Here is a 55,747-nt window from a genome sequence, read left to right as displayed (position 1 = left end):
CCCGGCGCGTAATGATGGCTGTGCACCGCCGACAGCGGCAGGATCGACACGCCCAGGCCCGATGCGACCATGTGGCGGATGGTTTCCAGCGAGCTGGACTCGACCGTGGTGTGCTTGGAGCCCTCGCCGCCCTTGTTCAGCGTCGGGCAGGCCTCGAGCACCTGGTCGCGGAAGCAGTGGCCCTCGCCGAGCAGCAGCAGGCTCTTGTCGTTGAGCATGGCGGTGTCGATGGTGTCCTTGGCGGTCCACGGGTGGTCGGCCGGCATCAAGGCGCAGAACGGCTCGTCGTACAGCGGCAAGGTCAGCACGTCGGCCTCGTTGAACGGCAGGGCGATGATCACCGCGTCCAGTTCGCCGTTGCGCAGCTTTTCACGCAGCACGTGGGTGAAGTTCTCTTCGATGTACAACGGCATCTGCGGCGCCACGCGGTGCAACTGCGGGATCAGGTGCGGGAACAGATAGGGGCCGACGGTGTAGATGGCGCCGACCTTGAGCGGCGCGGTCAGCTGGTTCTTGCCGGCCTGGGCCAGCTCGCGGATGCCCTGGGCCTGCTCCAGCACCTTCTGCGCCTGGGCGACGATGCTCTCGCCGACCGGCGTGAGGCGCACCGCGCTCTTGCTGCGCTCGAAGATCAGCACGCCGAGTTCGTCCTCGAGCTTCTTCACGCCCACCGACAGGGTCGGTTGGCTGACGTGGCAACGCTCGGCCGCGTGGCCGAAGTGCTGCTCTTGCGCGAGGGTGACAATGTAGCGAAGTTCGGTGAGGGTCATAACGTGCGTCCATGAAGTTGCGGCCCCAGCATAGCGGCTGCAATCGATAGACGCACGTTATCAGACTTGCCGTTTTGTGACAGAAACAAAAACGTCAGCGTCGGTCCAGCGAATAGACGAACGGCGCAACGACTTCGATCGTGCCATTGTTCAGCAACTCCGCCGGAGGCTTTGGCACCGTGCCGGCACGGCGGATCATCTCCAGCGTGGCCCGGTCAAGCGCCGCACTGCCGGAACCGCCGGCCAGCGCGTACGAGACCACCTTGCCTTCGGCGTCGACGACGAAGCGCAGGCGGTTTATGCCCTGCAGTCCGCGACGGCGAGCGTCCTCGGGGTACTTCTTGTACTTGGCCAGGTGGCGCAGCAGATCGCTCTGCCAGCTCGGCAGGGCATTGCTGTTGGACGCGATGCTCGGCTGCGGCGCCGCCGACTTCTGCGGTGGCGTGTTGCTCGGCGGCGTGTCCGCGACGTCGTCCTTGGCTGGCGGCTCGTCCTTCGGCGGCTCAAGCTTCTTCTCGGGCTTGGGCGGCTGTGGCTTGGCCTTGGGCTTGGGCGGCTTGGGGATGGCGATCTTCGGCTTCGGCGCCTCTGCCAGCTTCGGCAGCGGCGGTTCCTCGACCGGCGTCGGCGGCTTCGGGGCGGCCTTGGGTGGCGGCGGCGGCGCGGGCTCGGGCAGCGGTGCCAGCTCGACCATCATCGCTGCCGGCGGCAACTCGAGGGCCTGGGGCACCGACCAGTTGAGCGTCAGCAGCACGGCGACCGCGTGCACGCCCAGCACGATCGCCAGGCTGCCACCGTAGCGCGCCATGTTTGAGCGCGTTTTCGTCATTTCTTGGCTGCCGTCTCGAGTCCGACCAGGCCGACCTTGAGGTAGCCGGCGGCACGCATGGTGTTCATCACTTCCATCAGGTCGCCGTAATCGACGCCCTTGTCAGCCTGGAAGAAGATGGTGGTTTCCTTGTCGCCCTTGGTCTTGGCGTCGAGCATGGCGCCAAGCTGGTCGCGCTGGGCCACCTCGTCGTCGCCGAGGTAGAGCTTCTTGTCGGCCTTGACGCTGACGAACACCGGCTTCTCGGGCCTCGGCGCGGGCTTCGCGGTCGAGGCGGGCAGGTCGACCTTGATGTCGACCGTGGCCAGGGGGGCCGCGACCATGAAGATGATCAGCAGCACCAGCATTACGTCGATGAACGGCGTGACGTTGATTTCGTGGTTCTCGGCGAGGTCGTCGCCACCTTCGTTGAGATGCAGGCCCATGGCTTACCCCACTTTCACCATGTGCGGGGCGGCGCGCTCGCTGCCCTGGTGGTCCAGGTCGCGGCTGACCAGCAGCAGGACCTGGGCGGAGGCGTCGGACACCTGTGCCTTGTAGCCGGCGATGGAGCGGGCGAAGACGTTGTAGATGACCACGGCCGGAATCGCGGCGACCAGGCCCAGGGCGGTGGCCAGCAGGGCTTCGGCGATACCTGGGGCGACCACGGCGAGGTTGGTGGTCTGGGTCTTGGCGATGCCGATGAAGCTGTTCATGATGCCCCAAACGGTGCCGAACAGACCGACGAACGGTGCGGTGGAACCGATGGTAGCCAGTACGCCGGTGCCGCTGCTCATGGTCCGGCCACTGGCGGCTACCAGGCGCTCCAGGCGGAAGCTGACGCGTTCCTTGATGCCTTCCTTCTCGCGGGCATTGGCCGACAGGCGCATTTCTTCGAGGGCGTCATGCACCAGGATGTGGGCCAGGGTGCCTTCCTTGTTCGACACCTCGCTGGCCTCTTTCAGGCTCACCGAGCGCTTCAGGGCGGCGATCTCGCCACGCAGGCGGCGCTTGGCGCCCATCAGCTCGAAGCCCTTGGCGATCCAGATGGTCCAGGTGATGATCGAGGCGATGGCCAGGCCGATCATCACGGCCTTCACCACCACGTCGGCGTTCTTGTACATGCCCCATGGGGACAGGTCGTGGGCCATGCCCAGCGAGGTGTCTTCGACCATCGCCTGCACGTTCTCGTTGGCCGGGGCCTGGCCTTCCACCGGCGCAGTCGCGTCGGCTGGTGCGGCAGCCGGGGCCTGGCCTTCTGCGGCAGGCGTGGCCGGGGCGGCGGCAGCGGCGGGTGGCGGGGTGGCGGCGACAGGCTCTTCGGCCATGGCTGCCGGGGCCAGTACCAGGCTGAACATCAGCGCGGCAATGGCGCGCGAGGCGCGCGACGGGGTTGGCGAAGCGGAAGGTTGAGTACGTGTCATGCTGGCCGGACCTGATGAAGAGAAATGGGTTGAGTTCTTCAAGGCCTCGAAGCAGGCCGAGAACAGACAGGGTCGCCATTATTGCAAGTAATTCTTGTTAACAAAAGTAATACTGTTGCTTTTTTTGACCTTGGTATAGCCGTTTATCGCGCTAACCCGATAGCCTGTGCCTTTCGCATTCGGAGGTTTGGTATGTCAGACGTTTCAGCTTTGATCGTGGGTTGCGGTGATGTGGGCAGCCGCCTGGCCCGCCAACTGCTTGCTCAAGGCTGGCAGGTCAGCGGCTTGCGCCGTTCGGTCGATCAGTTGCCCGAAGGGGTTCGGCCGATCGCCGCCGATCTGGCCGAGCCGCAGATACCGAGCGCCTGGCCCGAGCAGGGACCTGATTACCTGGTGTATTGCGTGGCGGCCAGCCAGCACGATGAAGCCGGCTACCAGGCGGCCTATGTCGAAGGTTTGCGCCATGTGCTGGGATGGCTGGCGGCGAAAGGGCAGCGGCCACGACGCCTGGTGTTCGTGTCCAGCAGCAGCGTGTATGCGCAGCAGGACGGTGAATGGATTGCCGAAGCGGCAGCCACGCAGCCCGAGGGCTATTCCGGCAAGGTGATGCTCGAGGCTGAGCGGCTGGCGCTGGACAGCGGCATTCCCGCGACGATCGTGCGCCTGACCGGCATCTATGGTCCGGGGCGCGAGTGGTTGCTGAGTCAGGTGCGCCAGGGGTATCGCGTGGCCGAGGAGCCACCGTTGTACGGCAATCGCATTCATGCCGAGGATGCCGCCGGCCTGATGGCGCACCTGCTGCGGGCCGATGCCCGGGGTGTTGCGCTGGATGACTGCTATATCGGCGTGGATGACGATCCGGCGCCGCTGGCCGAGGTGGTGGCCTGGCTGCGTGAATACCTGGGCGTTACCCAGTGGTCGGATGAGCAGCGGGTGCGGCGCACCGGCAGCAAGCGCTGCAGCAATGCGCGGGCGCGGGCGTTGGGGTGGGTGCCGATGTATCCGAGTTACAAAGAGGGGTATGCCGCCATTCTGCAAGGGCGTGGTTGAGACTACCGGCCCTATCGCGGGGCAAGCCCGCTCCCACGCATATCGTGGGAGCGGGCTTGCCCCGCGATGTTGGCTAATCCTTTTCCAGCACCCACTGCCGCGCACCGGCGGCCAGTTGCGGCATTTCATCCGGTTGGGCGCGGTTTACCGCCTGGAAGATTTCCAGGGTGTCGCCGTCGCGCTTGAAGATCCATGGCGCGCCACGCTGGTCGCGCTCCAGCCATAGGCTGTCGTTGCCATCGCCCATGGTCGCGCAGTCGCCCGCCAGGCAAAGGGCGAAGCGGTCAGGGCCAGGCAGGCCGGTAACGTTGCCGGTGTCGCTGAAGCGCACCACTGCGCCCTTGCCCTGTCCTTCGACGATCTTCCAGTCGCCGCCCAGGTATTGCTGGTACAGCGCCTTCTCGAAGCTGCCACCCAGCGGCGTGTTCTGTGGGCCTTCGCTGCGCACGAAGGTTTGCTGGTGACCGGACGGGTCGATCGCCAGCAACTCGTCGCCGTCGAGCTTGAGCTGTTCGACCAGGCCACCTTCGAAGCTGACCTGCCAGTCTTTCTCGTTGGCGCTCAGGCGCCCGTCGGCAGCCTCGAAGCCATTGCTGAAGCTGGCCTGCTGGTTCTTGACGTCGATCTTCCACTCGAACACCGGGCCCTGGGCGTCGAGAGCCTGGCGCAGGCTGGTGCCTTTGCGGGCGGCGTCGATGGCGGCCTGGTTGATCCAGGTGCCGTTGAAGTCTTCGGGTTTATGGCTGGCGCAGCCGCCCAGGAGCAGGGCTGCCAGCGCGATAGGCAATGCGTGGCGCATGGGGGAAACCTTGGGGCAGGAGAGGGTGGTGACGGGCTTGATGCCCGTCACCGGGAGCATCACTCGAGGACCAGGATGGCGTCCATCTCGACCTGGGCACCCTTCGGCAGCGCGGCGACGCCGATGGCAGCGCGGGCCGGGTAAGGCTGTTCGAAGTAACGGCCCATGATTTCGTTGACCTTGGCGAAGTGGCTCAGGTCGGTGAGGAAGATGTTCAGCTTGACGATGTCCTTGAACGAACCGCCAGCGGCTTCGGCCACCGACTTCAGGTTCTCGAACACCTGGACGGTCTGGGCTTCGAAGCCTTCGACCAGTTCCATGGTCTTCGGATCGAGCGGGATCTGGCCCGACATGTACACAGTGTTGCCAGCCTTGATCGCTTGAGAGTAGGTGCCGATGGCGGCAGGGGCCTTGTCGCTGGTGATGACGGTCTTGCTCATGATGACTCCTTGCGGTTGGCGGACTACGCACGCATCCGGGTGATGCGGACCACGCCGGTCAAGGTGCGCAGCTTCTTGATCACGCGGGCCAGGTGCACACGGTCGTGCACGCTGACCACCAGTTGGACCACGCTGATACGGCCGTCGCGTTCGTCCATGCTGATTTTCTCGATGTTGCCGTCGGCGGCGTTGACGCTGCTGGCCAGCAGCGCGATCAGGCCGCGCTGGTGTTCCAGCTCGACGCGCAGCTCGACGTTGAACTCGCCGGTGATGTCCTTGGCCCAAGAGAGCTGCAGGCACTTCTCCGGGTTGTGGCGGACTTCACTGATGTTGCGGCAGTCTTCCAGGTGCACGACCATGCCTTTGCCGGCCGACAGGTGGCCGACGATAGGGTCGCCCGGGATCGGGGTGCAGCACTTGGCGTAGCTGAGCACCAGGCCCTCGGTACCGCGGATCGCCAGCGGGCCTTCCGGCGCCGGCAGTTGCTCGCCTTCGGCGGACAGCAGGCGGCGGGCGACCACGTAGGCCATGCGGTTGCCCAGGCCGATGTCCTCGAGCAGGTCCTCGAGCAGTTCCAGGCGGTACTCGGCGAGGATCGACAGGATGCGCTCCTGGGGGATCTTCTCCAGGCTGCTCTCGAAGCCGGTCAGCACCTTGTTCAGCAGGCGCTCGCCGAGGCTGATGGACTCGGAGCGGCGCTGTTGCTTGAGGGCATGACGAATGTGCGTGCGCGCCTTGCCGGTGACCACGAAGTTGAGCCAGGCCGGGTTCGGCCGGGCGCCCGGCGCGCTGACGATCTCGACGGTGGAGCCGCTCTGCAGCGGCTCGGACAGCGGCGCCAGGCGGCGGTTGATGCGGCAGGCGATGCAGCTGTTGCCGACGTCGGTGTGCACCGCGTAGGCGAAGTCGACGGCGGTGGAGCCCTTGGGCAGCTCCATGATCCGGCCTTTGGGGGTGAAGACGTAGACCTCGTCCGGGAACAGGTCGATCTTCACGCTCTCGATGAACTCCAGCGAGTTGCCGGCGCGCTGCTGCAGCTCGAGGATGCCCTTGACCCACTGGCGGGCGCGGGCGTGGCTGCCCTTGGGCTGCTCTTCCTCGTTGGACTTGTACAGCCAGTGCGCGGCAATGCCGTTGTTGGCCATCTCTTCCATTTCGCGAGTGCGGATCTGGATCTCGATGGGCACGCCGTGCATGCCGAACAGCGTGGTGTGCAACGACTGGTAGCCGTTGGCCTTGGGGATCGCGATGTAGTCCTTGAACCGGCCCGGCAGTGGCTTGTACAGGTTGTGCACGGCGCCGAGCACGCGGTAGCAGGTGTCGACCTTGTCGACGATGATGCGGAAGGCGTACACGTCCATGATCTCGGTGAAGGCGCGACGCTTGCCGCGCATCTTCTTGTAGATGCCATAGAGGTGTTTCTGCCGGCCGCTGACTTCGCCTTGAATGCCATCGGCGGCCAGGCAGTTGGCCAGCGAGGTCTCGATCTTGGCGACGATTTCCTTGCGGTTGCCCCGCGCGCTCTTGACCGCCCGGTGGATCAGCGACGAACGCATCGGGTGCATGGCCTTGAAACCGAGGTCCTCGAACTCGACGCGCACAGTGTGCATCCCCAGGCGGTTGGCGATGGGGGCGTAGATCTCGAGGGTTTCCTTGGCGATGCGTCGGCGTTTTTCGCCGGACAGCACTTCCAGGGTGCGCATGTTGTGCAGGCGGTCGGCCAGCTTGACCAGGATCACGCGGATGTCGCGGGCCATGGCCATGGCCATCTTCTGGAAGTTCTCGGCCTGGGCCTCGGCCTTGGTCTCGAAGTTCATCTGGGTCAGCTTGCTGACCCCGTCGACCAGCTCGGCGACGGTCTCGCCGAATTGCTGGCTCAAGGCTTCCTTGGCGATGCCGGTGTCTTCGATCACGTCGTGCAGCATGGCCGCCATCAGGCTCTGATGGTCCATGTGCATGTCGGCGAGGATGCTGGCAACCGCCAGCGGATGGGTCACGTAGGGCTCGCCGCTGCGGCGACGCTGGCCATCGTGGGCCTGCTCGGCGTAGAAGTAGGCCCGGCGAACCAGGTTGACCTGTTCGGGGCCCAGGTAAGTCGACAGCCGTTCGGCGAGGGCTTCTATACCCGGCATGGTTTCACCTCTTGCTGAAGAAGAGGGCCTTGCGCCGCACGGTGTCGACTGGGCATCAATCAGACGGCCTCGTTGTTCTCGTCCTCGAACGCGGCGAATACCGGATCCTCGGTGACGATCTCTTCGGCGGCGATGAACTCTGGCGTGACGATGCCTTCGGCGATTTCACGCAGGGCGACGACGGTCGGCTTGTCGTTTTCCCACGCAACGCGTGGCTCTTTGCCGCCGGTAGCCAGCTGGCGGGCGCGCTTGGTCGAGAGCATGACCAGCTCAAAGCGGTTATCCACGTGTTCCAGGCAGTCTTCAACAGTTACGCGGGCCATGGTCTTCCTCAGTAGCAAATGCGGTAGGCGTGCGCCCAGAATGGGCAGGCGGACTCGATAGTTTAAAAAATCACCAGCCAATAGGGAAGGGCTGTTTTGTCGGGTGCCCTTCCTCCGGTGCTGTTTGAGTCGTTTTCGCGGGCCCTGTGGGAGCGGGCTTGTCCGCGAAGCAGTTCACACCAAGCTGGGACGGACGATAACGGTTCCTGTTACCCGAAAACAACCGCCCCTGACGCGTTAACGCAACATTGCGTCGCGCAGGCGCGGGGTCAGCTCCTCGAACAGCGTCTGTACCGAGCGCAGGGCACGGCAATCGGGGCGGGTCAGCAGCCACAGCTGGGTGTCGCAGCCGGGCAGCGGGCCGCTCAGCGCCTCGACGCCGGGCAAGTCGTGGACCATGTAGTCGGGCAGTGCCGCCACGCCCAGGCCGGTGGTCACCAGTTGGGCGATGGTCGACATGCCGCTGCACTGGTAGCGCGGAATCAGCCCCGGGTGATGTTGGTTGCGCCAGACCACCGTGGCGTGGTCCTGCATGGAGTCGTCGGGGGCGATCCATGGCACGCTGGCGGCCGATTCCTGCAGGCGCTCGCGTAGCACCGGCAGGCCGCAGACCACGTAGGAGGTCGAGCCCAGGCAGCGGCCCACGAGGTGTTCCGGCGGCGTGTTGGTCAGGCGCAGGGCGATGTCGGCATCGCGGCGGCTGAGGTTGGCAAAGGTGTTGGAGGTGCCCATTTCCAGCGACAGCGCCGGGTAGTTGGGCATGAACTCGGCCAGCGCCGGCAGCAGCAGGCTGTGCAGCACCGCCTCGGTGCAGGTCAGGCGCACGGTGCCGCTGACCACCTGCTCGCCGCTGGTCAGCGCGATGCGCGCCGCGTCCAGCGCCTGTTCGGCGCGCTCGGCCTGCTCGGCCAGGGCCTGGGCGGTGTCGGTGGGCAGGTAGCCCTTGCGGCTCTTGACGAACAGCGCAGTGCCCAGTGCCGATTCCAGCCGGCGGATCGAACGGAAGACCGTGGAAACGTCGACCTTGAGCAGTTCGGCGGCCTTGGCCAGGGACCGGCCGCGCTCCAGCGCCAGGACCAGGGCGAGGTCCGCATGGTTGATCTGATATTGCATCGATGCACGCTCTGCTTGCCGAAATGCCAATGTCTGTTGCGTTGGGGCCATTTTATAGTGAAACGGCCCCCGGGAATCAATGCAGCCGGTCGGCAACCAGCCCCCCACGATGGGCCAGTGAAAAGAACAACAGCAGCACCATCGTCGCCTTTCGAGGCGTCATCCGCAGTTCCCCACATCGCCGCTCCGAATCAAAGGATGTACAGCCATGACGTCGGTCTCCCCGTGCGCCAGTTCTTCCCGCGAGATGAATGAGTTCCTGGATGCCCATCCGGATACCCAGTACGTCGACCTGCTGATCTCCGACATGAACGGGGTGGTGCGCGGCAAGCGCATCGAACGCGCCAGCCTGCACAAGGTGTACGAGAAAGGCATCAACCTGCCGGCCTCGCTCTTCGCCCTGGATATCAACGGTTCAACCGTCGAAAGCACCGGTCTTGGCCTGGACATCGGCGACGCCGACCGTATCTGTTTCCCGATTCCGGGCACGCTCTGCGACGAGCCATGGCAGAAGCGTCCGACCGCGCAGTTGCTGATGACCATGCATGAGCTGGATGGCGCGCCGTTCTTCGCCGATCCGCGCGAGGTGCTGCGCCAGGTGGTGAGCCGGTTCGACGACCTGGGCCTGGATATCTGCGCCGCGTTCGAGCTGGAGTTCTACCTGATCGACCAGGACAACCTCAACGGCCGTCCGCAGCCGCCGCGCTCGCCGATTTCGGGCAAGCGCCCGCAGTCGACCCAGGTGTACCTGATCGACGACCTCGACGAATATGCCGACTGCCTGCAGGACATGCTCGAAGCCGCCAAGGAGCAGGGCCTGCCCGCCGACGCCATTGTCAAGGAAAGCGCCCCGGCGCAGTTCGAGGTCAACCTGCACCACGTCGCCGACCCGCTGAAGGCCTGCGACTATGCGATCCTGCTCAAGCGCCTGATCAAGAACGTCGCCTACGACCATGAGATGGACTCCACCTTCATGGCCAAGCCCTATCCGGGCCAGGCAGGCAACGGTCTGCACGTGCACATCTCGCTGCTGGACAAGAAGACCGGCAAGAACATCTTTACCAATGACGACCCGCTGCAGAGCGAGACCCTGCGCCACGCCATCGGCGGCGTGCTGGAGACCATGCCGGCATCGATGGCGTTCCTGTGCCCGAACATCAACTCCTACCGCCGCTTCGGCGCCCAGTTCTACGTGCCCAATGCGCCGAGCTGGGGCCTGGACAACCGCACCGTCGCGGTCCGCGTGCCGACCGACAGCAGTGAGAACGTGCGCATCGAGCACCGCGTGGCCGGTGCCGACGCCAACCCGTACCTGATGCTCGCGGCGATCCTCGCCGGCATCCACCATGGCCTGACCAACAAGGTCGAGCCGGACGCGCCGATCGAAGGCAACTCGTACGAACAGCTGGAACAGAGCCTGCCGAATAACCTGCGCGACGCCCTGCGCGCGCTGGATGACAGCGAAGTCCTCAACCAATACATCAGCCCGGACTACATCGACATCTTCGTGGCCTGCAAGGAGAGCGAGCTGGCCGAGTTCGAAGTGTCGATCTCCGACCTCGAGTACAACTGGTACCTGCACACGGTGTAAGCCCATGAGCGCATTTGCGGTCCCCTTGATCGGTGTCAGCGCCTGCCGCCAGCAGGTGGGAAAGAACTCGTCGCACACGGTGGGCGACAAGTATGTCGAGGCCGCGGGCTTTGCCGGGCTGCCGCTGATCCTGCCGGCGCGTGATGGCGGCAGCGACACCCGGGCGCTGCTGGCCCGGCTCGATGGCATTCTTTTTACCGGTTCGCCTTCAAATGTCGAGCCGCATCATTACAATGGCGCCCCCAGCGCGGAAGGTACCCGGCACGATCTTGCACGTGATCGCCTGACCTTGCCGCTGCTGCAGGCGGCCATTGCCGCCGGTGTGCCGGTGTTGTGCATCTGCCGTGGCTTCCAGGAACTGAACGTGGCCCTTGGCGGCACCCTGCACCAGCGCGTGCAGGAACTGCCCGGCTACCTGGACCACCGCGAACCTGAGGACGCACCCCTGGAGGTGCAATACGGCCCTCGTCATCCCGTCGCGGTCACCGCGGGCGGGTTGTTCGAGCGCCTGGGCCTGGCGGCGCAGTTCGAGGTCAACTCGCTGCACAGCCAGGGTATCGACCGCCTGGCCCCGGGCCTGCGCGTCGAGGCACGGGCTCCGGATGGCCTGGTCGAAGCGGTGTCGATGCCTGATGCGCCGGGCTTTGTAGTCGGCGTGCAGTGGCACCCTGAATGGCGTTTCGCCGAAAACCCGGTTTCGCTGCGCCTGTTCGAGGCGTTCCGCGAGGCTTGCATTGCCCATGCTGCTCGGGAGGGTGTACGTCAGGAAACACGCTGACGTTAGCCGAAGGTCCAGGATGACCGTGCCCCACCACGAGCTTTCAATGAGTGAAAGCGGGCCCACTACGGCGGGCCTGTGAGAACAATTCCAATAGTTACGGCACAGACTCATGAATGAATACACAGAAGCCGGACGCCCACCCGACGTGGCGTCCGACTCGGGCAACACCCAGCGCAGCAAGGGCTTGGCCAAGGGCCGTCTCGGTCTGCTGGCCAGCGTCGTGCTGGGCATTTCCACCATCGCGCCGGTCTACACCCTGACCGGCGCGCTCGGCCCGACCGTGCGCGAAGTCGGCGCCCACCTGCCGGCGGTGTTCATCGTCGGCTTCCTGCCGATGCTGCTGGTGGCCCTGGGCTACCGCGAGCTGAACTCGGCCGAGCCCGACAGCGGCACCTCCTTCACCTGGTCGGCTCGGGCCTTCGGTCCGATGATCGGCTGGATCGGCGGCTGGGGGCTGGTGGTCGCCACCACTATCGTGCTGTCCAACCTGGCGGGCGTGGCGGTGGACTTCTTCTACCTGTTCCTGGCCCAGATCACCGGCAACCAGGAGCTGGCGGCGCTGGCGGACAACCTGCTGGTCAACGTCACCACCTGTTGCGTGTTCATCGCCCTGGCGGTGTGGATCTGCTGTCGGGGCATGGCCACCACCATGACTGTGCAGTACGGCCTGGTGGCCTTGCAGTTGCTGGTGTTGATCGGCTTTGCGTTCGCCGCCTTCGGCGAAACCACGGCGCCACCACCGCTGGCATTCGATCTTGCCTGGTTCAACCCGTTCGGCGTCGAGTCGTTCTCGGCATTCGCGGCCGGCCTGTCGTTGTCGATCTTCATCTTCTGGGGTTGGGACGTGTGTCTGACCGTCAGCGAGGAGTCGATCGGTAGCGAAGAGGTGCCGGGCAAGGCCGCCACCTGGACGGTGTTGCTGATCCTTGGCCTGTATCTGCTCACCGCCATCGCCACCCTGCAGTTCGCCGGGATCAGCGAGGATGGATTGGGCCTGGGCAACCCACGCATCCAGGAGAACGTGTTCGCCCACCTGGCCGGCCCGGTCATGGGACCGCTGGCAATCCTGATGTCGATCGCGGTGCTGGCCAGCACCGCCGCCTCGCTGCAGTCGACCTTCGTCTCGCCGGCGCGCACCCTGCTCGCCATGGGTTACTACGGCGCCGTGCCGCAGCGCTTCGCCACGGTCTGCCCGCGCTCGCAGACGCCGCGCTACGCGACCATCTGTGCCGGCATTGCCGCGGCGCTGTTCTACGTGACCATGCGTACCTTGAGCGAGAACGTGCTGGCAGACACCATCACCGCCCTGGGCATGATGATCTGCTTCTATTACTCGCTGACTGCTTTCGCTTGCGTGTGGTACTTCCGCCGCAGCCTGTTCGACAGCGTGCGTCACTTCTTCATGCGCGGCGTCTGCCCGCTGGTGGGTGGGGTGATCCTGTCGGTGATCTTCGTGCGCACGGCGATCGACAGCGCTTCGCCGGACTTCGGCAGCGGCTCGCATGTGGGCGGGCTGGGGCTGGTGTTCGTGATCGCAGCGATCATCTCGGCACTGGGGATCGTGCTGATGATGCTGTCGCGGCTGCGGGCGCCGGCGTATTTCCTGGGGGCGACCCTGCGCCAGCAGGCGACCATTCAGTTGCAGGACTGACGCATGGGGGCGCTTTGCGCCCCTTTCGCGACACAAGGCCGCTCCCACAGGTACAGCACAGTTTCAGACTCTGCACCGTACCTGTAGCGGCCTTGCCGGGGCGCCGTACCGGTCGGATAGGGCCTCGCAGAGGCCCCGGCGGTCTTTAGCCGATCAGCTGCTTGAGCAACTCACCATGCCGCGCCTGCTGTTTCTTCAGCAACAGGCGATTCGATGCGAACACCGCCTTCAATTCCTCCAGCGCCACGCCGAAGTCGTCATTGATGATGACGTACTCATACTCGTCATAGTGCACCATCTCGCTGACCGCTTCCTTCATGCGTCCGGCAATGATCTCCTCACTGTCCTGGCCACGACCATCCAGCCGTTGGCGCAAGGCCTCCTGGCTAGGCGGCAGGATGAAGATCGAACGCGCCTCGGGCATCAGCTTGCGTACCTGCTGGGCGCCTTGCCAGTCGATCTCCAGGATCAGGTCGTAGCCCTGGTCGAGGGTTTCCTGCAGCGCGCTGCGCGACGTGCCGTAGAAGTTGCCGAACACTTCGGCGTGCTCGAGGAAGTCGCCCTGGGCGATCAATGCCTTGAACTCCTCATGAACGACGAAGTGGTAGTTCACCCCGTGCTCCTCGCCCGGACGCATGGCGCGGGTGGTGTGGGAGACCGAGACGCGCACGTTGGCGTCGTCCTTGATCAGGGCCGTGACCAGGCTGGTCTTGCCGGCGCCGGACGGGGCCGAAACGATGTAGAGGGTGCCGCTGCTGTGATTCATGGTAGGGGTGGCCTTACTCGATATTCTGTACTTGTTCACGCATCTGTTCGATCAGCACCTTCAGGTTGACCGCCGCTTGCGTGCTGCGTGGGTCGAAGGCCTTGGAGCCAAGGGTGTTGGCTTCGCGGTTGAGCTCCTGCATCAGGAAGTCCAGGCGCCGGCCGGCGGCGCCGCCGGACTTGAGCACCCGGCGCACCTCGGTGACGTGGGTGCTGAGGCGGTCCAGCTCCTCGGCGACATCGCTCTTCTGCGCCAGCAGGACCATTTCCTGCTCCAGGCGCTGCGGGTCTAGCTCGGCCTTCATGTCGCCGAAACGATCGAGGACCTTCTGCCGTTGCGCGGCCAGCATCTGCGGCACGAGGGTGCGCAAGGTGGCGACTTCGCCGGCCATGCTGTCCAGGCGCTCGTTGATCAGCCTGGCGAGCTCGGCGCCTTCACGCTGACGACCCGCCTTGAGTTCGGCCAGCGCCTCGTCGAACAGGGCAACGGCTTCGGCATTGAGCGCCTGTGGATCGCTGGCGTCGGCCACCAGCACGCCTGGCCAGGCCAGCACTTCCAGCGGGTTGAGCGGTGCCGGCTGCTTGATCAGGCCGGCGACGGTCTCGGCGGCGGCGACCAACTGCGCGGCGCGCTCGCGGTCGACCTGCAACGGCTTGCCGGCGTTGTCCTCGCTCAGGCGCAGGGTGCACTCGACCTTGCCGCGGGACAGGCCCTGGCGCAGGCCCTCGCGTACCGCGCCTTCAAGGTCGCGCAGCGCTTCGGGCAGGCGCAGGTGGGGTTCGAGATAGCGGTGGTTGACCGAACGCAGCTCCCAGACCAGGGTGCCTTGGCTGCCAGCGCGCTCGACACGAGCAAAAGCGGTCATGCTATGCACCATGGGGAGTACCTCGCGTATTCAGATGAACGGGGAGCCTGTCGGCTGCAAGGCGCAGGATTGTAGCGCAGTGCGGCCCGGGCGCCCAATCCGCCCATGCTACCGACCCTCCTCGGGCTTGTCGGAAAAGGTGACAGGCTGCGCGGGTACGACGACAGGCGTGCCTTCGGCGGGCGGCGGGCTCTATAATGCTCGGCAGATTCAAAGTCCCGGTACAGGTATCCCAGATGAAACGTCCAAGTGGTCGCGCCGCCGATCAGCTCCGCTCGATCCGCATTACCCGCAACTACACCAAGCACGCCGAGGGATCGGTACTGGTCGAGTTCGGTGACACCAAGGTCATCTGCACGGTCAGCGTCGAGAATGGTGTTCCCCGCTTCCTCAAAGGTCAGGGCCAAGGCTGGCTCACCGCCGAATACGGCATGCTGCCGCGTTCGACCGGCGAGCGTAACCAGCGTGAGGCCAGCCGCGGCAAGCAAGGCGGCCGTACCCTCGAAATCCAGCGCCTGATCGGCCGCTCCCTGCGCGCCGCGCTGGACATGAGCAAGCTCGGCGACATCACCCTGTACGTCGACTGCGATGTGATCCAGGCTGACGGCGGTACCCGCACCGCCTCGATCACCGGCGCCATGGTCGCGCTGTGCGACGCCCTGGCGGTGATCAAGAAGCGTGGCGGCCTCAAGGGCGGCAACCCGCTCAAGCACATGATCGCCGCGGTGTCGGTGGGCATGTACCAGGGCGAGGCCGTGCTCGACCTCGATTACCTCGAGGACTCCGCCGCCGAGACCGACCTGAACGTGGTCATGACCAGTGCCGGTGGCTTCATCGAAGTGCAGGGCACCGCCGAAGGCGCGCCGTTCCAGCCAGAAGACTTCAACGCCATGCTGGCGCTGGCGCAGAAGGGCATGACCGAGATCTTCGAACTGCAGCAGGCCGCGCTGGCCGACTGACGACACGCCAGGAAGGTGCGCAACATGAGCGATGTGGACTTGCCGATCACCCCGCCCAGCGCCGATGTCCGGCAGTGGGCGATGTTCTGCCACCTGTCCGCGCTGCTGGGTCTGGTGATGCCCCTTGGGCATCTGCTTGGCCCGCTGGTGCTGTGGCACCTCAAGCGCGAGCAGGATCCGTTCATCGATGCCCAGGGCAAGGAGGCGCTGAACTTTCAGATCAGCGTGACCCTCGCCGGGTTCGTCTGCTTGCTGTTGATGTTCGTGTTCATCGGTATCGTGCTGTTCGCCGCGCTGATGGTGGCGGTGCTGATCCTGATCATCCTGGCGGCAGTCAGGGCCAACGAAGGGAAGCCGTATCGCTATCCTTGGATCTGGCGGCCGATCAGATAGGCACAAAAAAGCCGACCCCATGGGTCGGCTTTTTTGTGTGCGCCATCCTCAGATGGTCAGCGTCCAGTCGTAGTCCACGATCAGCGGCGCATGCTGGGAGAAGCGCGGCTGGCGTGGCAGACGGGCGTTACGCACGAAGCGGCGCAGGCCTGGGGTGAGGATCTGGTAGTCGAACCGGTAACCCAGGTTGAGCATCTCGGCCTGCTCGTTGTCCGGCCACCAGCTGTACTGGTCGCCTTCACGGCTGACTTCGCGCAGGGCGTCGACATAGCCCATGTCGCCGACGATGGCGTCCATCCAGGCGCGTTCCGGCGGCAGGAAACCGACCGACTGCTGGCTGTCGCGCCAGTTCTTGATGTCGAGCTTCTGCTGCGCCACGTAGAACGAGCCGCAGTAGATGTATTCGCGACGCTTGCGACGCTGCTTGTCCAGGTACTTGGCGAAGTCGTCCATCAACTTGAACTTCTGGTTCAGGTCTTCGTCGCCGTGCATGCCCGAAGGCAGCAGCAGGCTGGCAATACTGACTTTGTCGAAATCTGCTTGCAGATAACGCCCGTAGCGATCGGCTGTCTCGAAGCCCAGGCCGGTGATGACTGCCTTGGGCTGCATGCGCGAGTACAGTGCCACGCCACCTTGGGTGGGCACCTCCGCGTCGCAGGCGTAAAGGAAATAGCCATCGAGCTGGAAAGCTGGGTCGTCGAGTTCAAAGGCCGAGGCGCGGGTATCCTGAAGGCAGATGACGTCGGCATTCTGGGCTTGCAACCAGCTGAGCAATCCACGCTCGGCCGCAGCCTGAATGCCATTTACGTTCACACTGATGATCCGCATAAATGGCCCCAAAAATCTCGTGCGTGTATGATACCCGAGCTCAACACATTTAGCTAAATCCGTGGTGTCCGGGACCTTTCATGCAGCCGTATCAGCGCGACTTCATCCGTTTTGCCATCGATCGCGGCGTTCTGCGCTTCGGTGAGTTCACCCTGAAATCGGGGCGTACCAGCCCGTACTTCTTCAATGCCGGCCTGTTCAACACAGGTTCCGCGCTGGCCCAGCTGGGGCGTTGCTACGCGGCGGCCATCGTCGACAGCAAGATCCCCTTCGATGTGCTGTTTGGCCCGGCCTACAAGGGCATTCCCCTGGCGGCAGCCACTGCCGTGGCCCTGGCCGAACAACATCAGCTCGACGTACCGTGGTGCTTCAACCGCAAAGAGGCCAAGGATCACGGCGAGGGCGGCAGCCTGGTCGGTGCCCCGCTGGCCGGTGACGTGCTGATCATCGACGATGTAATTACCGCCGGCACCGCGATCCGCGAGGTCATGCAGATCATCAACGCCCAGCAGGCCAAGGCCGCCGGCGTGCTGATCGCGCTGAACCGTGAAGAGCGCGGCAATGGCGAGCTGTCGGCGATCCAGGAAGTCGAACGCGACTTCGGCATTCCGGTCGTGAGCATCGTCTCGCTGACTCAGGTGCTGGAGTTCCTGGCTGACGACCCGCAGCTCAAGCAGCACCTGCCGGCGGTCGAGGCCTACCGCGCCCAGTACGGCATCTGACCGGCTCGCGGCTCATGAAAATGGCGACCTTAGGGTCGCCTTTTTCATGCCTGTCATTCAGCGGCGGTTCGGGTAACTGGCCTGCACGGCATCAAGGAGATTTCCGAGCGGCGAAAGAAAGGCGGCCCTTGGGCCGCCTGTATCTCGTGTCAGTCTGTGCCGTACTTCGGCGAGCGTGGCCCGTAGAGGATCCCGCCATTCGGATAGGGTGTAAGCAGGCGTGCGCTGGTCATCCCGGCGATCGGGTAGCCGGCGTCATCCTGCACGCTGCTGATGATCTGGTTGATGGCCGCCGCCACCAACATGCCGATCAGGCCGCCCTGGTTCTGCTTGCCTTCCTCGCTGGAGGCCGTGGCGCTGCCGGTCCACAAGGTGGCACCGGTCTTCAGGTCGACCAGTTTGGCGCTGGCGGTGACGATGGTCGCGCTGCTCAGCACCATGTAGCGGGTGCCGTAGTCGCTGACGGTCACGTACAGACCGGCGTCGGCGCCGAAGATCTCGTTCAGCTTGGCCGTGGGCAGCTGGTGGATATCGGCCGGCGTGGTCAGGCCGTTCTGGCGGAAGGTTTCATCCACCAGTGCCACCGGCATCACGTAGTAGCCGGCCTCGGCCAGCGGATAGGTGACCTGGGACAGCATGCTGTAGGTGGCCTTGACGTCGGGCGACTCGTTCAGCGGCGGCAGGATCAGGATCGACTTCGGTCGGCTCTGCTTGTAGGCCGAATAGTCGATGCTCTTGCGTTCGGCGCAGCCGGCGAACAGGGCCAGCACGCAGGCGCCGACGATCAGTTGGGTCAGGCGCTTGATCATTGCTTGGCTCCCTTGCTGGCGTTGCTCATCAGGAAGTCCATGTAGGCCGCCGACTCGGGGAACAGCGCTTTTTCGGTACGGAACTGCTGGATCATCTGGTCATCCTTGCCCAGGCTGGAGTACAGCAGGCCCAACTGCGCGTGGTAGCCCGGCGGCACGGCGCCGTTCTTGGCCTTGATCTTCTCCAGGTCGCGCTCCAGGGCTGTGACTTGCTCTTCCTTGGCGTCACCCTTGAGGTAGCCGTACACCTGGGGCTGGTAGCTTTCCCACTGGTACAGGGTCTTGGGCGAATTGCAGCCGGCCAGCAGGACGCTGCCCAGCAGCAGCCCGGCGACAGTGCGCCAGGCCGGGTAGGTGATGCTCATCGAACGGTCTTCCTTGTCGTGTTGTGCTTGTTATTGCGCTTGTGGTTTCCACTGGCCGCTTTCGACTGCGCCCACCAGCTTGTTGACGGCTTCGCGCATGGCCAGGTCGAGCACTTTGCCGTTGAGGGTCGAGTCGTAGCTGGCGGTGCCGCCGAAGCCGATGACTTCACGGTTGGACAGGGCATATTCACCGGCGCCCTGGCTCGAATAGACCACTTCGGAGGTGCTGATGTTGACGATATTCAGGGCGACCTTGGCGTAGGCGATCTGGGTCTTGCCGCGGCCGAGGATGCCGAACAGCTGGTGATCGCCGACTTCCTTGCGGCCGAACTCGGTGACGTCGCCGGTCACCACGAAGTCGGCGCCCTTCAGGCGCTGGGCCTGGCCCTTGATGGCCGCCTCCTGCTGGATCTCGCCCATGTTGTCGCGGTCCAGCACGTTGAAACGGTTGGTCTGCTGCAGGTGGGTGATCAGGATGGTCTTGGCCTGGCCGCCGAGGCGGTCGACGCCGTCGGAGAAGATGCCGCGCATATAGCTGGAGCGGTTGTCGAACTTGCCCACGGCGATCGGCGTGCGCACGCCACTGTAGGGGCGGTTGACGCTTTCGACCTGTTGCACGGCAACAGCGGTGGAGGTTTCGGTGGCACAGCCGGCGATGGACCCGACAGCCAGGGCGGCTGCCAGCACGAGTCCTTGTGATGCGTATTTCACGCGTGATCTCCAGGTAAATAGAAACTATTCGCAACGAACGAGCATACTGTCACGTTGTTTCGGCAGTCTACCGGGAATCTTTATGGTCAAACACAAAGGTTGATGGCTATAAGCCATCTATTTGCGTGGGCGGGGGTGAAAGCATCGCGGGGCAGGCCTGCTCCCTCCAGGGAGCGGGCCTGCCCCGCGATAGGATTACAGCGGGATCAGCGTGGCTTGCGGTTGGTGATCAGGGTGCCCACGCCGCTGTCGGTGAAGATCTCCAGCAGCACCGCATTCGGCACGCGGCCGTCGATGATGTGCGAGCTGTTGACGCCGCCCTGGACCGCGTCCAGCGCGCATTTGATCTTCGGCAGCATGCCGCCGTAGATGGTGCCGTCGGCAATCAGCTCGTTGACCTGCTCGGTGGTCAGCCCGGTGAGGACCTCGCCCTGCTTGTCCATCAGGCCGGCGATGTTGGTCAGCAGCATCAGCTTCTCGGCCTTCAATGCCTCGGCCACCTTGCCCGCCACCAGGTCGGCGTTGATGTTATAGGACTCGCCGTTGGCGCCCACGCCGATTGGTGCGATCACCGGAATGAAGTCGCCCTTGACCAGCATGTTCAGCAGGTCGGTGTTGACGCTCACGACCTCGCCGACATGGCCGATGTCGATGATTTCCGGGGTGGTCATTTCCGGCGTCTGGCGGGTGACGGTCAGCTTCTTGGCGCGGATCAGCTCCGCGTCCTTGCCGGTCAGGCCGATGGCGCTGCCACCGTGGCGGTTGATCAGGTTGACGATGTCCTTGTTCACCTGGCCGCCCAGGACCATCTCCACCACATCCATGGTCGCCGCGTCGGTGACGCGCATGCCATCGATGAAGTGGCTGTCGATCGACAGGCGCTTGAGCAGGTCGCCGATCTGCGGCCCGCCACCGTGCACCACCACCGGGTTGATGCCCACGGCCTTCATCAGCACGATGTCACGGGCGAAGCCGGTCTTGAGCTCCTCGCTTTCCATCGCGTTGCCGCCGTACTTGATCACCAGGGTCTTGCCGACGAAGCGGCGGATGTAAGGCAGTGCTTCGGACAAAACCTCGGCTACATGGGAAGCGGCATCGCGATCGAGGGTCATGCAGGGCTCCAGGTAAGGAACGTAAAGTCGTCAGAACGGCAGTTGCAGGCCGGGTTGGACCCGCAGCAACTGCGTGCGGAATACAGCCTTGATTCGGTCGAGCTCTGCCGCGCTGTCGGCCTCGAAGCGCAGCACCAGCACCGGCGTGGTGTTGGAGGCGCGGACCAGGCCCCAGCCGTGGGGATAGTCGACCCGCACACCGTCGATGGTGGTCAGGTTGGCTTCGCCCCAGTCGGCGTCGCGTTGCAGTGCATCAATGATGCTGAATTTACCCTCGTCGGTCACATCAATGTTGATTTCCGGCGTGGAAATATCATTGGGGAACGCGGCGAACAGGCTTTCGGCGTCCTGCCCGGCCTTGCTGAGAATCTCCAGCAGGCGCGCGGCGCTGTAGATGCCGTCGTCGAAACCGTACCAGCGTTCCTTGATGAAGATGTGTCCGCTCATCTCGCCGGCCAGCAGCGAGCCGGTCTGTTTCATCTTCTTCTTGATCAGCGAGTGGCCGGTCTTCCACATCAGCGCACGGCCACCGTGCTGCTCGATCAGCGGGGTCAGGCGGCGGGTGCATTTGACGTCGAAGATGATCTCGGCGCCCGGGTTGCGCGACAGCACGTCCTGGGCGAACAGCATCAGCAGGCGGTCGGGGTAGACGATGCTGCCGGTGTTGGTCACCACGCCGACGCGGTCGCCGTCACCGTCGAAGGCCAGGCCGATGTCGGCACCGGTTTCCTTGACCTTGGCGATCAGGTCTTCCAGGTTCTCGGGCTTGCCCGGGTCAGGGTGGTGGTTGGGGAAGTGGCCGTCGACCTCGCAGAACAGCGGGATGACATCGCAGCCCAGGGCCTCGATCAGTTGCGGGGCGACTACGCCGGCGGCACCGTTGCCGCAGTCGACCACCACTTTCAGGCGCTTGGCCAGCTTCACGTCGGCGGTGATCTGCTGGAAGTAGCGGTCGAGGATCTCGACCTTTTCCACACGGCCTTCGCCGCGGGTCAGGTCGTTGGTCTTCAGGCGCGTCAGCAAGGCCTGGATCTGTTCGTTGGCCAGGGTGTCGCCGGCGATGACGATCTTGAAACCGTTGTAGTCCGACGGGTTGTGACTGCCGGTGAGCATCACCCCCGACTTGCCGGCCAGCACGTTGGCGGCGAAGTACAGCGCTGGGGTCGGCACCAGGCCGACATCGCTGACCTGGCAACCGGCGTCAGCCAGGCCCTTGATCAGTTGCTCGACCAGCATCGGGCCGGACAGGCGGCCATCACGGCCGACCGAAATCTGTGGCTCGCCCTGGGCGAGGGTCTGGGCGCCGATGGCGCGACCGATCCAGTAGGCGGTCTCGGCATGCAAGGTCTTGCCGACCACGCCCCGGATGTCATAGGCGCGGAAGATGCTGTCGGGCAGTGCGGGGACCAGCTGGGCCATGTCGTTCATCTCTGGGGACTCCATAAGTCAAAGGCTTCTGGGCAAGCGCAAACTGAACGCTTGGACGGCGGTTTCGCCAGAGAGTTCGCCATCCATGGCCCGAGCGGTCTGCTGTCGGCTCAGCGGGTGCCGGAGTGGCCGAAGCCGCCGGTACCGCGCTGGGTCTCGTCGAACTGCTCGACGATGTCGAAGTGCGCCTGCACCACCGGCACCAGGATCAGCTGGGCGATGCGTTCGCCGACGGTGAGGGTGAACGGCGTGTTGCCGCGGTTCCAGCAGGAGACCATCAGCTCGCCCTGGTAGTCCGAGTCGATCAGGCCGACCAGGTTGCCCAGCACGATGCCGTGCTTATGGCCCAGGCCCGAGCGTGGCAGGATCATGGCCGCCAGGCCCGGGTCGCCGATGTACACCGACAGGCCGGTGGGGATCAGCAGGGTCTGGCCCGGCTCGAGGACGGTGTCCTCCTTGAGCAGGGCGCGCAGGTCCAGGCCGGCGGAGCCGGGGGTGGCGTACTGCGGCAGGGGGAATTCGGTGCCCAGGCGTGGGTCGAGGATCTTGGCTTGAAGAGCGTGCATGTAACTTATTGAACCTGGTTGAGCCGTTCGGCGATGAAGGCAACCAGCTGGCGGGCGATCTTGCCCTTGCTGGTCTGCGCGAAGAGGGTCTGGTGCTGCTGGCGGTCGATCACGGTCAGCGCGTTCTCCTCGCTGTTGAAGCCGATGCTGGGGTTGGCCACATCATTGGCGACAATCAGGTCGAGGTTCTTGTCCTTGAGCTTGCGCGTGGCGTAGTCGAGCAGGTGCTCGGTCTCGGCGGCGAAGCCCACGCTGAACGGGCGATCAGGCCGGCCGGCAATGGTCGCAAGGATATCGGGATTGCGCACCATCTGCAGCAGCATGCCGTCGCCTGTGGTGGGATCCTTCTTGAGCTTCTGTGGGGCGACGACTTCCGGACGGTAGTCCGCGACCGCAGCCGAGGCGATGAACAGGTCGCAGGGCATGGCCGCCTCGCAGGCCGCGAGCATGTCCCGCGCGCTCACCACGTCGATGCGGGTGACCCGGTCGGGCGTCTGCAGGTGTACGGGGCCGGTGACGAGGGTCACCCGGGCCCCGGCTTCGGCGGCGGCCTCGGCCAGGGCGAAGCCCATCTTCCCTGAACTATGATTGGTGATGTAGCGCACCGGGTCGATGTTCTCTTGCGTCGGCCCAGCGGTGATCAGCACGTGCTTGCCGGTCAGGGCCTGGCGCTTGAAGCTCTCGGCGGCGCACCATGCCAGGTCCGTGGCCTCAAGCATGCGGCCCAGGCCGACGTCGCCACAGGCCTGGCTGCCGGAGGCCGGGCCGAACACCTGGATGCCGCGACTTTTGAGCAGCTCGAGGTTGGCCTGCGTGGCCGGGTCGCGCCACATGGCCTGGTTCATCGCCGGGGCGACGGCCACGGTTGCATCGGTGGCCAGCACCAGGGTGGTCAGCAGGTCGTCGGCCATGCCCTGGGCCATGCGCGCCATCAGGTCGGCGGTGGCCGGGGCGATCAGCACCAGGTCGGCCCACTTGGCCAGCTCGATATGGCCCATGGCCGCTTCGGCGGCGGGGTCGAGCAGGTCCATGTGCACCGGGTGGCCGGACAGTGCTTGCAGCGTGAGCGGGGTGATGAACTCGGCGCCACCACGGGTCATGACCACGCGCACCTGCGCGCCGTGTTCCAGGAGTCGGCGAATCAGCTCGGCGCTCTTGTAGGCGGCGATGCCGCCACCCACGCCGAGAACGATGCGCTTGCGATACAACCGCTGCATAGGCCTTGCCTTATTCCAGTGAAAGCGGGCGGCGACGATAGCTGCCTGCGGCAGATCGTCGCATTTTCGAAGCGAACTAGATTAACACAGCGCCCAAATGGGCCGTAGTGGCAGGCGAGGAGGGTAAATGAACATCAGGGAGTGGCCGGCTGAGGAACGGCCGAGGGAAAAACTGTTGCAGCGTGGGGCGTCGATTCTTTCGGACGCGGAATTGCTGGCCGTGCTGCTGGGCTCGGGGGTTGCCGGGCGCAATGTGCTCGACCTCGCCCGTGGCCTGCTGGCGAAGTTCGGCGGGCTCAGGCAGCTCCTCGAGGCGGAACGAGCCAAGGTGCTGCGTGAGCCAGGCCTGGGACCGGTTAAGTATGCACAATTGCAGGCATTGCTTGAGATCGGCAGGCGCTATTTGGACGAACACATCGAGCGTGCGTCGGCCCTGGAGAGCCCGGCGTCGGTGAGGCGTTATCTGAAATCCATGCTGCGGCACGAGTCCAGCGAGGTGTTTGGCTGCCTGTTCCTGGACACCAAGCACCGACCGCTGGCGTTCGAGATACTGTTCCGCGGCACTATCGACCGCGCGAGCATCTATCCACGCGAGGTCGTGCGCCGGTCCTTGCTGCACAACGCGGCGGCGCTGATCCTCTGCCACAACCATCCGTCGGGCAATTGCGAGCCAAGCCAGGATGACGTGCATCTGACGCTGATGCTCAAGCGCTCGCTGGCGCTGATCGATGTGCGGGTGACGGATCATGTCATCGTCGGCGATGGTGAACCGTTTTCGATGCTTGAACATGGGTGGTTGGGGGGCTGATCCTCATGGGGCAAGCCCGCTCTCACGATGTGTGCGTGGGAGCGGCAGTGCGACTTGCCCTGTGATTAGGCCTCAACGGTCGACGGAGACCTTGCTGAAGTCCTGCCGCCCGAACGGGCTTACCTGATAACCCTCGACCCCTTTTTGCAGCAGCGCCGCCGCCGTGGGATGCGCCAGCGGCAGCCACAGCGCCTGCTGCTGGATCAGCGTCTGCGCCTGCTGGTACAGGCGGCTGCGCACGCTCTGGTCGTTGGTGGTGCGCCCGGCATTGATCAACTGGTCCAGGCGGCTGTCGCAGAAGCGCGCGAAGTTGGTCCCGGACTTGACCGCCGCGCAGGCAAACTGCGGGCTGAGGAAGTTGTCCGGGTCGCCGTTGTCGCCGGCCCAGCCCATGAACAGCAGGTCGTGTTCGCCGGCCTTGGCGCGGCGGATCAACTCGCCCCATTCGATGGTGCGGATCTCGGCCTTGATGCCGACCTTGGCCAGGTCCGCCTGGAGCATCTGTGCGCCGAGGCTGGGGTTGGGGTTGAGCAGGCTGCCTGCCGGGCGGGTCCAGATCGTGGTCTCGAAGCCCTTGGCCAGGCCGGCCTTGGCCAGCAGCGCCTTGGCCTTCTTCTGGTCCATGGCATAGCCGGGCAGGTCCTTGGCGTAGCTCCAGGTATTTGGCGGATAGGGGCCGTTGGCGGCGGTGGCGGTGTCTTCGAACACCGCTTTCAGGTAGGCGGGCTTGTCGAAGGCCAGGTTGATCGCCTGGCGCACCTCGGGTTTGTCCAGCGGCGGGTGCTGGCTGTTGATGGCGACGAAGGCGGTCATGAACGCCGGGGTGGTCGCCACCTTCAGGTTGCCGTCCTTGCCGGCTTCGGCAATGTCCAGTGGTTTGGGCGACAGGGCCACCTGGCACTCGCCGCGCTTGAGCTTCTGCAGGCGCACGTTGGCGTCCGGGGTGATGGCGTAGATCAGCGGATCGACGGACGGCTTGCCGGCGAAGTAGTCGGGGTTGGCGCGGTAGCGCACCACGGCGTCCTTCTGGAAGCGTTGGAAGACAAACGGCCCGGTACCCACCGGCTGGCTGTTGAGCTTGTCCGGTGTGCCGGCCTTGAGCAGCTTGTCGGCGTACTCGGCCGAATAGATCGAGGCGAAGCCCATGCTCAGGGTGGCCAGGAAGGTGGCGTCGGCGTGGGTCAGGGTGAAGCGCACAGTTCGCGGATCGGGTGCGTCGATCGCCTTGATCAGGCTCCCCAGCTGCAGCGACTGGGCATGCGGGTAGCCGCCCGGGGCGGTCTTGTGCCAGGCGTGGGCCGGATAGAGCATGCGCTGGAAGCTGAACAGCACGTCGTCGGCGTCCAGGTCGCGGCTCGGCTTGAAGAACGGCGTGGTGTGGAACCGCACGCCCTGGCGCAGCTTGAAGTCGTAGATCAGGCCATCGGCTGACACCGTCCAGCTTTCGGCCAGGCTCGGCACCACCTTGCCGAGGCCGGCATCGAACTCGACCAGACGGTTCATCAGCACATCGGCCGAAGCATTGGTGGTGGTCAGCGAGTTGTACTGCACCACGTCGAAGCCCTCCGGGCTGGCTTCGGTGCACACCGACAACGGCGCTGCCTGGGCCAGGCCGGCGGCGCACAGGGTGGTGAACAGGAGGGAAAGGGCGGCGGCACGCATGGTGACTCCTTGGCTGGTCGGTGGCCCATCTGCCGGTGCAGTCTGGAAAATTCAGGAAATGTCCTACCCTAGTGCGGACATGGGCAAATGACCACACCCTTTCGCATTAATTCGGCGACGGGCGGTCGACAGCTTCCCGCCCCAGTCGTTATGCTGCCCGGGCGCGCTCGGCCTGACCGGAATACTCATCTTCTGTTGTTGTGGCAGAGTCTTTCTGGTATAAAGCAGCGCTCTTTTCTAGGGGCTCGGCCTGTCGCGTCAGCGAATACGGTCGATAAGACCTCCAGAATCACGGCGCCTGGCGCCAAAGACTGAGAGATTAAGCGGCCAACCCATGCCGGGTTGGGCATGTGGTTTTAGAGGGCTGAGTCATGTCGAGAGTCTGTCAAGTTACTGGTAAGGGTCCAGTAACCGGGAACAACATTTCCCACGCAAACAACAAAACCCGTCGTCGTTTCCTGCCGAACCTGCAGCACCACCGTTTCTGGGTTGAGTCCGAGAAGCGTTTCGTGCGTCTGCGCGTATCCGCCAAAGGCATGCGCGTCATTGACAAGCGTGGTATCGACGTAGTGCTGGCCGAGCTGCGCGCTCGCGGCGAAAAGTTCTAAGGAGAACGTCATGCGTGAATTGATCCGTCTGGTTTCGAGTGCCGGCACCGGCCACTTCTACACCACCGACAAGAACAAGCGCACCACCCCGGACAAGATCGAGATCAAGAAATACGATCCGGTCGTCCGCAAGCACGTGGTGTACAAGGAAGCCAAGATCAAGTAATTGATCTGCGACCTGAAAAACCCGCTACCGTAAGGTGGCGGGTTTTTTTATGCCTGTTTGAAAGCGGCTTGCCCCGCGATCGGGCTTACTTCTGCTCGAACAGCACATAGATCTTGCGGCACGGCTCCAGCACTTCCCAGGTGCCCTTGAAGCCGGCCGGGATAACGAACCGATCACCGGTACGCAGGGTCTTGGCGTTGCCTTCCTGGTCGCGCAGCACCGAAACACCCTGGACGATCTCGCAGTACTCGTGTTCGGTGTAGTTCACTGTCCACTGGCCCACCTCGCCTTCCCAGACCCCGGCGGCGAACTGGCCGCAAGGGCTGGAATAATGGTTGTAGACAGCCTGGTCAGGCTCGCCCTTAAGGATTTTCTCCGCCGCCGGGCGGTAGCGTTCGGCCTCGGTGAGAACTTGGGCGAAGTCGACGATACTGGCGATGCTCATGGTTGTTACCCTGTTGTTGTTTAATAAAATGCACATCAGTAGGCTTTTAGGCCATTCGTGTCAAATATATTGATAGTTTGTCCGCCCTGGTTTAGGGTGTCGGATGCCGGTGTGCGTTCGTCGCCCGGCCAGAATTTCTGACAGCGCCCGTGAGTCCTCAGTGCGGCGTTGCACCTTAACAAGAGAGGAGTTTCCTATGACCACCCTGACTCGTGCGGACTGGGAACAGCGTGCCCAGCAACTGAAGATCGAAGGCCGAGCCTTCATCAACGGCGAATACACCGATGCCGCCTCCGGTGAAACCTTCGACTGCCTGAGCCCGGTGGACGGACGCTTCCTGGCCAAGGTCGCCAGCTGCGACCTGGCCGACGCCAACCGCGCCGTCGACAACGCCCGCGCCGTGTTCGAATCCGGTGTCTGGTCGCGCCTGGCCCCGGCCAAGCGCAAGGCCAAGCTGATCCGCTTCGCCGACCTGCTGCGCAAGCACGTCGAGGAGTTGGCCCTGCTCGAAACCCTCGACATGGGCAAGCCGATCAGTGACTCCTCCTCCATCGACATTCCGGGCGCGGCCCAGGCCATCCACTGGACTGCCGAAGCCATCGACAAAGTCTACGACGAAGTCGCCCCGACCCCGCATGATCAATTGGGCTTGGTGACCCGTGAGCCAGTGGGTGTGGTCGGTGCCATCGTGCCGTGGAACTTCCCGCTGCTGATGGCCTGCTGGAAGCTGGGCCCGGCCCTGGCCACCGGTAACTCCATCGTCCTGAAACCATCGGAAAAGTCGCCGCTTACCGCCATTCGCATCGCCCAGCTGGCCATCGAGGCCGGTATCCCGGCGGGCGTGCTGAACGTGCTGCCAGGCTACGGCCACACCGTGGGCAAGGCCCTGGCCCTGCACATGGACGTGGACACCCTGGTGTTCACCGGCTCCACCAAGATCGCCAAGCAGCTGATGGTCTACGCGGGCGAGTCGAACATGAAGCGCGTCTGGCTGGAAGCCGGCGGCAAGAGCCCGAACATCGTCTTCGCCGACGCCCCTGACCTGCAGGCTGCTGCCGAGGCCGCCGCCAGCGCCATCGCCTTCAACCAGGGCGAAGTCTGCACCGCGGGTTCGCGCCTGCTGGTCGAGCGTTCGATCAAGGACAAGTTCCTGCCCATGGTGGTCGAGGCCCTCAAGGCCTGGAAGCCGGGCAACCCGCTGGACCCGGCGACCACCGTCGGCGCGCTGGTCGATACCCAGCAGATGAACACCGTGCTGTCGTACATCGATGCCGGTCATCAGGATGGCGCCAAGCTGCTGGCCGGTGGCAAGCGCATCCTCGAAGAGACCGGTGGCACCTATGTCGAGCCGACCATCTTCGACGGCGTGACCAACGCCATGAAGATCGCCAAGGAAGAGATCTTCGGCCCGGTGCTGTCGGTGATCACCTTCGACACCGCCGAGGAAGCCATCGCCATTGCCAACGACACGCCGTATGGCCTGGCCGCCGGCATCTGGACCGCGGACATCTCCAAGGCCCACAAGACCGCCCGCGCCGTGCGCGCCGGCAGCGTCTGGGTCAATCAGTACGACGGCGGCGACATGACCGCGCCGTTCGGCGGCTTCAAGCAGTCGGGCAACGGCCGTGACAAGTCGCTGCACGCGTTGGAGAAATACACCGAGTTGAAGGCGACCTGGATCAAGCTGTAATCCAGTAACGTCTCATCGCGGGGCTCGTGGGGGCGGGCTTGCCCCGCGATGAGCCGCAGACAGCCGGGCCGGTTCACGCCGTCCCGGCTTTGTCGTCTCTGTCATATACGATTTGCGCTCAAAGGAGGCTGTGATGCGTTGGGGAACCTACTTTGCCGTCCTGGCGTCGGTGCTCAGTGTCGGGCTCGCCCTCGGCGTGAGCATGCCGCTGGTGTCCTTGCGCCTGGAGGGCTGGGGCTACGGCGGGTTCGCCATCGGTGTGATGGCAGCGATGCCGGCGCTGGGCGTGCTGGTGGGGGCCGCGGTGGCCAGCCGCCTGGCCGGCTGGCTCGGTGTGCCTGCAGCGATGCGCCTGTGCTTGTGGGGCGGCGCGGCGTCCATTGCCCTGGTCGCGCTGCTGCCCAGCTACCCCTTGTGGCTGCTGCTGCGCCTGATGATCGGCATGTCGCTGACCGTGGTGTTCATCCTCGGCGAAAGCTGGATCAACCAACTGGTGGTCGAGCAATGGCGCGGACGGCTGGTGGCGCTGTATGGCAGCAGCTATGCCCTGAGCCAGCTGGCCGGGCCGCTGGTGCTGGGTTTCCTCGGCTCGGACGACGACTTCGGTTTCTGGGCGGCGACCGGCCTGCTGCTGGTTGCGCCTTTGATTTTGCTGGGCCGGGGAGGGGCGCCGACCACCGAGGCGTGCAGCGTGACCTTCAGCGACCTGTTCGGCTTCTGCCGACGCCTGCCGGTGATCGCCTGGGCCATCGCGCTGTTCGCGGCGTTCGAGGCGATGATCCTGACGCTGCTGCCGGTGTACTGCCTGCAGCAAGGGTTCACCACGGAGGTGGCGTTGTTCATGGTCAGCACCGTGGTGGTCGGCGACGCGGTGCTGCAATTGCCGATTGGCGCCCTGGCCGATCGCATGTCGCGGCGCACGTTGTTCAGTGGCTGCGCGCTGATCTTGCTGGTTTCCAGCTTGGCGATCCCCTTGCTGTTGCACACACCGGTCATCTGGCCGCTGTGGGTGTTGTTCGGTGCCAGTGCGGGTGGCTTGTTCACCCTGTCGCTGGTGCTCATCGGCGAGCGCTACCGGGATGACGAACTGGTGCGGGCCAACGCCCATGTGGCGCAGCTGTGGGGCATTGGTTGCCTGCTCGGGCCGTTGCTGGCCGGGGCGGGGAGCCAGTGGATCAGTGGACACGCGCTGCCGTTGCTGATGGCGGTGGGGGCGGCGGGGTTGGTGGTGCTGACCCGGCGGCGGGATGCCTTCGAGCCGGCGTCGGCCTGACCGATAGCAATTGCGGGGCAAGCCCGCTCCCACGACCGGCGTGGGAGCGGGCTTGCCCCGCGATGCGTTCTACAACATCTTCTCCAGCCCGACCGCCTTGCTGATCCAGGCGTTGAAGCGTCGCCATATCCCTCCGGGCTCGGTCACCAGCATATGCCCCTGGCCATTGTCCTCGGTCGCCCAGGCCAGTTTCCCGTCCACCAGCTTCACCTCGTAGCTCAGCGCGGGCGCCATGCCCTGCACGGCCAGATCGCGGGTGTATTCGGCCAGCTCCGGGCTGTCCACCAGCACCCCGACTTCGGTGTTCCACAGCACCGAGCGTGGGTCGAAGTTGAACGAACCGATGAAGGTCTTGCGGCGGTCGAACACCATGGCCTTGCTGTGCAGGCTGGAATCGGAGCTGCCATGCAAGCCCAGGCGCGGCCGTGGGGCGCCGGGCTGGCGGCGCAGCTCGTACAGTTGCACGCCATGTTCGAGCAGGGCGCGACGGTAGGGCGCGTAGCCACCGTGCACGGCCGGTACGTCGGTGGCTTCAAGGGAGTTGGTCAGCAGCTTGACCGAGGTGCCGGCGTCGGCGCGGCTGGTCAGGTACAGCAGCCCCGGTTCGCCGGGCACGAAATAGGCCGAGACCAGGATCAGCTCCTTGTGCACGCCGTTCAGCTCCGGGGCCAGCTGCCGGCTCATCAGCAATCGGGGATCTGGTTCGTTGTCCGCAAGCACCTTGCTCGGTGCATCCCACAAGGCCTGGCTGTGGGCCCAGATCAGTTCGTTGCGCCACACGTCCAGGCGCGGCTGCGACTGATAGGCCATCAGGCGGTCGTACAGTGCCTTGCGCTTGATTCGTGCCTCGGCCAGCGATACTTCCAGGCGCTGGCGGCTGGCGAACAGGTCGTCGGCATCAGGCTGGCGCCAGAGGAAATCGCCGATGGGGCGGCTCAGGGCGCTGTTCCAGTACTGGTCGAAGCTGTGGCCGAGCTGCTCGGCCACCGGGCCCACGCCCAGCAGGTCGATGTCGGTGAAGTTGAGGTTGGGCTCGGCGTCGAAGTACTCGTCGCCCAGGTTACGACCGCCGACGATGGCCATGCTGTTGTCCACCAGGAACAGCTTGTTGTGCATCCGCCGGTGCTGGCGCGACAGGTTGAACAGCCGCCCCACGGCGCGGGTAGCCCCAGTGCTGCGGCCCAGGTGCAATGGGTTGAACACGCGGATGTGAATGTTCGGATGGGCGGCGAGGGTACCCATCAGGTTGTCCAGGCCGTCGCTGGTGGTGTCGTCCAGCAGTATGCGCACGCGCACGCCGCGGTCGGCGGCGCGCAGCAGTTCGTGGACCAGGGCGCGGGTGCTGAGGCCGTCGTGGACGATGTAGTACTGCAGGTCGATGCTTGTCCGGGCGTTGCGGATCAGTTCGGCGCGGGCGCGGAACGCTTCGTTGCTGTTGGGCAGCAGGCGAAAGCCCGAACGCCCCTCGTAGGGGGCGGCCTGGCGCTGTACCGAGCGGCCGAACGCCGAATCGCCGGCCGGCAGGGCCTGGCTGACTTCACGGGGCGTACCGACGCTGGCACAGCCCGTCAGGCCGAGCTGCAGCACCAACAGCAGAGGCAAAGCTCGCTGGAGTCTCAAGGGTGGATCGTCCTGTGCAGCAAGGGCTTATGGGGTTGGACAATGCCAGGCGGCGCAACGTTACCCGTCGCCGTGCTCGGCCTCCAGTAGACGAAGGGCGGTTTCACCGACCTTGCGCACGGCGGCTTCAATCTGCGCCGTGGGTCGGGCGGCGAAGTTCATGCGCAGGCAGTTCCGGTACTTGCCCGAGGCCGAGAAGATGCTGCCTACGGCAATCTGCACACCCTGCTCCAGTAAAGCGCGGTTCAGGCGCAGCGTATCGAAACTTTCCGGCAATTCAACCCACAGCATGAAGCCACCTTGCGGGCGGCTGGCGCGGGTGCCCGGGGGAAAGTAGCGGGTCACCCAGTCGCACATCTGGTCGCGGCCGCGCTGGTACTGGCTGCGCATGCGTCGCAGGTGTGGCTGGTAGTGGCCTTCGGCGATGAAGTCGGCAATCGCCAGCTGCGGCTGGCAGGCGGTGCTGCCGGTGCTGATGTACTTCATGTGCAGCACCCGCTCCAGGTAGCGCCCGGGGGCTACCCAGCCGACCCGCAGGCCCGGGGCCAGGGTCTTGGAGAACGAACTGCAGAGCAGCACGCGGCCATCGTCGTCGAACGACTTGATCGTGCGCGGGCGTGGGTAGGTGTACGCCAGATCGCCATACACATCGTCTTCGAGGATCGCCACGTCATAGCGCTGGGCGAGGGTCAGCAGGGCCTTCTTGCGCGCTTCGGGCATGATGTAGCCCATCGGGTTGTTGCAGCTGGGGGTGATCTGGATGAGCTTGATCGGCCACTGTTCAAGGGCCAGTTCCAGGGCCTCCAGGCTGATGCCGGTGATTGGGTCGGTGGGGATCTCCAGGGCTTTCATGCCTAGGCCCTTCAACGTCTGCATGGCGCCGTGGAAGCTGGGCGAATCGACCGCGACGATGTCGCCGGGCTGGCACACCGCGCGAATGCTGCACGACAGTGCTTCGTGGCAGCCGGTGGTCACCACCAGGTCGGCCGGGCCCAGGCGGCAGCCGGAGTCGAGCATCAGGCGGGCGATCTGCTCGCGCAGCTGGGCGTTGCCGTGGATGTTGTCGTAGTACAGGCCGGGCATGTCCATGCGCCGGCTGATCTGCGCCAGGCTGCGCAGCAGTGGCTTGAGCGTGGGACTGTCGACGTCGGGCATGCCGCGACCGAGCTGGATCACGTCCGGGCGCGGGGTGGCGCGGACCAGCTCCAACACCTGTTCCCACTGGGAGATATCCACAGGCCGCTGGGCGGGGCGGCTGATGTCGGGCAGGGCGGGGAGCTGGCGATCCTCGGCGACGAAATAGCCGGACTTGGGCCGAGGCGATACCAGGCCGTTGTCCTCCAGCAGGCGGTAGGCCTGCTGTACGGTGCTCAGGCTGACCCCGTGCTCGACGCTCAGGGCGCGCACCGAGGGCAGGCGCTGGCCGGGGCGGTAGAGGCCTTGCTCGATACGCGAGCCGAGCAGTTCGGCGAGGTTGAGGTAGAGCGTCACGGCATACTCCTACACATTTGCGGGTCGATGACCGATACAGATTGTTGGAAAATACTTCATTCAACTGACTTCTCGCCAATTCTGTATGGGAATAATAAGCCGCCGTTGAGTCTGTATTGTCGAGGGCACGAGGGTGCATGCTTTCTCCACGGTATCAACTGATGGGAGAACGCAGTGATGGGTGGCTTGAGCGATGTGCGCTTGCAACTGTTGCCTGGTGAACTCGAGGCCGGGCAGCGGCCCAAGGTCTTCAATGCGCCGGCCGGCCTGAGTCGTTGGGGCCTGATGCTGCATCGCTGGCGGACCCGCAGGGCGCTGCTGCAGTTGGATGATCGGCAGTTGCGCGATATCGGGCTGACCTGGGAGCAGGCGAGACGGGAAGGGCGCAAGCCCTTCTGGAAGGACTGAGCCGGATTGCTGATTACTGTTGAAATCGCTGGAGCCGCTTTGCGGCCCCAGCGCGACACAAGGCCGTTCCCACGGAGGGCCTGGTTCAGGCCGGTATCAGACCAGCTCCTTGAGCCGGTACCAGAGCATCCCCAGCGCCAGCAGCGGCGAGCGTAGCAGCTGGCCGCCGGGGAACGTGGTGTGCGGCACCTTGGCGAACAGATCGAAACGACCACCCTGCTGGCCGCTAATGGCCTCGCCGAGCAAGCGTCCGGCCAGGTGGGTGGCGTTGACCCCATGGCCGGAATAGGCCTGGGCGTAGTAGACGTTGGGCTGGCTGGCCAGACGGCCGATCTGTGGCAGGCGGTTGGCGCCGATGCCGATCATGCCGCCCCACTGGTAGTCGATGCGCACATCGGCCAACTGTGGGAACACCTTGAGCATCTTCGGCCGCATGTAGGCGGCGATGTCCTGCGGGTCGCGTCCGGAGTAGTGGCAGGCGCCGCCGAACAGCAGGCGCTGGTCGGCGGACAGGCGGTAGTAGTCCAGTGCCACGCGCTGGTCGCACACCGCCATGTTCTGCGGCAGCAACTGGCGGGCGCGTTCTTCACCCAAGGGTTCGGTGGCGATGATGTAGCTGCCGGCGGGTAGCACCTTGCCGCCCAGCTCGCGGTTGAGGTCGTTGTGGTAGGCGTTGCAGCACAGCACCAGGGTCTTGGCGCGCACCCGGCCCTGGGCGGTGTGTACCTTCACCTCGGGGCCATAGTCGATGCGTGTGACTTCAGACTGCTCGTACAGGCCGACACCCAGGCGGCTGGCCACTGCGGCTTCGCCGAGTGCCAGGTTGAGCGGGTGCAGGTGGCCCGAACCCATGTCGACCAGGCCGCCGACATAGCGGCCCGAACCCACCACCGAGTGCATGTCGCCGGGCTGTACCAGTCGCAGTTCGTGGCGATAGCCCAGGTTGCGCAGCTCCTCGGCGTCTTCGGCGAAGCCCTCCAGTTCGGCGGGCTTGTTGGCCAGGTCGCAGTAGCCCCAGGTCAAATCGCAGTCGATGCCATGGTGCTCGACGCGGTCGCGGACGATCTCCACGGCCTCCAGGCCCATGAGCTTCATGCTGCGAACCCCTTCTTCACCGATCACCGGGAGAAACTGCTCCAGGCCGTGGCCGACGCCGCGGATAAGCTGGCCGCCGTTGCGGCCGCTGGCGCCCCAGCCGAGCTTGCGTGCCTCCAGGAGGATCACCGACAAGCCGCGCTCGGCCAGTTCGATGGCGGTGTTCAGGCCTGAATAGCCACCGCCGACGATGCACACGTCGGCGCTGTGTTCGCCTTGCAGGAACGGATGGTCAGGGTGGGGCGCGCTGCTGGCGGCGTAGTAGGAGGCGGCGTGCTGCGCGCTGTGGACCATGGGGCGATTCCTGGGTTGAGACGAAAGGGGGAGGATAGGCAACTGCCCAATCGCGGGGCAAGTCGCATCGGCGCACCGCGACTGGGCTTATAATTCAACCTCATTCATCGCACTGTCCTTGGTCATGTCCTGCAACCGCCACAAGATCCACTTCCTGCGCGAACTCATTCCCTCGTTCGAGTGCGAGCCCGGCTGCCATGACTGCTGCGGCCCGGTCACCACGTCCGCCGAGGAAATGGCCCGTCTGCCGCGCAAGACCCAGGCCGAGCAGGACGCCGCCCTGGAGCGGCTGGACTGCGTGCACCTGGGCCCGAACGGCTGTACGGTCTATGCAGAGCGCCCGATGATCTGCCGCCTGTTCGGTACCACCCCGCGCCTGGCCTGCCCCCGTGGCCGAGGACCGGCGCAACCCATCGAGCCTGCGGCCGAGCAACTGGTCCACCAGTTCATCGCCACGACCCGTCAGGTGCTGGTCTGAGACCTCAGTCCGGGATCGGCAGGCACAGGCTCTCTTTCACCTCTTCCATCACGATGTAACTCTTCGACTCGCGCACATGGGGCAGTTTGAGCAGGATGTCGCCGAGCAGCTTGCGGTACGAGGCCATCTCCGAGATCCGCGCCTTCACCAGGTAGTCGAAGTCGCCCGACACCAGGTGGCACTCCAGCACGTGCGGCAGCTTGAGCACGGCGCGGCGGAATTCCTCGAAGGTGTCGCCGGACTTATAGTCCAGGCTGATCTCGACGAACACCAGCAGGCTGCCCTTCAGGTGCTGCGGATTGAGCCGGGCGTTGTAGCCCATGATGATCCCCTCGCGCTCCAGGCGCCGCACGCGTTCGGTGCAGGGGGTGGTGGACAGTCCGACCTTTTCGCCCAGTTCGGTGAAGGAAATACGCCCGTCATTCTGCAGGATCCGCAGGATGTTGCGGTCGATCTTGTCCAGTTCACGTTTGCTCTGGTGCTGGGTTCTCATAGGGGATGCCCCTCCGTGAAAGGCGATTTTGCCGAGAATTCTCGCCAAATATAGCTGCTTATATAGTGAATAGCACTGGTCGGAGATTCATATACTGCGCGCATCCATGCCATTTCAACAAAAGACTGCGGCGAGCCGCGTGCGAGGGATACAACAATGCGAGTTCTGGTACTTGGTAGCGGTGTGATCGGTACCGCCAGTGCCTACTATCTGGCCCGGCAAGGTTTCGAGGTCACGGTGGTCGATCGCCAGCCGGCGGTGGCCATGGAAACCAGTTTCGCCAACGCAGGCCAGATCTCGCCCGGCTATGCCTCGCCCTGGGCCGCCCCGGGCGTGCCGCTCAAGGCCATCAAGTGGCTGCTGGAGCGCCACGCGCCCCTGGCCATCAAGCTGACCGGCGACGTCGACCAGTACCTGTGGATGGCGCAGATGCTGCGCAACTGCACCGCCAGCCGCTACGCGGTGAACAAGGAGCGCATGGTGCGCCTGTCCGAGTACAGCCGCGACTGCCTCGACGAGCTGCGCGCTGAGACCGGCATCGCCTACGAAAACCGCAGCCTGGGCACCACCCAGCTGTTCCGCACCCAGGCCCAGGTGGACGCCGCGGCCAAGGATATCGCCGTGCTGGAACAGTCCGGCGTTCCCTACGAGCTGCTCGACCGCGACGGCATCGCCCGTGTCGAGCCGGCCCTGGCCGGGGTGAAGGACATCCTCGCCGGTGCCCTGCGCCTGCCCAACGACCAGACCGGCGATTGCCAGCTGTTCACCACCAAGCTCGCCGAAATGGCCATCAAGCTGGGCGTCGAGTTCCGTTTTGGTCAGGATATCCAACGCCTGGACTTCGCCGGTGACCGCATCAACGGCGTATGGATCGACGGCAAGCTGGAAACCGCCGACCGCTACGTGCTGGCCCTGGGCAGCTATTCGCCGCAACTGCTCAAACCACTGGGCATCAAGGCCCCGGTCTATCCGCTCAAGGGCTACTCGCTGACCGTGCCGATCACCAATGGCGACATGGCGCCGACTTCGACCATCCTGGACGAGACCTACAAGGTCGCCATAACCCGTTTCGACAACCGCATCCGCGTTGGCGGCATGGCCGAGATTGCCGGTTTTGACCTGTCGCTGAACCCGCGTCGACGCGAAACGCTGGAGATGATCGTCAACGACCTTTATCCTCGCGGCGGCGACCTGAGCCAGGCGAGCTTCTGGACCGGCCTGCGCCCGGCCACCCCGGACGGTACCCCGATCGTCGGGGCGACCAAGTTCCGTAACCTGTTCCTCAACACCGGTCACGGCACCCTGGGCTGGACCATGGCCTGCGGTTCCGGTCGCCTGCTGGCAGACCTGATCGCGCGCAAGAAGCCGCAGATCAGTGCCGAAGGCCTGGACATCTCGCGTTATGGCAACAGCCGCGAGATCGCCAAGCACGGGCAGCCGGCGCCTGCGCATCAGTAAGCATTGATACTGCTGGCCTTATCGCGGGGCAAGCCTGCTCCCACGAACACCGTAGAGTCTGGTGGGAGCGGGCTTGTCCCGCGATAAGGCCGAAAACCGATTGACCCGTTCCCTCACCCCGGCGCGGTGGGTACCTACCCCCATCTGCCGTGTCGGGGCTTTATCGATAACCAGAATTGCCAGAAGGCTGCCGCCATGCGTCCCGCCCGTGCCCTGATCGACCTCCAAGCCCTCCGTCACAACTACCGCCTGGCCCGTGAGCTGACCGGCGCCAAGGCCCTGGCAGTGGTCAAGGCCGACGCCTACGGTCATGGCGCTGTGCGTTGCGCCCTGGCGCTCGAGCCCGAGGCCGACGGTTTTGCCGTGGCCTGCATCGAGGAGGCCTTGGAGCTGCGCGCGGCGGGCATCAAGGCGCCGGTGCTGCTGCTCGAAGGTTTCTTCGAGGCCAGCGAGCTGGCGCTGATCGCCGAGCATGACCTGTGGTGCGTGGTGCATTCGCTGTGGCAGCTGGAAGCGATCGAGCAGACTTCGGTGCGCAAGCCGCTGACCATCTGGCTGAAGATGGACACCGGCATGCACCGCGTCGGCGTGCACCCCAAGGATTATCACGACGCCTACCAGCGCCTGCTGGCCAGCGGCATGGTGTCGCGTATCGTGCTGATGAGCCACTTCGCCCGCGCCGACGAACTCGATGCCGCCGCCACCGAGCAACAGGTCGCCGTGTTCGAGGCCGCGCGCCAGGGCCTGGCCGCCGAGTGCAGCCTGCGCAACTCCCCGGCGGTGCTGGGCTGGCCGCGCATCAAGAGCGACTGGGTGCGCCCGGGCATCATGCTCTATGGCGCCACGCCGTTCGAGGTGGCGCAGGCCGAAGCGGCCCGCCTGCAACCGGTGATGACCCTGCAATCGCGGATCATCAGCGTGCGCGAGCTGCCGGCCGGCGAGCCGGTGGGCTACGGCGCCAAATTCGTCAGCCCGCGCCCGACCCGCGTGGGCGTGGTCGCCATGGGCTATGCCGACGGCTACCCACGCCAGGCGCCCACCGGCACCCCGGTGGTGGTGGCCGGCAAGCGCACCCAGCTGATCGGCCGGGTGTCGATGGACATGCTCTGCGTCGACCTCACCGAGGTGCCCGAGGCCACTGTCGGCAGCCCGGTGGAGCTATGGGGCAAGCAAGTCCTGGCCAGTGACGTGGCGCTGCAGGCCGGGACCATTCCGTACCAGATCTTCTGCAATCTCAAACGCGTGCCACTGGACTATATCGGCGAATAAGACGCTGAAGCGGACAGGCTGCGGGGCTGTGTGTTGTAAATACTGAACGGCATTGCCATCATATCGTTCACACTACCCCCATCTCGACCGATTCAGGAGGCTCCAGCTTTGGACGTCGGTGAACGACTGCAAGCCATCCGCAAGCTCAAGGGCCTGTCCCAGCGCGAACTCGCCAAGCGCGCGGGGGTGACCAACAGCACCATCTCGATGATCGAGAAGAACAGCGTCAGCCCGTCGATCAGCTCCCTGCGCAAGGTGCTCAGCGGCATCCCCATGTCCATGGTCGAGTTCTTCTCGGTGGAGCTGGCGCCTGAGAGCCCGACCCAGATCGTCTACAAGGCCCACGAGCTGATCGACATCTCCGATGGCGCGGTGACCATGAAGCTGGTCGGCAAGTCGCATCCCAACCGGGCCATCGCCTTCCTCACCGAGGTCTACCCGCCGGGTGCCGACACCGGCGCGGAAATGCTCACCCACGACGGCGAAGAGACCGGCATCCTGCTCGAAGGCCGCCTGGAACTGGTGGTCGGCACTGAAATATTCATTCTCGAGGCCGGCGACAGCTACTACTTCGAAAGCACCCGTCCGCACCGCTTTCGCAACCCGTTCGAGGAGCCGGCGCGGCTGATCAGTGCGGCGACCCCGTCGAACTTTTGATCCAGCGCAGTGCATTGATTCGCCAATACCCTTTCCCTCAGTGTGGTCGTTTCACGCCTTCCGGGTTCCCGCTATACTTTTCAACGCTCGCAATTCCGTGGCCGCGGGCGTGATTAGCCACCATGAGGGTGTTCGCGTGAACCAAATCAAGAAGATGCTGGCCGTACCAGCAGCCGTATTCGCCCTTTGGGCAATGAGCGCAACCGCTGCAACCAACGACGACATCGCCAAGCGCCTCGAGCCGGTTGGCCAGGTGTGCGTCCAGGGCCAGGAATGCAAGGGCATGGAAGTGGCCGCCACTGCCGGCGGGGGCGGTGCCAAGACCCCGGACGAGATCATCGCCAAGCACTGCAACGCCTGCCATGGCACTGGCCTGCTGAACGCGCCGAAAATTGGCGACACGGCGGCCTGGAAAGAACGCGCCGACCACCAGGGCGGCCTCGATGGCATCCTGGCCAAGGCCATCACCGGCATCAACGCCATGCCACCGAAAGGGACGTGCGCCGATTGCTCGGATGAAGACCTGAAAGGTGCGATCAAGAAGATGTCGGGGCTGTGAACCTGATCTGATTCGAGTAAAGCCCGCCATTGATGGCGGGCTTTTGTTTTTTCGGACTCTGATGGCCCTATTGCGGTGCCGGAACAGGCAACCAACCCGCTGCGACTTGTGTCCAACCCCTGAACCCAAGGATGACTCAGGAGGCCCAGATGTATCGCTGCTCCATCGACCAGGCTGTCGAACAAGCCCTGGCCCGCCTGCCCAGCCATATCCACATGGGCCTGCCGCTTGGCCTGGGCAAACCCAATGCCTTCGTCAACGCGTTGTATGCGCGAGTTCGCGATCTCCCCGAGCGCCGGCTGACGATCTACACCGCCCTATCCCTTGGTCGTCCCGCGCTGGGCGATGGTTTGCAGCGTCGTTTCCTCGAGCCCTTCGTCGAGCGGGTGTTCGCCGACTATGAAGAACTCACCTACCTGGCCGACCTGCGTGCCGACCGACTCCCGGCAAACATACGCGTCGAGCAGTTCTTCATGCAGCCCGGCAGCCTGTTGCACAGCGACGCGGCGCAGCAGGATTACGTCAGCAGCAACTACAGCCACGCGGCCCGCGACATCAACGCCAAAGGCCTGAACCTGGTCGCGCAACTGGTGGCGGCCACGCCTGAAAGGCCCGACCACCTAAGTCTGGCATGCAATCCCGACATCACCCTCGACCTGCTGCCGATGATCACCCGGCGTCGCGCCGCTGGCGAGACCATTCTGGTGCTGGGTCAAGTCCACGACGAACTGCCCTACATGCCCGGGGACGCGGAGCTGGAACTGACGCAGTTCGACCTGCTGATCGACCAGCCCGAGCGACGCCGGCTGTTCTCCACCCCGAACATGCCGGTGAACACCCAGGACCATTGCATCGGCCTGCATGCCAGCGCCTTGGTACGCGACGGCGGCACCCTGCAGATCGGCATCGGCGCCATGGGTGATGCGATCACCGCGGCGCTGCTGGCGCGCCAGGGCGACAACGAGGGCTATCGTGCGCTGCTCGATGAGCTGGATATCGGACCATGGCAGGCGCTGATCGAGCGGGAAGGGGGGCTGGATACCTTCGCCCAGGGGCTGTACGGCTGCAGCGAGATGTTCGTCAATGGCCTGCTGGCACTGGCCGACGCCGGGGTGGTGCGCCGTCCTGCCGACGAGCAGGGGGTGCTGATCCATGGCGGGTTCTTCCTTGGGCCTCGGGCGTTCTACCAGCGCCTGCGCGAGATGCCGTTGCAACAGCGCGCACGTTTCGCCATGAGCGCCATCAGCTTCATCAACGAGCTCTACGGCCAGGAGGCGCGCAAGCGTCGCCAGCGTCGGGATGCGCGCTTCGTCAACACGGTGTTCGGCATGACCCTGCTCGGCGCGGGGGTTGCCGACCAGCTCGAGGATGGCCGGGTACTCAGCGGCGTGGGCGGGCAATACAACTTCGTCGCTCAGGGGCACGCGCTGGAGGGCGGTCGCTCGATCCTGTTGCTGCGCAGCTGGCGTGAGGCCGGTGGCGAAGTGACCTCGAACCTTTACTGGACCTACGGCCATTGCACCATCCCCCGGCACCTGCGGGACATCGTGATCACCGAGTACGGCATTGCCGACCTGCGCGGGCAGACCGACAGCGAAGTCATTGCGCGGTTGCTGGCGATCAGTGACTCACGTTTTCAGCGCGAGCTGATGGAGCAGGCCAAGGCGGCGGGCAAGCTGGCCAAGGACTTCGAGCTGGAGGCGCGGTTCATGAACAATACGCCTGAGCGGCTTGAGACTATTCGGGCGCGGCATGCACGGCTGTTCCCTGAGTATCCGCTGGGGACTGATTTCACGGCAGAGGAGCGGGATCTGTTGCGGGCGCTGAACTGGTTGAAGAGCAAGTTCAAGCTGAGCGAGGTTTTGGAGTTGGGCAAGGCGGCGTTGGATGCACCGGGGCCCGAGGGGTATGGAGCACAGTTGGCGCGGATGCGGCTGGATGACCCGCAGGGTTTGAAGGCGGAGTTGTATCAGCGGTTGCTGCTGGCGGCGCTTCAGGCGACGCGGCAATGATGCAGCGTGGGAGCGGGGCAAGCCCGCTCCCACGAGTCCATCACTCGATGAACGTGACTACGCCGCCTTCAAGCGACTTCACACGAGCCAGCGATTCGACGCGATAGCCTTGGCTGTCCAGTTCGGCACGGCCGCCCTGGAACGACTTCTCGATGACGATGCCCAGGCCTGCCACGGTGGCGCCGGCCTGCTTGATGATCGAGATCAGTGCCTGGGACGCCTTGCCGTTGGCCAGGAAGTCGTCGATCACCAGCACGCGGTCGCTGCTGTTGAGATGGCGCGGCGAGATGGCCACGGTGTTCTCGGTCTGCTTGGTGAAGGAGTACACCGAGGCAGTCAGCAGGTTCTCGGTCAGGGTCAGCGACTGGTGCTTGCGGGCGAAGATCACCGGTACGCCGAGCTTCAGGCCGGTCATCACCGCCGGGGCGATGCCGGAGGCTTCGATGGTGACGATCTTGGTCACGCCCGAATCGGCGAACAGGCGGGCGAACTCGTCACCGATCAGCTGCATCAGCGCAGGGTCGATCTGGTGGTTGAGAAACGCATCGACTTTGAGTACCTGGTCGGAAAGCACGATGCCTTCTTCGCGAATCTTCTGCTGCAGTGCTTCCACTGTGTGTCTCCGATGTAACAAAGGTGGCCGCACGAAGCGGCAAAGTTAAAGAGTAATGGTTGATCAGCGTTTGAGCATCGCCCGGATATCGGCCAGGGCGTTGTTGCCGCGCGCGGCTTTCACTTCCACGGGCGCATCGTCCAGGCCTTCCCAGGCCAGGTCGTCCGGCGGCAGTTCGTCGAGGAACCGGCTCGGGGTACAGTCGATGATTTCGCCGTACTGCTTGCGCTTGGCGGCGAAGGTGAAGGCCAGGGTCTGGCGCGCGCGGGTGATGCCCACGTAGGCCAGGCGGCGTTCCTCTTCGATGGTGTCGGCCTCGATGCTCGAGCGGTGGGGGAGGATCTCCTCCTCCATGCCCATGATGAACACGTAGGGGAACTCCAGGCCCTTGGAGGCGTGCAGGGTCATCATCTGCACGCCCTCGGCGTTCTCTTCCTCTTCCTGCTGGCGCTCGAGCATGTCGCGCAGCACCAGCTTGCCGATGGCGTCCTCGATGGTCATGTCACCCTCTTCGTCCTTCTCGAGGGTGTTCTTCAGCGCTTCGACGAGGAACCAGACGTTGCTGATGCGGAACTCCGCGGCCTTGTCGCTGGCGGTCTGCTGGCGGATCCAGTTCTCGTAATCGATGTCGCGGATCATCTCGTGCAGCGCGGCGATCGGGTCTTCCAGGGCGACTTTGTGGCGCACCCCGTCAAGCCAGTGCTTGAAGCGCTGCAGGCGCTCGGTGTAGCGGGCATCCAGGTGCTCGCCCAGGCCCAGCTCCTCGCTGGCGGCGTACATCGAGATGCCGCGTTCGGTGGCGTAGTTGCCGAGCTTTTCCAGGGTGGTCGAGCCGATCTCGCGGCGCGGCACGTTGATCACCCGCAGGTAGGCGTTGTCGTCGTCCGGGTTCACCAGCAGGCGCAGGTAGGCCATCAGGTCCTTGACCTCCTGGCGGCCGAAGAAGCTGTTGCCGCCGGACAGGCGGTACGGCACCTGGTGGTGCTGCAGCTTCAGTTCGATCAGCTTGGCCTGGTAGTTGCCCCGGTAGAGGATGGCGAAGTCGCTGTACGGGCGGTTGGTGCGCAGGTGCAGGGTGAGGATTTCCATGGCCACGCGTTCGGCCTCGGCTTCCTCGTTCTTGCAGCGGATCACGCGGATTTCGTCACCAACGCCCATCTCGCTCCACAGCTCTTTCTCGAAGGCGTGGGGGTTGTTGGCGATCAGCACGTTGGCGCAGCGCAGGATGCGGCTGGTGGATCGGTAGTTCTGCTCGAGCATGACGATCTTCAGGGAGGGATAGTCCTCCTTGAGCAGCATCAGGTTCTCGGGGCGGGCGCCACGCCAGGCGTAGATCGACTGGTCATCGTCGCCGACCACGGTGAACTGGTTGCGCATGCCGATCAGCATCTTCACCAGCAGGTACTGGCTGGCGTTGGTGTCCTGGTACTCGTCCACCAGCAGGTAGCGCACGCGGTTCTGCCAGCGTTCGAGCACGTCGGGGTGCTCCTGGAACAGCTTGACCGGTTGCAGGATCAGGTCGTCGAAATCCACCGCGTTGAACGCCTTGAGCGTGCGCTGGTAGTGGGTGTAGACGATGGCCGCGGTCTGCTCGCGCGGGTTGCGCGCCTTTTCCAGGGCCTCGGGCGGCAGAATCAGGTCGTTCTTCCAGGCACCGATCATGTTCTTGATCTCGTCGATGCCGTCGTCGCCGGAGTATTCCTTCTGCATGATGTCCGACAGCAACGCCTTGATGTCGGATTCGTCGAAGATCGAGAAGCCCGGCTTGTAGCCCAGGCGCTCGTGTTCCTTGCGAATGATGTTCAGGCCCAGGTTGTGGAAGGTGCACACCGTCAGGCCCCGGCCTTCTCCCGGACGCAGCAGGGTGCCGACCCGCTCCTTCATCTCGCGCGCGGCCTTGTTGGTGAAGGTCATCGCCACGATGTACTGGGCGCGGATGCCGCAGTTCTGGATGAGGTGGGCAATCTTGCGCGTGATCACGCTGGTCTTGCCGGAGCCTGCACCGGCGAGCACCAAAAGAGGGCCGCCGACGTAGTCTCGGGCTTCCTGTTGCCGGGGATTGAGTCGGGACATGCTAGAAACCGGGGGTAACCAGAAAATAGCCGCGCATTCTAGCAGGCATGGGGCTATTAATGCGCGACCGTCTGACGTTGTGATGGAGGGCGCGAATCGGATTTGCCGCATCTGCTACTTTCGCGCAGGATGCACGTCAGATTGCGTCGGGATGGCGGCCAGGGAAGGGCAACGACTAAAAGTGAAAATCATTTCCAATTAATCGGGTAGGATTGCCCGCGCTCGCCGTTCCACCGCCCATGTCTAAGGAGCCCGCTTGTCCACGCCTGTCGAACCCCTGCGTTTGCTGCTGTTGGCTGATGAGTCGGAATGGGCCGTGCACCTGCGCGAATGCCTGCAGCCGATGGGTGGCAGTGTCGTGCTGCTGACCGCGCCGACCTGGGCGGCGGTGGACAGCCTGTTCGCCAACGACCGCCAGGCCGTGGTGCTGGCCACGCCCGAGCTGCAGCCGGCCCCGGGGCGTTGCGAGCTGCCGACCATCCTGCTGCTGGAGCAGGAGCCGGCCAGCGCGCCGCTGGGTGTCAGCGACTGGCTGGTGCTGGCGCAGCTGACCACTGATACCCTGCGTCGCTCCCTGCGCCATGTGCGCGAGCGCGGTGTGCTGGTGGCCACCCTGCAGCGGCTGGCCGAACAGGATCCGCTGACCGGCATCGCCAACCGCCAGGGCTTCCAGGCCCTGCTGACCGCGCGCCTGGCCGAGAACGAAGGCCGCGGCCTGGCCCTCGGCCACCTCGACCTGGACAACTTCCGTCACGTCAACGATGCCCTCGGCCACCAGGGGGGGGACCGCCTGATCCTGCAGGTGGTCGCCCGGCTGAAGCACCAACTGGAGGCGAGCGATCAACTGGCGCGCCTGGGCAGCGACGAGTTTGCCCTGCTGATCGACACCCGGCGCGACCCCAACCGCGCCGAGTGGATGGCCGAGCGCATTACCGAGGCGCTGACCGAGCCCTACTGGATCGACGGCGAGAGCCTGCTGCTCGGCTGCAGCCTGGGGATCGCCCATGCCCGCGCCCAGGCCGGCGCCGACCCGCTGATGTGGCACGCGCATATCGCCATGCGCCAGGCCAAGAGCAGCCAGGGCTGCACCTTCCATGTGTTCAACGAGCGCATCAACCGCAACGCCCGCAGCCTGGCCGACCTCGAAAGCGAGCTGCGCCGCGCCCTGCGCCGCGACGAGTTGGAGCTGCACTACCAGCCGCGGCTCAACCTCGCCGATGGCTGCATCGTCGGGCTCGAGGCGCTGGTGCGCTGGAACCATCCCGAGCGCGGCCTGCTGGCGCCCAGCGAGTTCGTGCCGCTGGCCGAACAGAGCGGGTTGATCGTGCCGTTGGGCTACTGGGTGATCTCCCGGGCGTTGAGCGACATGCAGGCCCTGCGCGAGCGCGGCCTGGCGCCGCTGCACATGGCGGTGAACCTGAGCTTCCGCCAGTTTCAGGACAGCCAGTTGCTGGCCACTCTGAGCCGGCTGATCGTCGAGCACGGCGTCGATGCCCGCTGGCTGGAGTTCGAACTGACCGAGACCGCCGTGATGCGGCGCAACGAGCTGGTGCGCCAGACCATGGACGCCCTGGGGCGCCTGGGGGTGCGTTTCTCGCTGGATGACTTCGGGACCGGCTTCTCGTCGTTCGTGCACCTGAACAGCCTGCCGATCACGCTGCTCAAGGTCGATCGTAGCTTCGTCGGTGGCATGGAGCAGCGCGAGGAGAATGCCAAGCTGGTGCACGCGATGATCAACCTGGCGCACAACCTGAACCTGGAGGTGGTGGCCGAAGGGGTGGAGAGCGAGGAGCAGCTGGCGCTGCTGCGGGCATTCGGTTGCGACCAGGTGCAGGGCTTCCTGGTAAGCCGGCCGTTGCCGGTGGAGGCGTTGATCGAGTACCTGTTGCAGGTGCCGAGCCCGGGTCTGGTGCAGACCTTATAGCTCTCATGCAGCCTTGTGCCGCGAAAAGGGGCGCAAAGCGCCCCCGGCAATTTCAAGCCGTAAAGATGATCAACCGACCAACATGCGCCCGGTCTCTTCCAGGTTTTCATGCCAGCTCAAGGCTTCGCGCAGGATATGCGGGGTATGCCCGCCACGCTGGCAGGCGCGCTCGAAGTAATCGTTGAGCGCTGCGCGGTAGTCCGGGTGCACGCAGTTGTCGATGATCACCCGGGCACGCTCGCGCGGCGCCAGGCCGCGCAGGTCGGCCAGGCCCACCTCGGTCACCAGGATGTCCACGTCATGCTCGGTATGGTCGACGTGGCTGACCATCGGCACCACGCTGGAAATCGCGCCGCCCTTGGCGATCGACTTGGTGACGAAGATCGCCAGGTGCGCGTTGCGGGCGAAGTCGCCCGAGCCACCGATGCCGTTCATCATCTTGGTGCCGCAGACATGGGTGGAGTTGACGTTGCCGTAGATGTCGAACTCCAGCGCCGTGTTGATGCCGATGATCCCCAGGCGACGGACCACTTCCGGGTGGTTGGAGATTTCCTGCGGACGCAGCACCAGCTTGTCCTTGTAACGCTCCAGGTTACCGAACACGTCGGCGTTGCGGCGGCTCGACAGGGTGATCGAGCTGCCCGAGGCAAAGCTCAGCTTGCCGGCGTCAATCAGGTCGAAGGTCGAGTCCTGCAGCACTTCGGAGTACATGGTCAGGTTGTCGAACGGCGACTCGATCAGGCCGCACATCACCGCGTTGGCGATGCTGCCGATGCCGGCCTGCAGTGGGCCGAGGTTGTTGCTCATGCGCCCGGCGTCCACCTCGCCCTTGAGGAAGGCGATCAGGTGGTCGGCAATGCCCTGGGTCTCGTGGTCAGGCGGCAGCACGGTGGACGGCGAGTCCGGCTGATCACTGATGACGATGCCGACGATCTTGGCCGGGTCGATCGGGATCGCGGTGCTGCCGATGCGGTCGTCGACCTTCACTAGCGGGATCGGCGTGCGGGTCGGGCGGTAGGTCGGGATGTAGATGTCGTGCAGGCCTTCGAGGTTGGCATGGTGCGACAGGTTGATCTCGACGATGACCTGCTTGGCGAAGATCGCGAAGCTGGCCGAGTTGCCGACGGAGGTGGTCGGCACGATATGGCCTTGCTCGGTGATCGCCACCGCTTCGATGACCGCGATGTCCGGCAGGGTGAGCTGTTTGTTGCGCAGCTGCTCGACGGTTTCCGACAGGTGCTGGTCGATGAACATCACCTTGCCGTCGTTGATGGCCTTGCGCAGGGTGCTGTCGACCTGGAACGGCATGCGCCGGGCCAGCACGCCGGCCTCGGTCAGTTGCTTGTCCAGGTCGTTGCCCAGGCTGGCGCCGGTCATCAGGCTGATCTTCAGCGGCGACTGTTTTGCACGCTCGGCCAGTGCGTGGGGCACGGCCTTGGCTTCGCCGGCGCGGGTGAAACCGCTCATGCCGACGGTCATGCCGTCCTGGATCAGGCCAGCGGCGTCAGCCGCACTCATAACCTTGCTGTGCAGGGAGGACAAGCGGATACGATCACGGTACATGGATTGTTATCTCAGGCTACTGAAGCTACTGGAAGCGCAGTCTAGAGATTTCACCCGGAACCGTCCCGCGACCATGGTCGTAGGCGAACGCCGGAAGTAGAGCCGTTGATCTGGATCAAGCCAATGAAAAGGCCCCTGGGAATATCTCCCCAGGGGCCTTATGCACTTCTTATAGGTGCAAGGTCGGGTCAGTCCACGGCCTTGACCATGTCCTCGATGACTTTCTTGGCGTCACCGAACACCATCATGGTCTTGTCCAGGTAGAACAGTTCGTTGTCCAGGCCCGCGTAGCCGCTGGCCATTGAGCGCTTGTTGACGATGATGGTCTTGGCCTTGAAGGCCTCGAGGATCGGCATGCCGGCAATCGGCGACTTCGGATCGTTCTTCGCCGCCGGGTTGACCACGTCGTTGGCGCCCAGCACCAGTACCACGTCGGCCTGGCCGAACTCGGCGTTGATGTCTTCCATCTCGAACACCTGGTCGTACGGCACCTCGGCTTCGGCCAGCAGCACGTTCATGTGGCCTGGCATACGGCCTGCAACCGGGTGGATCGCGTATTTCACGGTCACGCCGTTGTGCACCAGCTTCTCGGTCAGTTCCTTGAGCGCGTGCTGGGCGCGCGCCACCGCCAGGCCGTAGCCGGGAACGATGATCACGCTGTCGGCGTTGCTCAGCAGGAAGGTGGCGTCGTCGGCCGAGCCGGACTTCACCGGGCGCTGCTCCTTCGAACCCTGCGCCGCGCCGATATCGGTATCGCCGCCGAAGCCGCCGAGGATGACGTTGAAGAACGAACGGTTCATCGCCTTGCACATGATGTACGAGAGGATCGCACCGCTGGAGCCCACCAGGGAGCCGGCGATGATCAGCATCGAGTTGTTCAGCGAGAAGCCGATACCCGCCGCCGCCCAGCCCGAATAGCTGTTGAGCATCGACACCACCACCGGCATGTCGGCGCCGCCGATCGGGATGATGATCAGCACGCCCATGACGAAGGCCAGGGCCAGCATCAGGGTGAACGCGCTGTAGTGGCCGGTGAAGGTGAACAGCAGTCCCAGGGCGATGGTCGCCAGGCCCAGGATCAGGTTCAGCTTGTGCTGGCCGGCGAACTGTACCGGTGCGCCCTGGAACAGGCGGAACTTGTACTTGCCCGACAGCTTGCCGAAGGCGATCACCGAGCCCGAGAAGGTAATCGCACCGATGGCCGCGCCGAGGAACAGCTCCAGGCGGTTGCCGGTGGGGATCGGGTCGCTGATGCTGGCGACGATGCCCATCGATTGCGGCTCGAGCACGGCGGCGATGGCGATGAACACCGCGGCCAGGCCGATCATGCTGTGCATGAAGGCGACCAGTTCGGGCATCTTGGTCATCTCGACGCGCTTGGCCATGATCGAGCCAGCGCTGCCGCCGACCAGCAGACCGACGATGACGTAACCGATGCCAGCGGTCGCCAGCTCCGCGCCAAGCTTGTAGATCAGGCCGACCGTGGTGAGGATGGCGATGCCCATGCCGATCATGCCGAACAGGTTGCCCCGGCGTGAGGTGGTCGGGTGCGAGAGGCCCTTGAGCGCCTGGATGAAGCAGACCGAGGCGACCAGGTACAGAAGCGTTACCAGATTCATGCTCATGCTTACTTCTGCCCCTCGTTCTTGGTTTTCTTCTTGAACATTTCCAGCATGCGGCGGGTGACCAGGAAGCCACCGAACACGTTGACCGCGGCTAGCGCGACGGCCAGGGTGCCCATGACCTTGCCGGCCGGGGTGACGGTCAGCGCGGCGGCCAGCATGGCGCCGACGATGACGATCGCGGAAATGGCGTTGGTGACCGCCATCAGCGGCGTGTGCAGGGCCGGGGTGACGTTCCACACCACGTGGTAGCCCACGTAGATGGCCAGCACGAAGATGATCAGGTTGTAGATGCCGTGGGAAATCAGCATGTCTTCCATTGTCGTGCTCCTCAGCCGTTCTTGCGCACGACCTGGCCGTCGCGGCACATCAGGCACGCGGCGACGATGTCGTCTTCGAGGTTGATGACCAGGTTGCCGTCCTTGTCGAACAGCAGCTTCATGAAGTCCAGCAGGTTGCGCGCGTACAGCGCCGAGGCATCGGCGCCGACCTGGGCCGGCAGGTTGGTCGGGCCGACGAGGGTCACGCCGTTGTGCATGACGACCTGATCGGCCACGGTCAGCGGACAGTTGCCACCCTGGGCCGCGGCGAGGTCGATGACCACCGAGCCGGGTTTCATCTGCGCCACGGTCTCGGCGCTGAGCAGGGTCGGCGCCTTGCGCCCGGGAATCAGCGCGGTGGTGATGACGATATCGGCCTGCTTGGCGCGTTCGTGCACGGCCTGGGCCTGGCGCTGCATCCAGCTGGCCGGCATCGGTCGGGCATAGCCGCCGACGCCTTCGGCGCATTCGCGTTCTTCATCGGTCTCGTAGGGCACGTCGATGAACTTGGCCCCCAGCGACTCGATCTGCTCCTTCACCGCCGGGCGCACGTCCGACGCTTCGATCACCGCGCCCAGGCGCTTGGCCGTCGCGATCGCCTGCAGGCCGGCGACGCCGGCGCCGAGGATCAGCACGCGGGCGGCTTTCACCGTGCCGGCGGCGGTCATCAGCATGGGCATGAAGCGTGGGTAGTGGTGGGCCGCCAGCAGCACGGCCTTGTAGCCGGCGATGTTGGCCTGGGACGACAGCACGTCGAGGCTCTGGGCCCGCGAGGTGCGCGGCGCGGCTTCCAGGGCGAAGGCGGTGATGCCGCGTTCGGCCATCTTGCCGATCAGTTCGTTGTTGAAGGGGTTGAGCATGCCCGCCAGCAGGCTGCCGCTGTTGATCAGCGCCAGTTCCTGGTCATTGGGCGCGACCACCTTGAGCACCAGCTGCGCGCCAAAGGCGTCAGTGGCTTCGCCCAGGGTGGCGCCCACGGCTTCATAGGCACTGTCCGGAATGCTGGCGTTGAGCCCTGCCCCCCGTTGCACGGTGACCTGATGGCCCTGGCCTACCAGTTTCTTGATGGTTTCCGGGGTCGCGGCGACCCTTGTCTCACCCGTCTGCGTCTCGAGAGGAACACCAATGTGCACGACTATGTCTCCTGCGGTGACCTTTATTGTCTTTATGGAAACCAGCGCACTTCGGGTGGTGCGGCTGGGCGGCCGTAGAGCACGACTCCGCCTGGTTCGAGGCGGGAGAGGCATTTTGCAGACGAACCCAGGGGCCTTCAACAGGTTCTGAAGCGAAACGAACTTAAAACTACAAGTCACCCTGTGACCGTATGTCGCAACGATTCCGATCCAGCCCGTCAAGTACGCGCTATTCGCAGCTTAGGGGAAAAAAAGAAAAAATTTCGGCCGTTTTCGTTCACGGCGTTGTGAATGTCGCAAAATAAGCCGCAAACCCGCGTAGTCACTAGGGTTGCTACGGTTTTTCCGCTCTACGGAACAGATTACGAATTTGCGACAAATCCATATATCTGTAGGTGTTAAAAATAATTGACTACGGAGTCAATTATTTGGTTTTTGCCTTCAGTTGGCGGCGGTGTACTGCTGTGCCTGCACCACCAGCCAGTCGCGAAACGCCCGCAGCGAAGCGGATTCCACCTTTCGCTCGGGGATCATCAGATGGTAGGCCTTGTCGCTGGAGAGGGCATGCCAGTTAGCGACCAGCAGTCGGCCTTCTTGCAACTCGCGCTGGATCAGGAAGGGTGGGATCAGCGCAATGCCCATGTCGTGCATGGCGGCCTGGGCCAGCATGGAGAACAGTTCGTAGCGCGGGCCGGTCATGTCGCGTTCGACGCTCAGGCCCAGGCCGTCGAACCACTGCCGCCAGGCATAGGGGCGCGTGGTCTGCTGCAGCAGGGGCAACTCGGCGATGCGCCGGGCGTCGAGGCTGGCTTGCCCTTCCAGCAGCGCGGGGCTGCACACCGGCATGGGGTTCTCGCCCATCAGGCGGTGGGACTGGGTGCCGGACCAGTCGGCGTCGCCGAAGTAGATGGCGGCGTCGAAGGGCGTGTCGGCGAACAGGAAGGGGCGGGTGCGGTTGGTCAGGTTGACCGTGACCTCGGGGTGGCGCTGCTGGAAGTCCTTCAGGCGCGGTAGCAGCCATTGCGTGCCGAAGGTCGGCACCACCGCTAATTCGATCACGTTGGCGCCTTGCTGGCGCATCACCGAAAGCGTGTCGCGCTCCACCGCATCAAGCTGCGCAGCCACCTGGCGGCTGTAGGAGAGCCCGGCCTCGGTCAGCTTCACGCCCCGTCGCGAGCGACGGAACAGTTCCACGTTAAGGAAGGCCTCAAGGCCACCAATCTGCCGACAGACGGCGCCCTGGGTCAGGGCCAGCTCCTGGGCGGCCTTGGTAAAACTCTCGTGACGCGCGGCTGCCTCGAAACATACCAATGCGGTGGTGCTGGGGATCTTGCGGCGCATGTACGTCAACCTCACTTGTCTGGCTTTGAACAGGGCATTTCGGTGATTACGAAGTGAGAAAATATCACTAAACCGTGCGCAATCCTCGTTTGTACCGCGGGCCGATCAGGCCTAGGATCAATCCAGCACAACAATTCGTTCCCATCTTTCGAGGAATCCGCACATGGCTGGCAAGGCAAGCTTCAACTGGATCGACCCGCTGCTGCTGGATCAGCAGCTCACTGAAGAAGAGCGCATGGTTCGCGACAGCGCCTATCAGTTCGCCCAGGACAAGCTGGCACCCCGTGTGCTGGAGGCGTTCCGCCACGAGCAGACAGACCCGGCGATCTTCCGCGAGATGGGTGAAGTCGGTCTGCTCGGCGCGACCATCCCTGAACAGTACGGCGGCAGCGGCCTGAACTACGTGTGCTACGGCCTGATCGCCCGCGAGGTGGAACGCATCGACTCTGGCTACCGCTCGATGATGAGCGTGCAGTCGTCACTGGTGATGGTGCCGATCAACGAGTTCGGCACCGAGGCGCAGAAGCAGAAGTACCTGCCGAAACTGGCCAGTGGCGAGTGGATCGGCTGCTTCGGCCTGACCGAGCCCAACCATGGTTCCGACCCGGGCTCGATGATCACCCGCGCCCGCAAGGTCGACGGTGGCTATCGCCTGACCGGCAGCAAGATGTGGATCACCAACAGCCCGATCGCCGATGTATTCGTGGTCTGGGCCAAGGACGATGCCGGCGATATCCGCGGCTTCGTGCTGGAGAAAGGTTGGGACGGCCTCAGCGCCCCGGCCATCCACGGCAAGGTTGGCCTGCGCGCTTCGATCACCGGCGAGATCGTCATGGACAACGTGTTCGTGCCGGAGGAGAACATCTTCCCGGACGTGCGTGGCCTCAAGGGCCCGTTCACCTGCCTGAACTCTGCCCGCTATGGCATCTCCTGGGGCGCCCTGGGCGCCGCCGAGGCCTGCTGGCACACCGCGCGCCAGTACACCCTGGACCGCCAGCAGTTCGGCCGCCCACTGGCTGCCAACCAGCTGATCCAGAAGAAACTGGCCGACATGCAGACCGAGATCACCCTGGCCCTGCAAGGCTGCCTGCGCCTGGGGCGGATGAAGGATGAAGGTACCGCGGCGGTCGAGATCACCTCGATCATGAAGCGCAACTCCTGCGGCAAGGCCCTGGACATCGCCCGTTTGGCCCGCGACATGCTGGGCGGCAATGGCATCTCCGACGAGTTCGGCGTGGCCCGCCACCTGGTCAACCTCGAGGTGGTCAACACCTATGAAGGGACCCATGACGTGCACGCGCTGATCCTCGGGCGCGCGCAGACCGGCATCCAGGCGTTCTATTAATAGAGGACCAGGCCATGGGCGCGCTTTCCCATCTGCGGGTGCTGGATCTTTCCCGGGTGCTGGCCGGCCCTTGGTCCGGCCAGATCCTGGCTGACCTTGGCGCCGATGTGATCAAGGTCGAGCGTCCGGGAGCGGGTGACGACACCCGTTCCTGGGGGCCGCCTTTCCTGCGCGATGTTCAGGGCGAGAACACCAGCGAGGCGGCCTACTACCTGTCGGCCAACCGCAACAAGCGCTCGGTGACCATCGACTTTACCCAGCCGGAAGGCCAGCGTCTGGTGCGCGAGCTGGCGGCGAAGTCGGATATCGTCATCGAGAACTTCAAGGTTGGCGGGCTGGCGGCCTATGGGCTGGACTATCAAAGCCTGAAGGCGGTCAATCCGACGCTCATATACTGCTCGATCACCGGCTTCGGCCAGACCGGGCCATATGCCAAGCGTGCCGGCTACGACTTCATGATCCAGGGGCTGGGTGGGCTGATGAGCCTGACCGGTCGCCCGGAGGGGGAGGAGGGGGCCGGGCCGATGAAGGTCGGGGTGGCGCTGACCGACATCCTCACCGGGCTGTATTCCACCGTGGCGATCTTGGCGGCCCTGGCGCATCGTGACCAGTCTGGTATCGGCCAGCACATCGACATGGCGCTGCTGGATGTACAGGTGGCCTGCCTGGCCAACCAGGCAATGAACTACCTCACCACGGGTACTGCGCCTCGTCGGCTGGGCAATGCGCACCCGAATATCGTGCCATACCAGGATTTCCCGACGGCCGATGGCAACTTCATTCTTACCGTGGGCAATGACGGGCAGTTCCGCAAGTTCGCGGAAGTGGCCGGGCAGGCGCACTGGGCGGATGACCCACGCTTCGCCACCAATAAACAGCGGGTGGCCAATCGCGCCGAGCTGATTCCGCTGATTCGCCAGGCCACGGTGTTCAAGACCACGGCCGAGTGGGTGAGCGAGCTGGAGAAGGCAGGCGTGCCGTGCGGACCGATCAACGATCTGGCGCAGATGTTCCAGGATCCGCAGGTGCTGGCCCGTGGGTTGGCAGTGGATGTTCCTCATCCGTTGGCGGGGAGCGTGCCGCAGGTGGCCAGCCCGATCCGGTTGTCGGAGACGCCGGTGGAGTATCGGCAGGCGCCACCGTTGCTGGGGGAGCATACCGAGGCGGTGCTTGGCGATGTGCTGGGGTTGGATGGGGAGGCGGTGCAGCGACTCCGGGCTGCCGGGGTGCTGTGACGCGCTACCTATATAGTAAGGGGCAGGGAGGCCGATAGGCCTCCCTGCTTTTGTTTTGGGGCTGCTTATATAGGTACCAGGGCTTCTGACGCGATCTTTTTGATTTTTATGAAATTAACGGTTGACGCCCTGTCAGATCCCCTTATAATGCGCCCCACTTCCAGCGACATCGGGACGAAAAACTCCTTGAATATCAAAGAGTTGATTGTTGAAGAGGGTGGCGGAGGTGCTTCGGTATAACGATCGGCAGCGGTGAAAAAGGCAGTTGACAGCAGGTTGTAACGCTGTATGATTCGCCTCCCGCTACGAGAGATCGCAGCGAGTCAAGTGTTTGAAGTGAAACGAGTTCTTCGTTAAAAACCTCAAAATAAACGCTTGACAGCAAATGAGGAAAGCGTATAATGCGCGCCTCGGTTGAGACGAAACGCTCTCAGCCAAACGCTCTTTAACAAATTGAATCAAGCAATTC

At 64.4% G+C, this 55,747-nt stretch carries 53 protein-coding genes and 1 pseudogene (1 of these 54 cut by a window edge); 22 read left to right on the top strand and 32 right to left on the bottom strand.

Translation table 11 applies throughout. The features are described 5' to 3' along the window. The 4 genes from AC25ND_RS05385 to exbB all read right to left on the bottom strand — a co-directional run. Nucleotides 1-770, bottom strand: the 5' portion of a protein-coding gene (locus tag AC25ND_RS05385; RefSeq protein WP_028689956.1) for a hydrogen peroxide-inducible genes activator. It extends 157 nt beyond the left edge of the window; 770 of the gene's 927 nt are visible here — the first part of the coding sequence; its start codon is at nt 768-770; the stop codon falls past the left edge of the window. Nucleotides 771-864: 94 nt separating this feature from the next. Beyond that, complete coding sequence (locus tag AC25ND_RS05380) at nt 865-1,599, bottom strand: energy transducer TonB (RefSeq protein WP_028689955.1); 735 nt, start codon at nt 1,597-1,599, stop codon at nt 865-867. Beyond that, the gene (gene exbD / locus AC25ND_RS05375) at nt 1,596-2,024 is read right to left on the bottom strand and encodes a TonB system transport protein ExbD (RefSeq protein ID WP_023632733.1); all 429 of its coding nucleotides are present in this window, start codon (nt 2,022-2,024) and stop codon (nt 1,596-1,598) included. The genes AC25ND_RS05380 and exbD overlap by 4 nt, the downstream gene beginning before the upstream one ends. A 3-nt stretch (nt 2,025-2,027) precedes the next feature. Continuing rightward, nucleotides 2,028-3,002 (bottom strand): tonB-system energizer ExbB, encoded by a 975-nt coding sequence (gene exbB / locus AC25ND_RS05370; protein WP_486976152.1) that lies wholly within the window; start codon nt 3,000-3,002, stop codon nt 2,028-2,030. Nucleotides 3,003-3,194: 192 nt separating this feature from the next. Between exbB and AC25ND_RS05365 the strand changes: the two genes are divergently transcribed. After that, entirely contained in the window at nt 3,195-4,052 is an 858-nt protein-coding gene (locus AC25ND_RS05365) for an SDR family oxidoreductase (RefSeq protein ID WP_028689953.1), read from the top strand. A gap of 73 nt (nt 4,053-4,125) precedes the next feature. On the opposite strand, the gene AC25ND_RS05360 is transcribed toward AC25ND_RS05365, so the two are convergent. From AC25ND_RS05360 to AC25ND_RS05340, 5 genes are all read right to left on the bottom strand, one after another. Then, complete coding sequence (locus tag AC25ND_RS05360) at nt 4,126-4,851, bottom strand: hypothetical protein (protein WP_028689952.1); 726 nt, start codon at nt 4,849-4,851, stop codon at nt 4,126-4,128. A gap of 59 nt (nt 4,852-4,910) precedes the next feature. After that, nucleotides 4,911-5,291: a RidA family protein gene (locus AC25ND_RS05355; protein ID WP_028689951.1), complete on the bottom strand. Its 381-nt coding sequence runs from the start codon at nt 5,289-5,291 to the stop codon at nt 4,911-4,913. Nucleotides 5,292-5,314: 23 nt separating this feature from the next. Further along, the gene (spoT, locus tag AC25ND_RS05350; protein WP_062360112.1) at nt 5,315-7,423 is read right to left on the bottom strand and encodes a bifunctional GTP diphosphokinase/guanosine-3',5'-bis pyrophosphate 3'-pyrophosphohydrolase; all 2,109 of its coding nucleotides are present in this window, start codon (nt 7,421-7,423) and stop codon (nt 5,315-5,317) included. Nucleotides 7,424-7,482: 59 nt separating this feature from the next. After that, on the bottom strand, nt 7,483-7,746 hold the full coding sequence (gene rpoZ, locus AC25ND_RS05345; protein ID WP_008091595.1) for a DNA-directed RNA polymerase subunit omega: 264 nt from the start codon (nt 7,744-7,746) through the stop codon (nt 7,483-7,485). Nucleotides 7,747-7,983: 237 nt separating this feature from the next. Further along, on the bottom strand, nt 7,984-8,859 hold the full coding sequence (locus tag AC25ND_RS05340) for a LysR family transcriptional regulator (RefSeq protein ID WP_028689949.1): 876 nt from the start codon (nt 8,857-8,859) through the stop codon (nt 7,984-7,986). 208 nt (nt 8,860-9,067) lie between these two features. Between AC25ND_RS05340 and AC25ND_RS05335 the strand changes: the two genes are divergently transcribed. From AC25ND_RS05335 to AC25ND_RS05325, 3 genes are all read left to right on the top strand, one after another. Then, a complete protein-coding gene (locus AC25ND_RS05335; protein ID WP_062360114.1) occupies nt 9,068-10,450 on the top strand; it encodes a glutamine synthetase family protein in 1,383 nt (460 codons plus the stop codon). A 4-nt stretch (nt 10,451-10,454) separates the two neighbouring features. Then, nucleotides 10,455-11,228, top strand: a complete 774-nt coding sequence (locus AC25ND_RS05330; RefSeq protein ID WP_028689947.1) for a gamma-glutamyl-gamma-aminobutyrate hydrolase family protein — start codon at nt 10,455-10,457, stop codon at nt 11,226-11,228. A 112-nt stretch (nt 11,229-11,340) separates the two neighbouring features. Then, complete coding sequence (locus AC25ND_RS05325) at nt 11,341-12,882, top strand: APC family permease (RefSeq protein ID WP_062360116.1); 1,542 nt, start codon at nt 11,341-11,343, stop codon at nt 12,880-12,882. Nucleotides 12,883-13,027: 145 nt separating this feature from the next. Here AC25ND_RS05325 and gmk read toward each other — a convergent pair whose 3' ends face one another. Both gmk and AC25ND_RS05315 read right to left on the bottom strand, forming a co-directional pair. Beyond that, entirely contained in the window at nt 13,028-13,648 is a 621-nt protein-coding gene (gene gmk / locus AC25ND_RS05320; protein ID WP_028689945.1) for a guanylate kinase, read from the bottom strand. A gap of 13 nt (nt 13,649-13,661) precedes the next feature. After that, nucleotides 13,662-14,525 (bottom strand): YicC/YloC family endoribonuclease, encoded by an 864-nt coding sequence (locus AC25ND_RS05315; protein ID WP_028689944.1) that lies wholly within the window; start codon nt 14,523-14,525, stop codon nt 13,662-13,664. Between the two features lie 224 nt (nt 14,526-14,749). Here AC25ND_RS05315 and rph point away from each other — a divergent pair, with 224 nt between their 5' ends. Then, on the top strand, nt 14,750-15,472 hold the full coding sequence (rph, locus tag AC25ND_RS05310; protein ID WP_009681991.1) for a ribonuclease PH: 723 nt from the start codon (nt 14,750-14,752) through the stop codon (nt 15,470-15,472). 24 nt (nt 15,473-15,496) lie between these two features. After that, nucleotides 15,497-15,865, top strand: coding sequence for a DUF4870 domain-containing protein (locus AC25ND_RS05305; RefSeq protein WP_028689943.1), 369 nt, complete (start codon nt 15,497-15,499; stop codon nt 15,863-15,865). Nucleotides 15,866-15,913: 48 nt separating this feature from the next. On the opposite strand, the gene AC25ND_RS05300 is transcribed toward AC25ND_RS05305, so the two are convergent. Then, nucleotides 15,914-16,693, bottom strand: a complete 780-nt coding sequence (locus AC25ND_RS05300; protein WP_028689942.1) for an exodeoxyribonuclease III — start codon at nt 16,691-16,693, stop codon at nt 15,914-15,916. 80 nt (nt 16,694-16,773) lie between these two features. Here AC25ND_RS05300 and pyrE point away from each other — a divergent pair, with 80 nt between their 5' ends. Beyond that, nucleotides 16,774-17,415: an orotate phosphoribosyltransferase gene (pyrE, locus tag AC25ND_RS05295; protein ID WP_011536401.1), complete on the top strand. Its 642-nt coding sequence runs from the start codon at nt 16,774-16,776 to the stop codon at nt 17,413-17,415. Nucleotides 17,416-17,564: 149 nt separating this feature from the next. On the opposite strand, the gene AC25ND_RS05290 is transcribed toward pyrE, so the two are convergent. The 7 genes and pseudogenes from AC25ND_RS05290 to coaBC all read right to left on the bottom strand — a co-directional run bounded on the left by AC25ND_RS05290 (nt 17,565) and on the right by coaBC (nt 23,623). Further along, entirely contained in the window at nt 17,565-18,224 is a 660-nt protein-coding gene (locus tag AC25ND_RS05290; protein WP_028689941.1) for a DUF799 domain-containing protein, read from the bottom strand. Continuing rightward, nucleotides 18,221-18,589: a DUF4810 domain-containing protein gene (locus AC25ND_RS05285; protein WP_028689940.1), complete on the bottom strand. Its 369-nt coding sequence runs from the start codon at nt 18,587-18,589 to the stop codon at nt 18,221-18,223. Before AC25ND_RS05285 ends, AC25ND_RS05290 begins: the two co-directional genes overlap by 4 nt. A gap of 30 nt (nt 18,590-18,619) precedes the next feature. Further along, nucleotides 18,620-19,300, bottom strand: coding sequence for a CsgG/HfaB family protein (locus tag AC25ND_RS05280; RefSeq protein WP_028689939.1), 681 nt, complete (start codon nt 19,298-19,300; stop codon nt 18,620-18,622). 206 nt (nt 19,301-19,506) lie between these two features. After that, the gene (gene argB / locus AC25ND_RS05275) at nt 19,507-20,412 is read right to left on the bottom strand and encodes an acetylglutamate kinase (RefSeq protein WP_028689938.1); all 906 of its coding nucleotides are present in this window, start codon (nt 20,410-20,412) and stop codon (nt 19,507-19,509) included. Between the two features lie 30 nt (nt 20,413-20,442). Then, nucleotides 20,443-21,816 (bottom strand): annotated as a pseudogene (locus AC25ND_RS05270) (phosphomannomutase/phosphoglucomutase); the annotation flags it as partial. A 134-nt stretch (nt 21,817-21,950) separates the two neighbouring features. Further along, nucleotides 21,951-22,406, bottom strand: coding sequence for a dUTP diphosphatase (dut, locus tag AC25ND_RS05265; protein WP_028689936.1), 456 nt, complete (start codon nt 22,404-22,406; stop codon nt 21,951-21,953). Nucleotides 22,407-22,411: 5 nt separating this feature from the next. Continuing rightward, the gene (coaBC, locus tag AC25ND_RS05260) at nt 22,412-23,623 is read right to left on the bottom strand and encodes a bifunctional phosphopantothenoylcysteine decarboxylase/phosphopantothenate--cysteine ligase CoaBC (protein WP_028689935.1); all 1,212 of its coding nucleotides are present in this window, start codon (nt 23,621-23,623) and stop codon (nt 22,412-22,414) included. 127 nt (nt 23,624-23,750) lie between these two features. Here coaBC and radC point away from each other — a divergent pair, with 127 nt between their 5' ends. Continuing rightward, nucleotides 23,751-24,431, top strand: coding sequence for a RadC family protein (gene radC / locus AC25ND_RS05255; protein ID WP_028689934.1), 681 nt, complete (start codon nt 23,751-23,753; stop codon nt 24,429-24,431). Between the two features lie 72 nt (nt 24,432-24,503). On the opposite strand, the gene AC25ND_RS05250 is transcribed toward radC, so the two are convergent. Then, nucleotides 24,504-26,093, bottom strand: a complete 1,590-nt coding sequence (locus AC25ND_RS05250) for an ABC transporter substrate-binding protein (protein ID WP_186595091.1) — start codon at nt 26,091-26,093, stop codon at nt 24,504-24,506. Between the two features lie 371 nt (nt 26,094-26,464). Here AC25ND_RS05250 and rpmB point away from each other — a divergent pair, with 371 nt between their 5' ends. Beyond that, entirely contained in the window at nt 26,465-26,701 is a 237-nt protein-coding gene (rpmB, locus tag AC25ND_RS05245) for a 50S ribosomal protein L28 (RefSeq protein ID WP_003258972.1), read from the top strand. A gap of 10 nt (nt 26,702-26,711) precedes the next feature. Next, nucleotides 26,712-26,867, top strand: a complete 156-nt coding sequence (rpmG, locus tag AC25ND_RS05240; RefSeq protein WP_003253507.1) for a 50S ribosomal protein L33 — start codon at nt 26,712-26,714, stop codon at nt 26,865-26,867. Nucleotides 26,868-26,952: 85 nt separating this feature from the next. On the opposite strand, the gene AC25ND_RS05235 is transcribed toward rpmG, so the two are convergent. After that, nucleotides 26,953-27,312 (bottom strand): cupin domain-containing protein, encoded by a 360-nt coding sequence (locus tag AC25ND_RS05235; protein WP_028689931.1) that lies wholly within the window; start codon nt 27,310-27,312, stop codon nt 26,953-26,955. Nucleotides 27,313-27,508: 196 nt separating this feature from the next. On the opposite strand from AC25ND_RS05235, the gene AC25ND_RS05230 reads away from it, so the two are divergent. Next, on the top strand, nt 27,509-29,002 hold the full coding sequence (locus tag AC25ND_RS05230; RefSeq protein WP_028689930.1) for an aldehyde dehydrogenase: 1,494 nt from the start codon (nt 27,509-27,511) through the stop codon (nt 29,000-29,002). 133 nt (nt 29,003-29,135) lie between these two features. Further along, on the top strand, nt 29,136-30,275 hold the full coding sequence (locus AC25ND_RS05225; protein WP_186595089.1) for an MFS transporter: 1,140 nt from the start codon (nt 29,136-29,138) through the stop codon (nt 30,273-30,275). A 69-nt stretch (nt 30,276-30,344) separates the two neighbouring features. On the opposite strand, the gene AC25ND_RS05220 is transcribed toward AC25ND_RS05225, so the two are convergent. After that, on the bottom strand, nt 30,345-31,895 hold the full coding sequence (locus tag AC25ND_RS05220; protein ID WP_028689928.1) for a phospholipase D family protein: 1,551 nt from the start codon (nt 31,893-31,895) through the stop codon (nt 30,345-30,347). Between the two features lie 60 nt (nt 31,896-31,955). Beyond that, nucleotides 31,956-33,386 carry an aminotransferase-like domain-containing protein gene (locus tag AC25ND_RS05215; RefSeq protein WP_028689927.1) on the bottom strand — a complete coding sequence of 477 codons (1,431 nt, stop codon included), beginning with the start codon at nt 33,384-33,386 and terminating at the stop codon, nt 31,956-31,958. A 177-nt stretch (nt 33,387-33,563) separates the two neighbouring features. Here AC25ND_RS05215 and AC25ND_RS05210 point away from each other — a divergent pair, with 177 nt between their 5' ends. Further along, complete coding sequence (locus AC25ND_RS05210; RefSeq protein ID WP_028689926.1) at nt 33,564-33,794, top strand: DUF1127 domain-containing protein; 231 nt, start codon at nt 33,564-33,566, stop codon at nt 33,792-33,794. Between the two features lie 96 nt (nt 33,795-33,890). Here the strand turns inward: AC25ND_RS05210 and AC25ND_RS05205 are convergent, their stop codons facing one another. Next, nucleotides 33,891-35,183, bottom strand: a complete 1,293-nt coding sequence (locus AC25ND_RS05205) for an NAD(P)/FAD-dependent oxidoreductase (RefSeq protein ID WP_028689925.1) — start codon at nt 35,181-35,183, stop codon at nt 33,891-33,893. 124 nt (nt 35,184-35,307) lie between these two features. Here AC25ND_RS05205 and AC25ND_RS05200 point away from each other — a divergent pair, with 124 nt between their 5' ends. Next, complete coding sequence (locus tag AC25ND_RS05200; protein WP_050707514.1) at nt 35,308-35,661, top strand: YkgJ family cysteine cluster protein; 354 nt, start codon at nt 35,308-35,310, stop codon at nt 35,659-35,661. Nucleotides 35,662-35,665: 4 nt separating this feature from the next. Here the strand turns inward: AC25ND_RS05200 and dadR are convergent, their stop codons facing one another. Beyond that, on the bottom strand, nt 35,666-36,154 hold the full coding sequence (gene dadR / locus AC25ND_RS05195; RefSeq protein WP_003258963.1) for a transcriptional regulator DadR: 489 nt from the start codon (nt 36,152-36,154) through the stop codon (nt 35,666-35,668). Nucleotides 36,155-36,310: 156 nt separating this feature from the next. Here dadR and dadA point away from each other — a divergent pair, with 156 nt between their 5' ends. The 5 genes from dadA to AC25ND_RS05170 all read left to right on the top strand — a co-directional run bounded on the left by dadA (nt 36,311) and on the right by AC25ND_RS05170 (nt 42,109). After that, nucleotides 36,311-37,612, top strand: coding sequence for a D-amino acid dehydrogenase (gene dadA / locus AC25ND_RS05190; RefSeq protein WP_028689923.1), 1,302 nt, complete (start codon nt 36,311-36,313; stop codon nt 37,610-37,612). Between the two features lie 195 nt (nt 37,613-37,807). Further along, nucleotides 37,808-38,881, top strand: coding sequence for an alanine racemase (alr, locus tag AC25ND_RS05185; protein ID WP_182323993.1), 1,074 nt, complete (start codon nt 37,808-37,810; stop codon nt 38,879-38,881). A gap of 108 nt (nt 38,882-38,989) precedes the next feature. Beyond that, entirely contained in the window at nt 38,990-39,538 is a 549-nt protein-coding gene (locus AC25ND_RS05180) for a cupin domain-containing protein (RefSeq protein ID WP_023629132.1), read from the top strand. A 154-nt stretch (nt 39,539-39,692) separates the two neighbouring features. After that, nucleotides 39,693-40,097 carry a c-type cytochrome gene (locus AC25ND_RS05175; protein WP_036985953.1) on the top strand — a complete coding sequence of 135 codons (405 nt, stop codon included), beginning with the start codon at nt 39,693-39,695 and terminating at the stop codon, nt 40,095-40,097. A gap of 149 nt (nt 40,098-40,246) precedes the next feature. Next, nucleotides 40,247-42,109, top strand: a complete 1,863-nt coding sequence (locus AC25ND_RS05170) for an acetyl-CoA hydrolase/transferase C-terminal domain-containing protein (protein WP_186595085.1) — start codon at nt 40,247-40,249, stop codon at nt 42,107-42,109. A gap of 40 nt (nt 42,110-42,149) precedes the next feature. Here AC25ND_RS05170 and AC25ND_RS05165 read toward each other — a convergent pair whose 3' ends face one another. Both AC25ND_RS05165 and rep read right to left on the bottom strand, forming a co-directional pair. Beyond that, nucleotides 42,150-42,722, bottom strand: coding sequence for a xanthine phosphoribosyltransferase (locus AC25ND_RS05165; protein ID WP_011536381.1), 573 nt, complete (start codon nt 42,720-42,722; stop codon nt 42,150-42,152). A gap of 63 nt (nt 42,723-42,785) precedes the next feature. Beyond that, entirely contained in the window at nt 42,786-44,795 is a 2,010-nt protein-coding gene (rep, locus tag AC25ND_RS05160) for a DNA helicase Rep (RefSeq protein WP_028689918.1), read from the bottom strand. 256 nt (nt 44,796-45,051) lie between these two features. Here rep and AC25ND_RS05155 point away from each other — a divergent pair, with 256 nt between their 5' ends. After that, the gene (locus AC25ND_RS05155) at nt 45,052-46,719 is read left to right on the top strand and encodes a putative bifunctional diguanylate cyclase/phosphodiesterase (protein WP_088851567.1); all 1,668 of its coding nucleotides are present in this window, start codon (nt 45,052-45,054) and stop codon (nt 46,717-46,719) included. Between the two features lie 69 nt (nt 46,720-46,788). Here the strand turns inward: AC25ND_RS05155 and scpC are convergent, their stop codons facing one another. The 5 genes from scpC to AC25ND_RS05130 all read right to left on the bottom strand — a co-directional run bounded on the left by scpC (nt 46,789) and on the right by AC25ND_RS05130 (nt 52,698). After that, nucleotides 46,789-48,282, bottom strand: a complete 1,494-nt coding sequence (gene scpC / locus AC25ND_RS05150) for a succinyl-CoA:acetate CoA-transferase ScpC (RefSeq protein ID WP_028689916.1) — start codon at nt 48,280-48,282, stop codon at nt 46,789-46,791. Between the two features lie 188 nt (nt 48,283-48,470). Beyond that, complete coding sequence (locus tag AC25ND_RS05145; protein WP_028689915.1) at nt 48,471-49,907, bottom strand: NAD(P)(+) transhydrogenase (Re/Si-specific) subunit beta; 1,437 nt, start codon at nt 49,905-49,907, stop codon at nt 48,471-48,473. A 2-nt stretch (nt 49,908-49,909) separates the two neighbouring features. Next, complete coding sequence (locus AC25ND_RS05140) at nt 49,910-50,224, bottom strand: NAD(P) transhydrogenase subunit alpha part 2 (RefSeq protein ID WP_023631272.1); 315 nt, start codon at nt 50,222-50,224, stop codon at nt 49,910-49,912. A gap of 11 nt (nt 50,225-50,235) precedes the next feature. After that, complete coding sequence (locus tag AC25ND_RS05135) at nt 50,236-51,357, bottom strand: Re/Si-specific NAD(P)(+) transhydrogenase subunit alpha (RefSeq protein WP_186595083.1); 1,122 nt, start codon at nt 51,355-51,357, stop codon at nt 50,236-50,238. A gap of 441 nt (nt 51,358-51,798) precedes the next feature. Next, nucleotides 51,799-52,698, bottom strand: coding sequence for a LysR family transcriptional regulator (locus tag AC25ND_RS05130; protein ID WP_186595074.1), 900 nt, complete (start codon nt 52,696-52,698; stop codon nt 51,799-51,801). A 163-nt stretch (nt 52,699-52,861) separates the two neighbouring features. Between AC25ND_RS05130 and AC25ND_RS05125 the strand changes: the two genes are divergently transcribed. After that, a complete protein-coding gene (locus AC25ND_RS05125) occupies nt 52,862-54,043 on the top strand; it encodes an acyl-CoA dehydrogenase (RefSeq protein ID WP_028689912.1) in 1,182 nt (393 codons plus the stop codon). 14 nt (nt 54,044-54,057) lie between these two features. Further along, on the top strand, nt 54,058-55,278 hold the full coding sequence (locus tag AC25ND_RS05120) for a CaiB/BaiF CoA transferase family protein (protein WP_028689911.1): 1,221 nt from the start codon (nt 54,058-54,060) through the stop codon (nt 55,276-55,278). Nucleotides 55,279-55,747 lie beyond the last annotated feature (469 nt).

This window comes from Pseudomonas sp. P110(2024), from assembly GCF_057480795.1.
The sequence above is the reverse complement of the archived record's forward strand: the minus strand, read 5'-3'. Positions and strand labels throughout refer to the sequence as shown.

Excerpts from the sequence above, each read along its gene's own strand:
- AC25ND_RS05380 (WP_028689955.1), bottom strand. The coding sequence starts at position 1,599 with ATGACGAAAACGCGCTCAAACATGGCGCGCTACGGTGGCAGCCTGGCG.
- exbD (WP_023632733.1), bottom strand. The coding sequence starts at position 2,024 with ATGGGCCTGCATCTCAACGAAGGTGGCGACGACCTCGCCGAGAACCAC.
- exbB (WP_486976152.1), bottom strand. The coding sequence starts at position 3,002 with ATGACACGTACTCAACCTTCCGCTTCGCCAACCCCGTCGCGCGCCTCG.
- AC25ND_RS05365 (WP_028689953.1), top strand. The coding sequence starts at position 3,195 with ATGTCAGACGTTTCAGCTTTGATCGTGGGTTGCGGTGATGTGGGCAGC.
- AC25ND_RS05360 (WP_028689952.1), bottom strand. The coding sequence starts at position 4,851 with ATGCGCCACGCATTGCCTATCGCGCTGGCAGCCCTGCTCCTGGGCGGC.
- AC25ND_RS05355 (WP_028689951.1), bottom strand. The coding sequence starts at position 5,291 with ATGAGCAAGACCGTCATCACCAGCGACAAGGCCCCTGCCGCCATCGGC.
- spoT (WP_062360112.1), bottom strand. The coding sequence starts at position 7,423 with ATGCCGGGTATAGAAGCCCTCGCCGAACGGCTGTCGACTTACCTGGGC.
- rpoZ (WP_008091595.1), bottom strand. The coding sequence starts at position 7,746 with ATGGCCCGCGTAACTGTTGAAGACTGCCTGGAACACGTGGATAACCGC.
- AC25ND_RS05340 (WP_028689949.1), bottom strand. The coding sequence starts at position 8,859 with ATGCAATATCAGATCAACCATGCGGACCTCGCCCTGGTCCTGGCGCTG.
- AC25ND_RS05335 (WP_062360114.1), top strand. The coding sequence starts at position 9,068 with ATGACGTCGGTCTCCCCGTGCGCCAGTTCTTCCCGCGAGATGAATGAG.
- AC25ND_RS05330 (WP_028689947.1), top strand. The coding sequence starts at position 10,455 with ATGAGCGCATTTGCGGTCCCCTTGATCGGTGTCAGCGCCTGCCGCCAG.
- AC25ND_RS05325 (WP_062360116.1), top strand. The coding sequence starts at position 11,341 with ATGAATGAATACACAGAAGCCGGACGCCCACCCGACGTGGCGTCCGAC.
- gmk (WP_028689945.1), bottom strand. The coding sequence starts at position 13,648 with ATGAATCACAGCAGCGGCACCCTCTACATCGTTTCGGCCCCGTCCGGC.
- AC25ND_RS05315 (WP_028689944.1), bottom strand. The coding sequence starts at position 14,525 with ATGGTGCATAGCATGACCGCTTTTGCTCGTGTCGAGCGCGCTGGCAGC.
- rph (WP_009681991.1), top strand. The coding sequence starts at position 14,750 with ATGAAACGTCCAAGTGGTCGCGCCGCCGATCAGCTCCGCTCGATCCGC.
- AC25ND_RS05305 (WP_028689943.1), top strand. The coding sequence starts at position 15,497 with ATGAGCGATGTGGACTTGCCGATCACCCCGCCCAGCGCCGATGTCCGG.
- AC25ND_RS05300 (WP_028689942.1), bottom strand. The coding sequence starts at position 16,693 with ATGCGGATCATCAGTGTGAACGTAAATGGCATTCAGGCTGCGGCCGAG.
- pyrE (WP_011536401.1), top strand. The coding sequence starts at position 16,774 with ATGCAGCCGTATCAGCGCGACTTCATCCGTTTTGCCATCGATCGCGGC.
- AC25ND_RS05290 (WP_028689941.1), bottom strand. The coding sequence starts at position 18,224 with ATGATCAAGCGCCTGACCCAACTGATCGTCGGCGCCTGCGTGCTGGCC.
- AC25ND_RS05285 (WP_028689940.1), bottom strand. The coding sequence starts at position 18,589 with ATGAGCATCACCTACCCGGCCTGGCGCACTGTCGCCGGGCTGCTGCTG.
- argB (WP_028689938.1), bottom strand. The coding sequence starts at position 20,412 with ATGACCCTCGATCGCGATGCCGCTTCCCATGTAGCCGAGGTTTTGTCC.
- dut (WP_028689936.1), bottom strand. The coding sequence starts at position 22,406 with ATGCACGCTCTTCAAGCCAAGATCCTCGACCCACGCCTGGGCACCGAA.
- coaBC (WP_028689935.1), bottom strand. The coding sequence starts at position 23,623 with ATGCAGCGGTTGTATCGCAAGCGCATCGTTCTCGGCGTGGGTGGCGGC.
- radC (WP_028689934.1), top strand. The coding sequence starts at position 23,751 with ATGAACATCAGGGAGTGGCCGGCTGAGGAACGGCCGAGGGAAAAACTG.
- AC25ND_RS05250 (WP_186595091.1), bottom strand. The coding sequence starts at position 26,093 with ATGCGTGCCGCCGCCCTTTCCCTCCTGTTCACCACCCTGTGCGCCGCC.
- rpmB (WP_003258972.1), top strand. The coding sequence starts at position 26,465 with ATGTCGAGAGTCTGTCAAGTTACTGGTAAGGGTCCAGTAACCGGGAAC.
- rpmG (WP_003253507.1), top strand. The coding sequence starts at position 26,712 with ATGCGTGAATTGATCCGTCTGGTTTCGAGTGCCGGCACCGGCCACTTC.
- AC25ND_RS05235 (WP_028689931.1), bottom strand. The coding sequence starts at position 27,312 with ATGAGCATCGCCAGTATCGTCGACTTCGCCCAAGTTCTCACCGAGGCC.
- AC25ND_RS05230 (WP_028689930.1), top strand. The coding sequence starts at position 27,509 with ATGACCACCCTGACTCGTGCGGACTGGGAACAGCGTGCCCAGCAACTG.
- AC25ND_RS05225 (WP_186595089.1), top strand. The coding sequence starts at position 29,136 with ATGCGTTGGGGAACCTACTTTGCCGTCCTGGCGTCGGTGCTCAGTGTC.
- AC25ND_RS05210 (WP_028689926.1), top strand. The coding sequence starts at position 33,564 with ATGGGTGGCTTGAGCGATGTGCGCTTGCAACTGTTGCCTGGTGAACTC.
- AC25ND_RS05205 (WP_028689925.1), bottom strand. The coding sequence starts at position 35,183 with ATGGTCCACAGCGCGCAGCACGCCGCCTCCTACTACGCCGCCAGCAGC.
- AC25ND_RS05200 (WP_050707514.1), top strand. The coding sequence starts at position 35,308 with ATGTCCTGCAACCGCCACAAGATCCACTTCCTGCGCGAACTCATTCCC.
- dadR (WP_003258963.1), bottom strand. The coding sequence starts at position 36,154 with ATGAGAACCCAGCACCAGAGCAAACGTGAACTGGACAAGATCGACCGC.
- dadA (WP_028689923.1), top strand. The coding sequence starts at position 36,311 with ATGCGAGTTCTGGTACTTGGTAGCGGTGTGATCGGTACCGCCAGTGCC.
- alr (WP_182323993.1), top strand. The coding sequence starts at position 37,808 with ATGCGTCCCGCCCGTGCCCTGATCGACCTCCAAGCCCTCCGTCACAAC.
- AC25ND_RS05175 (WP_036985953.1), top strand. The coding sequence starts at position 39,693 with ATGCTGGCCGTACCAGCAGCCGTATTCGCCCTTTGGGCAATGAGCGCA.
- AC25ND_RS05170 (WP_186595085.1), top strand. The coding sequence starts at position 40,247 with ATGTATCGCTGCTCCATCGACCAGGCTGTCGAACAAGCCCTGGCCCGC.
- rep (WP_028689918.1), bottom strand. The coding sequence starts at position 44,795 with ATGTCCCGACTCAATCCCCGGCAACAGGAAGCCCGAGACTACGTCGGC.
- scpC (WP_028689916.1), bottom strand. The coding sequence starts at position 48,282 with ATGTACCGTGATCGTATCCGCTTGTCCTCCCTGCACAGCAAGGTTATG.
- AC25ND_RS05145 (WP_028689915.1), bottom strand. The coding sequence starts at position 49,907 with ATGAGCATGAATCTGGTAACGCTTCTGTACCTGGTCGCCTCGGTCTGC.
- AC25ND_RS05140 (WP_023631272.1), bottom strand. The coding sequence starts at position 50,224 with ATGGAAGACATGCTGATTTCCCACGGCATCTACAACCTGATCATCTTC.
- AC25ND_RS05130 (WP_186595074.1), bottom strand. The coding sequence starts at position 52,698 with ATGCGCCGCAAGATCCCCAGCACCACCGCATTGGTATGTTTCGAGGCA.
- AC25ND_RS05125 (WP_028689912.1), top strand. The coding sequence starts at position 52,862 with ATGGCTGGCAAGGCAAGCTTCAACTGGATCGACCCGCTGCTGCTGGAT.
- AC25ND_RS05120 (WP_028689911.1), top strand. The coding sequence starts at position 54,058 with ATGGGCGCGCTTTCCCATCTGCGGGTGCTGGATCTTTCCCGGGTGCTG.